Annotated in this window: 51 protein-coding genes (2 of these 51 only partly in view); 25 read left to right on the top strand and 26 right to left on the bottom strand. The window is 62.2% G+C overall.

Annotated elements, in window-relative coordinates:
* Positions 1-787, top strand: the 3' portion of a protein-coding gene (locus tag H9532_RS10445; protein ID WP_296368124.1) for an alpha/beta hydrolase. It extends 113 nt beyond the left edge of the window; 787 of the gene's 900 nt are visible here — the last part of the coding sequence; its start codon lies off the left edge, out of view; the stop codon is at positions 785-787.
* Here the strand turns inward: H9532_RS10445 and H9532_RS10440 are convergent.
* The 5 genes from H9532_RS10440 to H9532_RS10420 are packed head-to-tail and all read right to left on the bottom strand — an operon-like array spanning position 696 to position 5459.
* Positions 696-1589: a metal ABC transporter permease gene (locus H9532_RS10440; RefSeq protein WP_296368121.1), complete on the bottom strand. Its 894-nt coding sequence runs from the start codon at positions 1587-1589 to the stop codon at positions 696-698. The genes H9532_RS10445 and H9532_RS10440 overlap by 92 nt on opposite strands.
* On the bottom strand, positions 1582-2352 hold the full coding sequence (locus tag H9532_RS10435) for a metal ABC transporter ATP-binding protein (RefSeq protein ID WP_296368119.1): 771 nt from the start codon (positions 2350-2352) through the stop codon (positions 1582-1584). Before H9532_RS10435 ends, H9532_RS10440 begins: the two co-directional genes overlap by 8 nt.
* A 6-nt stretch (positions 2353-2358) precedes the next feature.
* The gene (locus tag H9532_RS10430; protein WP_296368117.1) at positions 2359-3321 is read right to left on the bottom strand and encodes a metal ABC transporter substrate-binding protein; all 963 of its coding nucleotides are present in this window, start codon (positions 3319-3321) and stop codon (positions 2359-2361) included.
* Between the two features lie 37 nt (positions 3322-3358).
* Entirely contained in the window at positions 3359-4468 is a 1110-nt protein-coding gene (locus H9532_RS10425) for a hypothetical protein (RefSeq protein ID WP_296368115.1), read from the bottom strand.
* Positions 4469-4475: 7 nt separating this feature from the next.
* Positions 4476-5459 carry a GTP-binding protein gene (locus H9532_RS10420; RefSeq protein ID WP_296368114.1) on the bottom strand — a complete coding sequence of 328 codons (984 nt, stop codon included), beginning with the start codon at positions 5457-5459 and terminating at the stop codon, positions 4476-4478.
* An 82-nt stretch (positions 5460-5541) separates the two neighbouring features.
* Between H9532_RS10420 and H9532_RS10415 the strand changes: the two genes are divergently transcribed.
* The 10 genes from H9532_RS10415 (at position 5542) to H9532_RS10370 (ending at position 11877) form a co-directional block, all read left to right on the top strand.
* Complete coding sequence (locus tag H9532_RS10415; protein ID WP_296368112.1) at positions 5542-5952, top strand: transcriptional repressor; 411 nt, start codon at positions 5542-5544, stop codon at positions 5950-5952.
* Positions 5945-7138: an FAD/NAD(P)-binding protein gene (locus H9532_RS10410; RefSeq protein WP_296368110.1), complete on the top strand. Its 1194-nt coding sequence runs from the start codon at positions 5945-5947 to the stop codon at positions 7136-7138. The genes H9532_RS10415 and H9532_RS10410 overlap by 8 nt, the downstream gene beginning before the upstream one ends.
* A 147-nt stretch (positions 7139-7285) precedes the next feature.
* On the top strand, positions 7286-7702 hold the full coding sequence (locus H9532_RS10405) for a hypothetical protein (protein ID WP_296368108.1): 417 nt from the start codon (positions 7286-7288) through the stop codon (positions 7700-7702).
* A 208-nt stretch (positions 7703-7910) separates the two neighbouring features.
* A complete protein-coding gene (locus tag H9532_RS10400) occupies positions 7911-8090 on the top strand; it encodes a hypothetical protein (protein ID WP_296368106.1) in 180 nt (59 codons plus the stop codon).
* 110 nt (positions 8091-8200) lie between these two features.
* Positions 8201-8326, top strand: coding sequence for a hypothetical protein (locus H9532_RS10395; RefSeq protein WP_296368104.1), 126 nt, complete (start codon positions 8201-8203; stop codon positions 8324-8326).
* A gap of 781 nt (positions 8327-9107) precedes the next feature.
* Positions 9108-9596, top strand: a complete 489-nt coding sequence (locus tag H9532_RS10390) for an SLOG family protein (RefSeq protein WP_296368102.1) — start codon at positions 9108-9110, stop codon at positions 9594-9596.
* Between the two features lie 50 nt (positions 9597-9646).
* Entirely contained in the window at positions 9647-10300 is a 654-nt protein-coding gene (locus H9532_RS10385; RefSeq protein WP_296368100.1) for a siphovirus Gp157 family protein, read from the top strand.
* 84 nt (positions 10301-10384) lie between these two features.
* Entirely contained in the window at positions 10385-11233 is an 849-nt protein-coding gene (locus tag H9532_RS10380; RefSeq protein WP_296368098.1) for an RAD52 family DNA repair protein, read from the top strand.
* A 27-nt stretch (positions 11234-11260) separates the two neighbouring features.
* Complete coding sequence (locus H9532_RS10375) at positions 11261-11488, top strand: DUF433 domain-containing protein (protein ID WP_296368096.1); 228 nt, start codon at positions 11261-11263, stop codon at positions 11486-11488.
* Positions 11488-11877 (top strand): DUF5615 family PIN-like protein, encoded by a 390-nt coding sequence (locus tag H9532_RS10370; RefSeq protein WP_296368094.1) that lies wholly within the window; start codon positions 11488-11490, stop codon positions 11875-11877. The genes H9532_RS10375 and H9532_RS10370 overlap by 1 nt, the downstream gene beginning before the upstream one ends.
* Positions 11878-11926: 49 nt before the next feature.
* On the opposite strand, the gene H9532_RS10365 is transcribed toward H9532_RS10370, so the two are convergent.
* Positions 11927-12157, bottom strand: coding sequence for a hypothetical protein (locus H9532_RS10365; RefSeq protein ID WP_296368092.1), 231 nt, complete (start codon positions 12155-12157; stop codon positions 11927-11929).
* 512 nt (positions 12158-12669) lie between these two features.
* Between H9532_RS10365 and H9532_RS10360 the strand changes: the two genes are divergently transcribed.
* From H9532_RS10360 to H9532_RS10350, 3 genes are all read left to right on the top strand, one after another.
* Positions 12670-12885, top strand: a complete 216-nt coding sequence (locus H9532_RS10360; RefSeq protein WP_296368090.1) for a hypothetical protein — start codon at positions 12670-12672, stop codon at positions 12883-12885.
* 147 nt (positions 12886-13032) lie between these two features.
* The gene (locus H9532_RS10355; RefSeq protein WP_296368088.1) at positions 13033-13230 is read left to right on the top strand and encodes a Nif11-like leader peptide family natural product precursor; all 198 of its coding nucleotides are present in this window, start codon (positions 13033-13035) and stop codon (positions 13228-13230) included.
* A complete protein-coding gene (locus tag H9532_RS10350; RefSeq protein ID WP_296368086.1) occupies positions 13227-13517 on the top strand; it encodes a hypothetical protein in 291 nt (96 codons plus the stop codon). Before H9532_RS10355 ends, H9532_RS10350 begins: the two co-directional genes overlap by 4 nt.
* On the opposite strand, the gene H9532_RS10345 is transcribed toward H9532_RS10350, so the two are convergent.
* Both H9532_RS10345 and H9532_RS10340 read right to left on the bottom strand, forming a co-directional pair.
* Positions 13486-13938: a DUF1810 family protein gene (locus H9532_RS10345; protein ID WP_296368084.1), complete on the bottom strand. Its 453-nt coding sequence runs from the start codon at positions 13936-13938 to the stop codon at positions 13486-13488. The two genes, H9532_RS10350 and H9532_RS10345, sit on opposite strands and share 32 nt — an antisense overlap.
* On the bottom strand, positions 13935-14534 hold the full coding sequence (locus tag H9532_RS10340; protein WP_296368082.1) for a hypothetical protein: 600 nt from the start codon (positions 14532-14534) through the stop codon (positions 13935-13937). Before H9532_RS10340 ends, H9532_RS10345 begins: the two co-directional genes overlap by 4 nt.
* 97 nt (positions 14535-14631) lie before the next feature.
* On the opposite strand from H9532_RS10340, the gene H9532_RS10335 reads away from it, so the two are divergent.
* The gene (locus H9532_RS10335) at positions 14632-14967 is read left to right on the top strand and encodes a hypothetical protein (protein WP_296368081.1); all 336 of its coding nucleotides are present in this window, start codon (positions 14632-14634) and stop codon (positions 14965-14967) included.
* Between the two features lie 8 nt (positions 14968-14975).
* Here the strand turns inward: H9532_RS10335 and H9532_RS10330 are convergent, their stop codons facing one another.
* The 10 genes from H9532_RS10330 to H9532_RS10290 all read right to left on the bottom strand — a co-directional run bounded on the left by H9532_RS10330 (position 14976) and on the right by H9532_RS10290 (position 36717).
* Complete coding sequence (locus tag H9532_RS10330) at positions 14976-16376, bottom strand: DNA-processing protein DprA (protein WP_296368079.1); 1401 nt, start codon at positions 16374-16376, stop codon at positions 14976-14978.
* Positions 16373-18460: a RecQ family ATP-dependent DNA helicase gene (locus tag H9532_RS10325; RefSeq protein WP_296368077.1), complete on the bottom strand. Its 2088-nt coding sequence runs from the start codon at positions 18458-18460 to the stop codon at positions 16373-16375. The genes H9532_RS10330 and H9532_RS10325 overlap by 4 nt, the downstream gene beginning before the upstream one ends.
* Positions 18460-19536 carry an STAS-like domain-containing protein gene (locus H9532_RS10320; protein WP_296368075.1) on the bottom strand — a complete coding sequence of 359 codons (1077 nt, stop codon included), beginning with the start codon at positions 19534-19536 and terminating at the stop codon, positions 18460-18462. The genes H9532_RS10325 and H9532_RS10320 overlap by 1 nt, the downstream gene beginning before the upstream one ends.
* 686 nt (positions 19537-20222) lie before the next feature.
* Positions 20223-20837, bottom strand: a complete 615-nt coding sequence (locus H9532_RS10315) for a hypothetical protein (protein WP_296368073.1) — start codon at positions 20835-20837, stop codon at positions 20223-20225.
* The gene (locus H9532_RS16055) at positions 20782-21150 is read right to left on the bottom strand and encodes a DUF2513 domain-containing protein (RefSeq protein WP_366664559.1); all 369 of its coding nucleotides are present in this window, start codon (positions 21148-21150) and stop codon (positions 20782-20784) included. Before H9532_RS16055 ends, H9532_RS10315 begins: the two co-directional genes overlap by 56 nt.
* Before the next feature lie 15 nt (positions 21151-21165).
* Entirely contained in the window at positions 21166-25074 is a 3909-nt protein-coding gene (locus H9532_RS10310) for an N-6 DNA methylase (protein ID WP_296368070.1), read from the bottom strand.
* 409 nt (positions 25075-25483) lie between these two features.
* Positions 25484-28453 carry a helicase-related protein gene (locus H9532_RS10305; protein ID WP_296368068.1) on the bottom strand — a complete coding sequence of 990 codons (2970 nt, stop codon included), beginning with the start codon at positions 28451-28453 and terminating at the stop codon, positions 25484-25486.
* Positions 28450-30414: a DUF262 domain-containing protein gene (locus H9532_RS10300; RefSeq protein WP_296368066.1), complete on the bottom strand. Its 1965-nt coding sequence runs from the start codon at positions 30412-30414 to the stop codon at positions 28450-28452. Before H9532_RS10300 ends, H9532_RS10305 begins: the two co-directional genes overlap by 4 nt.
* A complete protein-coding gene (locus tag H9532_RS10295; protein WP_296368064.1) occupies positions 30414-35864 on the bottom strand; it encodes a DEAD/DEAH box helicase in 5451 nt (1816 codons plus the stop codon). The genes H9532_RS10300 and H9532_RS10295 overlap by 1 nt, the downstream gene beginning before the upstream one ends.
* Before the next feature lie 148 nt (positions 35865-36012).
* The gene (locus tag H9532_RS10290; RefSeq protein WP_296368060.1) at positions 36013-36717 is read right to left on the bottom strand and encodes a hypothetical protein; all 705 of its coding nucleotides are present in this window, start codon (positions 36715-36717) and stop codon (positions 36013-36015) included.
* A gap of 66 nt (positions 36718-36783) precedes the next feature.
* On the opposite strand from H9532_RS10290, the gene H9532_RS10285 reads away from it, so the two are divergent.
* Entirely contained in the window at positions 36784-36987 is a 204-nt protein-coding gene (locus H9532_RS10285; protein ID WP_296368059.1) for a hypothetical protein, read from the top strand.
* 3 nt (positions 36988-36990) lie between these two features.
* On the opposite strand, the gene H9532_RS10280 is transcribed toward H9532_RS10285, so the two are convergent.
* Complete coding sequence (locus H9532_RS10280) at positions 36991-37824, bottom strand: M20/M25/M40 family metallo-hydrolase (protein ID WP_296368056.1); 834 nt, start codon at positions 37822-37824, stop codon at positions 36991-36993.
* The gene (locus H9532_RS10275; RefSeq protein ID WP_296368053.1) at positions 37814-39091 is read right to left on the bottom strand and encodes a VWA domain-containing protein; all 1278 of its coding nucleotides are present in this window, start codon (positions 39089-39091) and stop codon (positions 37814-37816) included. The genes H9532_RS10280 and H9532_RS10275 overlap by 11 nt, the downstream gene beginning before the upstream one ends.
* Before the next feature lie 130 nt (positions 39092-39221).
* Here H9532_RS10275 and H9532_RS10270 point away from each other — a divergent pair, with 130 nt between their 5' ends.
* Positions 39222-40274 carry a hypothetical protein gene (locus H9532_RS10270; RefSeq protein ID WP_296368051.1) on the top strand — a complete coding sequence of 351 codons (1053 nt, stop codon included), beginning with the start codon at positions 39222-39224 and terminating at the stop codon, positions 40272-40274.
* Here the strand turns inward: H9532_RS10270 and H9532_RS10265 are convergent.
* Both H9532_RS10265 and H9532_RS10260 read right to left on the bottom strand, forming a co-directional pair.
* Positions 40256-40771, bottom strand: a complete 516-nt coding sequence (locus H9532_RS10265; protein ID WP_296368049.1) for a hypothetical protein — start codon at positions 40769-40771, stop codon at positions 40256-40258. The genes H9532_RS10270 and H9532_RS10265 overlap by 19 nt on opposite strands.
* On the bottom strand, positions 40764-41261 hold the full coding sequence (locus H9532_RS10260) for a hypothetical protein (protein ID WP_296368047.1): 498 nt from the start codon (positions 41259-41261) through the stop codon (positions 40764-40766). Before H9532_RS10260 ends, H9532_RS10265 begins: the two co-directional genes overlap by 8 nt.
* Before the next feature lie 179 nt (positions 41262-41440).
* On the opposite strand from H9532_RS10260, the gene H9532_RS10255 reads away from it, so the two are divergent.
* Positions 41441-42979 carry a 3'-5' exonuclease gene (locus tag H9532_RS10255; RefSeq protein WP_296368045.1) on the top strand — a complete coding sequence of 513 codons (1539 nt, stop codon included), beginning with the start codon at positions 41441-41443 and terminating at the stop codon, positions 42977-42979.
* 14 nt (positions 42980-42993) lie between these two features.
* On the opposite strand, the gene H9532_RS10250 is transcribed toward H9532_RS10255, so the two are convergent.
* The 3 genes from H9532_RS10250 to H9532_RS10240 all read right to left on the bottom strand — a co-directional run bounded on the left by H9532_RS10250 (position 42994) and on the right by H9532_RS10240 (position 44887).
* Complete coding sequence (locus tag H9532_RS10250; RefSeq protein WP_296368043.1) at positions 42994-43614, bottom strand: thermonuclease family protein; 621 nt, start codon at positions 43612-43614, stop codon at positions 42994-42996.
* Positions 43611-44264 carry an HD domain-containing protein gene (locus H9532_RS10245; protein ID WP_296368040.1) on the bottom strand — a complete coding sequence of 218 codons (654 nt, stop codon included), beginning with the start codon at positions 44262-44264 and terminating at the stop codon, positions 43611-43613. Before H9532_RS10245 ends, H9532_RS10250 begins: the two co-directional genes overlap by 4 nt.
* A gap of 62 nt (positions 44265-44326) precedes the next feature.
* The gene (locus H9532_RS10240; RefSeq protein ID WP_296368039.1) at positions 44327-44887 is read right to left on the bottom strand and encodes a LysR family transcriptional regulator; all 561 of its coding nucleotides are present in this window, start codon (positions 44885-44887) and stop codon (positions 44327-44329) included.
* Positions 44888-45010: 123 nt separating this feature from the next.
* Here H9532_RS10240 and H9532_RS10235 point away from each other — a divergent pair, with 123 nt between their 5' ends.
* The 5 genes from H9532_RS10235 (at position 45011) to H9532_RS10215 (ending at position 52404) form a co-directional block, all read left to right on the top strand.
* Entirely contained in the window at positions 45011-47236 is a 2226-nt protein-coding gene (locus H9532_RS10235; protein WP_296368037.1) for an AAA family ATPase, read from the top strand.
* Positions 47237-47348: 112 nt separating this feature from the next.
* Positions 47349-47795 carry a hypothetical protein gene (locus tag H9532_RS10230; RefSeq protein ID WP_296368035.1) on the top strand — a complete coding sequence of 149 codons (447 nt, stop codon included), beginning with the start codon at positions 47349-47351 and terminating at the stop codon, positions 47793-47795.
* Positions 47796-47906: 111 nt separating this feature from the next.
* Positions 47907-48050 (top strand): hypothetical protein, encoded by a 144-nt coding sequence (locus tag H9532_RS10225; RefSeq protein WP_296368033.1) that lies wholly within the window; start codon positions 47907-47909, stop codon positions 48048-48050.
* Between the two features lie 4 nt (positions 48051-48054).
* On the top strand, positions 48055-51645 hold the full coding sequence (locus H9532_RS10220) for a TM0106 family RecB-like putative nuclease (protein WP_296368031.1): 3591 nt from the start codon (positions 48055-48057) through the stop codon (positions 51643-51645).
* Between the two features lie 240 nt (positions 51646-51885).
* Positions 51886-52404 (top strand): hypothetical protein, encoded by a 519-nt coding sequence (locus H9532_RS10215; RefSeq protein WP_296368029.1) that lies wholly within the window; start codon positions 51886-51888, stop codon positions 52402-52404.
* Between the two features lie 92 nt (positions 52405-52496).
* Here the strand turns inward: H9532_RS10215 and H9532_RS10210 are convergent, their stop codons facing one another.
* Entirely contained in the window at positions 52497-53504 is a 1008-nt protein-coding gene (locus H9532_RS10210; RefSeq protein WP_296368027.1) for a hypothetical protein, read from the bottom strand.
* 152 nt (positions 53505-53656) lie between these two features.
* Between H9532_RS10210 and H9532_RS10205 the strand changes: the two genes are divergently transcribed.
* Both H9532_RS10205 and H9532_RS10200 read left to right on the top strand, forming a co-directional pair.
* Positions 53657-54835: a DNA repair exonuclease gene (locus tag H9532_RS10205; RefSeq protein ID WP_296368025.1), complete on the top strand. Its 1179-nt coding sequence runs from the start codon at positions 53657-53659 to the stop codon at positions 54833-54835.
* 5 nt (positions 54836-54840) lie between these two features.
* Positions 54841-55965, top strand: the 5' portion of a protein-coding gene (locus H9532_RS10200; protein ID WP_296368022.1) for an AAA family ATPase. It continues 1596 nt past the right edge of the window; the window shows 1125 of its 2721 coding nt (coding positions 1-1125); the start codon lies at positions 54841-54843; the stop codon falls past the right edge of the window.

Raw genomic sequence — 55965 nt, 5'->3', positions numbered from 1 at the left:
GCTGCCGGCGCTGAGCACCGTCTCCAGTCGTGGCGAGTGGAAGCCCTTGGCGAAGGCCGTCGGTGATCAACGCCATCTCGTCAGTTTTGACTGGCCGGGTTTCGGTGAGAGCGATCGCCCAGCCATCACCTACGACGCGTCTTTCTTGCGTTCTGCACTCCGGGCGGTGTTGACCTATCTGCGTGCAACACACCCAGGTCGCATCACCGTGGTGGCAGCCGGCCACAGCGCATCCATCGCCCTGGGCCTGGCTGCTGAATGGTCGGCTCGTTGGCAGAGCCTGGTGGCGGTTGCCCCCACCTGGCGTGGGCCACTTCCCACCATGACCGGCTGGCCGCCCCAACAGTTCAGCTGGCTGCAGCAGGTGATCGCCGCACCGCTGATTGGACCGGCTCTGTACCGGCTCAACACCAGCCGAGCCGTTCTCAAGCTGATGTTGCGGCGTCATGTCTGGGTGGACCCTGACCTGTTGACCCCACAGCGGATTCGGGAGCAACAACAGCTGGCCCGCCGCCCGGGGGCTCGCTTCGCGAGCGTGGCCTTTGTGAGCGGTGGCCTTGATCCAGCGGTCGATCGAGCCTGGTGGCTCCAACAGGCTCGGTTGCTGCAATGCCCTCTGCAGCTGGTGGTGGCCGCCCAGGCACCACCGCGCTCGCGATCTGAAATGGAAGCCCTCGCCGCAGCGGCGGATCAGGTCAGTGTGGTTCCGGGGCGGCTGGGCCTCCACCAAGAATTTGGCGCCCTCCTGGCCCGGCAACTGCTGGGGAACGTCGCGTCGATTGACTGATCACCAACGCCACCACAAAGCCCAGGAATTGCACCATCACCACACACGGGCCTGAGGGCAGGTTCGTTAAACCCGATCCCAGTAACCCCACCAGGGCGCACCCTCCTCCCAGAAGAGCTGAACTGACCACATAAACAGGAAAGCGACGGCTGAGCAGGCGGCCTGCGCAAGCAGGAATCACCACAAATGCACTGATCAGCAAGACACCCACCGCTTTGATCGAGACCGCCACAACCACCGCCAGCAAAACAATGAAGGCCAGGCGGTGCCAGCCGCTGCGCACACCCATCGCCCCGGCGAGATCGGTGTTGAGCGTGAGCAGAACCTGAGCGCGAAGGCTCAGGCTCAGATACAGCAAAGCAACCAGAAGCAATCCACCGATCACGCCGAGATCCACCCAGCTGATGCCCAGAATGTCGCCGAACAGCAGCTGTTGAATCCCACCGCGATAGGTCTCCACCAGACTCAGGGCAAGCACAGCAGCCGCCAGCGAGCTCGAATACACAATGTTCAGCAGTGCATCGGTGGGCAAGGCGCTGCGTTGCACCAGTTGATGCACCAGCAAGGCGAAGACCACGGCAAACGGAATCAACACCAAGGTGGGATTGATCCCCAGCAAGATGCCCACGGTGATTCCCAGCAAGGCCGAATGGCCAAGCGCATCGCTGAAGAACGACAGCTGGCGCAAGACCGCAAAGCTGCCCAATAAACCACCCAGGCTGCCGGTGAGTAGCCCCCCCACCAGGGCACGTTGCATGAAGGGTTCGGCCAGGATGGAGGCCAGGGCGGCGGCGTCAGTCATGGTGCTGATGCCGGTAGGTGATCATGTGGGGCCCGTAGAGCTCATTCAGGCTCTGGGGGCTGAGGGCGTGATCGGGGCTGCCACTGCAGCGCAACCGCCGATTCAGGCAGAGCACCTGATCACAGCTGCGGCGCACCATATCGAGATCATGGGAGATCTGCAGCACCGTCCACCCTTCCTGACGCCGCAAGTTGAACAGCAGCTGTTGGAACTGCTCATTGGAGGGCGCATCCAGGCCCGCCTGGGCCTCATCCAACACCAACAACTGGCGGGGGCGCACCACACAAAACGCCAGGAGAACCCGCTTGAGTTGACCGCCTGAGAGCTCACTGAGCAAGCGCTGGCCCAGTTCCTCGCAACCGGTGCGCTGCAGGGCCTGTTGCACCGCAACATGGCGGTTGCGCTGATCCTTCCAGGGAAGGCGCAGCCCTGGGGGGTCGAAGCCGAAGCCGACGAACTCCGCCACGGTGAGCGGGAAACGCCCTTGCAGAGCCAGAGTCTGGGGCACATAAGCGATCTGGGCGCGGACGGCTCGAGGCAGCTGCCCATCGATGCCTAGCGGCTGCCCAAGGATTTCCACCGCACCGGATCGCCGGGGCACCAGCCCCAGCAAGGCGGCCACGAGGGTGCTTTTGCCGGCACCATTGGGCCCCACCAGGGCGGTATCGCTTTCCGGGGAAAGGGCGAAGGTCACGCCCTCCACCGCAAGCCGGCCGCTCCGCTCAACGCTGAGATCTTGGACCTGCAGGACGGGCTGACGCATCAGGACTCAGCCACCAAAGGCCTGGATCAGATCGGCCACATTGCGGCGCATGACCACAAAGTAGGTCTGAGGGTCGCTGGCGGACTGGTCTGAACCCGTTTCGAGGGGGTCGAACACGCTGATCTTGATGCCCAGATCCTTGGCGAGGGTGTTGAAGGAGCGCTGACCCTCCTGCGGTTCGCTCAACAGGGCCTTGAGCTGGGTTTGCCTGACCTCGGCGGCCACCCGCTGGAGGTCAGCCGGGCTGGGGTTCAGCTCCGGCACATCCACCAGGAAATCAGCCTTGAGGTTGTAGCGCTGGGCGAAGTAAGGGGCGAAATCGTGGAAGGCAATGAACGTCTTGCCGCGATAAGGCTTCAGTTCGGTGGCGAGTTCATCGTTCAGCACCCGCAGCTCTGCGGTGTAGGCCGCTGCATTGCGCTTGTATCCCTCAGCGCAGCTGGGGTCGGCTTTGACAAGGCCATCGCGGATGGTTTCCACCTGCTGAACAGCCCGCAGCGGATCGAGCCAGATGTGGGGATTCACCGCTCCATGGGCATGTCCATGGCCCTCGTCCTCTCCATGCTCATGGCCGTGCTCCGCTTCGCCTTCGGGCGAGTCGATGGTGGCAATCCCGCGGCTGGAATCAATCACAGCCAGCTGGCTGTTGCCGGCGGAGGCCACCAGCTTGTCGAGGAAGCTCTCCATCTCCAGCCCGTTCTTCACGAGCACGCGGGCCTGGCGCAGCGCCGCCAGATCTCCTGGCTTGGCCTGAAAGTCGTGGGGGCCTGTGGTCGGTGGGACCAACGCCTTGACCGTGGCGCAATCCCCGGCGACGGCGCGGGTGAACAGGGTGATCGGCAGGAAGGTGGTGACCACCTCGATGCCCGTCGTCTCGGAGGGCTGATCAGCCTGTCGCGGAGCGCCACAGGCCACGAGAGATGCAGCCAGGAACAGGGCGCCAGGCAGGCGCCAAAACCGCAGACCCATCACCATCTGAAACGCCATAGCGATAATCGTTCTCATCTTATGGATTGGCTTTGAAGCCGCCACCGGCCCGTGCATGGGAGCGCTCCGCCGCTGGTGTCGTCACCGGCCACAGCCACCAGCGCCCCTGGGCATCACCAGCCGCCAGATGCCGTCCATCGCCACGCCAGCCGAGGTTGTTGAATCCGGCTCCCTGACCTTCCAGCACCTGAAGCAAGTGCCCTTTTCCGTTCCAAAGAGCCACCGTGCCGTCCACAGAGGCGCTGGCCAAAAAGGTGCTGCCTGGAGCGAAGGCCAGTCCGCTCACCCGGCGTTGATGACAGAGCAAGGGCTCAGGTCGCCAGGCCTTGGCGCCCTGGTTGATCTGCGTCCAGAGGATCACGGAGTCGGCCGCAGCGCTTGCCAGCAGGGGAGCCAACCGTCCTGATCGGTCGCTCCAGGCCAGCAGGCGCACCTTGGCGGGAAAACCACTGAACTGCCAGGGTTGACCAAGGCAGTGCTCGGGCCAGACCAACAGCGAGCGATCCAGCAGTCCGCAGGCCAGATGGTGCCCAGGACCGGAAAAGCTCAGCGCCAATCCAGCTGACGCGATGCTGTTTCGCAGCGGTGGTTCCCCCTCTGGCGCCTCTGCCGGTCGCCAGAGGGTCAGCTCCCCTTGGCAGCTCGCTGCCAACTGCCCCCCGTCGCGGCTCCAGGCCAGCGATTGCACGCTGCCCGGCAGAGCAAGCGGGTCTTCACGCCATTGCCGCAGCGCTCCATCCCAGAGGCGGACCTGCCGTCCGCTGGCCACCGCGAGCAACAACCCATCGGGTTGCCAGGCCGCTGCATCGATCCAGCCACCGCCCAGCGCCATGGGGCCCATCGCCAGGGGCCTGACTCCTGTGCCGCCCAGCTCCCACAGCAACAGCTCACCGCTCTGGCCGGCGGCCATCAGGAACTGGCCGTCGTCGCTGAAGCCCACCACATCGAGGCTGCTGTTGTGCTCGCCCCGCAACAGCTCCTCGCAGCCGGCGCGGAAATCGAGCAAGAGCAGTTCGCCGCCGGCGCTGGCGATCGCCAGAAACTCTCCATCGGCCGACCAGGCCAGAGCCGTGATCGGTTGCTGCAGATCCCCGCAGAGCCGCTCGCTCACCAAGGGCGCCTGTGCCATGGCTGAGTCAGGCCACGCAGGCTGCGAAACCGGCCCGCAGGCCATCGGGTTCCAGATCGCGACCGATGATCACGAATTCGGTGCGGCGCCGCTCACCGTCGTGCCAGGGACGATCGAAGTCACCGTCGATCAGCATGTGCACCGACTGGAGCACATAACGCTCATCCTTACCAGCCAGCTGGATGATGCCTTTCATCCGGAACAGATCCGGTCCGCGGCTGCCCACCAGATCAGAGATCCAACGGCCGAGCTTTTCGAGGTCCATGGGTCGCTCCTCGACCAAGGCCACCGAGCTCACGGCAGCATCGTGCTCATGGTCATGCTCCTCGGCCAGGAATCCTGGATCCAGACTGAGGGCGCGCTCCAGTTCAAAGGCCTCAACACCGAGGATCTGATCCATCGGCACATTGGCCATGTGGCTCGTGAGCAGACGGGCCATGGGGTTGATCGCCCGTACCCGCTGCTCCACCAGCTCCCGTTCGGCGTCATCCACGAGATCGGCCTTGTTGAGAACGAGCACATCGGCGAACGCCAGCTGCTCCTGGACTTCCTCGCTGAACCAGTGTTGCTGGACGTGGAGCAGATCCACCAGGGTCACCACCGCATCGAGCCGCAGCTCATCGCGCAGGTCTTCATCCACAAAGAAGGTCTGGATCACAGGGGCTGGATCCGCTAGCCCGGTGGTTTCGATCACCAGGTGGTCGAAACGGTCGCGCCGCTTCATCAGGTTGCCGATGATCCGGATCAGATCACCGCGAACGGTGCAGCAGATGCAGCCGTTGTTCATCTCAAAGATCTCTTCATCGGCATCCACCACCAACTGGTTGTCGATGCCCACCTCACCGAACTCGTTCACGATCACCGCCACCTTGAGCCCGTGCTCGTGGGTGAGGATCCGGTTGAGCAGGGTGGTCTTCCCGGCCCCGAGGTAGCCGGTGAGCACGGTCACCGGTAAACGCTCAGCGGCGGGAACGGGGCTGGAGAAGGCCATGGCCAGAGGAGCCGGACCACAGTCCGACTGGGAGTAAGAATGGTTCTCGTTCTAGCAAGACCTGAGGTTCCGGTCAGGCTCGATGGGCTCCGCGATCACCCAACCCCGCCAGCAGCACCTGCTTCATGTGCTCCAACAGGCTGAGTGCGAGCTGAGCGCCCAGGCGCTGCATCAGCGCCTCAGGGCCACCAACCGCTCCACCGGGCTGGCCACGGTGTATCGCGGTCTCAAGCTGTTGCAGCAAGCCGGGCTGATCCGATCCCGCAAGCTCGCCAATGGCGAAACCCTCTACGCCCCCGTGGAGCGAGACGACCACCACCTCATCTGCGTGCAGTGCGGCGCGATCCAGGCCTTGCCGCACTGTCCCCTGGGCACCGCTGGTTTGGGGCTTGGCGCCGTGCTGTTGCAAGGGTTCAGGCCGCTGTTTCACACCTTTGAGGTTCATGGCCTCTGCAGCCGCTGCCAGCACCAGGAGGCCTGTCTGGATGGCTGATCTGGTGATTGCCGGTGCCGGGCCTCACGCGCTCAGCCTCTGTTGCCAACTGCTGCAGAAACGACCGGCCTGGCGCCGACGCCTGCGCATCCTCGATCCGAGTGGCCACTGGCTGAACCGTTGGCAGCGGCAGATGCGGCAGTTCGAGATACCCTGGCTGCGCTCACCCTCGCCGCACCATCCTCATCCCAATCCGAACGCCCTGCGCAGCTACGCCTATGGATGTCATCGCAGCGGTGAACTGGAAGGGCCCTACGGCCAACCCCATACCGGGTTGTTCAACACGTTCTGCATGCAGGTTGCCGAGGAGTTCGGCCTGGCTGATGCCGTAGAGCCGCTGGCTGTGGAGGCTGTGGTTCTCGGCCGCTCCTCTCGCGATCGGCTTGAACTGACGTTCAGCGATGGATCCCAGCAGGAGGCACGTCATCTGGTGGTTGCCACTGGACCCACAGCTCCTGTGTTGCCCTGCTGGTTGAACGGGCTGGCAGACGGGGGCTACCCGAGCCCGGCCTTGCAGCACAGCCAGAATTTGGACCTTGAGGCTTGCGGCGATCTCAAGGGGCAGGACATCCTGATCGTGGGTGGCGGCCTTACCAGCGCACACCTCAGCCTTGGTGCGATCAGGCGTGGTGCGCGGGTCACGCTGCTGATCCGCCGCAACTTACGGATCAAACCTTTTGACGCCGATCCCGGCTGGCTGGGGCCGAAATACCTCAAGGCGTTCCAGCGCGAAACCTGTATGCGTCAACGCTTGCAGGCGATTCAAGGTGCCCGCGATGGAGGCTCCGTTACTCCACCATTAATTCATGCCCTCACGCAGGAACAGAACAGCGGCAGGCTTGAACTGCTGGAGCACGCCCAAGTCCAGGCTGCCAATTGGCTTCACGGTCGCTGGATCGTCCAGCTGCAGGGCGGCGGCGCTGAACTCTCAGCGGATCGTCTCTGGCTGGCGACTGGTCATCACGGCGGTGTCAGTCACCATCCCTTGGCCGCTCAACTGCAGCACCAACGACCGATGGAACTGGTTGATGATTGGCCCGTTCTCAACGTCGATCTGAGTTGGCCGCAGACGCCTGTGCACCTGATGGGTGCCTTGGCCTCACTCCAGTTGGGCCCTGCGGCTCGCAACCTGTTCGGAGCGCGAGAAGCTGCCCAGAGGATTTGTCGGACGTTGATCAAGGCCTGATCAATCGGACTTCACGCAACCGCGCTGGACGTTGCGCGTTGGACCCGCGGATGAGGTGGCGACGCTGTTTCGCCCTTAGGGAGCACCGGAGAGGGGTCTGATGTGACTGTGGTGTTGCAGCTGAACCGATGATTGGTTCTCCTCCTGTTGCACCAGCTTCCAGTGCTGCGCCATCTGAGCCCCCTGTTGCTTCTGGCTGCTTTGAGCGGAGCAGCGCAAGCTGCGCCCTTCAGCTACGACCCGGTGTCGTTTGCCGGCTACGCCAACCAGGTGTTCAAGAACAAGGGGGAGAAGATCTTTGTACGCAACCTTGGAACCTGCCTGCGGGAGGGCAAGGACCGCAGCGGCTACCGCTGCCTGAGCGGTGAGCTGCTGCAGGATTTGCCCGCGCAGAAGGGGCGCAACTTCTGCAAACTCGATGCGCTTTGGTACGTGCCGCTGAGCAAGACCGTTCAGTACCGCACGGCCAGTTGTCAGTTCAAAGGCGATCAGCAGCGGATGATCGAGGGTGGTCAGCAGTTGCTCCGCAAAGGGCTCGAGCAACTGGAGAACTACAGCCGATAAGTCGGCGAGGTGCACCCCTTCCTCGCGATCAGGAGGAGAGAGATCATGCGCAGCGGCAGTGGTTGTTCCCACGCAAGCAGTGGACTCCGGTGGCGATACAGAGACGCAGCTACAAGCGACCAACACTTTGCTGTTGTGACTGTCCCGGGCCCTGATGGATCTGGGATCGTCCACAACACCTTTGAGCTGGAGTGAGCTTCACGAGGTGATGGAGCATCTGAACGCCGGGTACCTGCAGCTGGGCCTGTTTGCTCTGGCCTTCGGTGGTTTGCAGATCTGGTGGATCAGCAGCACGATTCGTGGCCGGCGCCGGGCCAGGCCGATGAATCAGCAGGAGTTCAAGCGGAGCCTCGAAAGGATCTGGGCCCGAGAAGAGCAGCGCCCGTGAGGCCTTGGATTGTGTTGGTCTCAGCCGCCTTGATTGGAGGGTGTGCCGCGACGCCATCGGTTTGCCTCGATGGTGGGCGATCCTGCGCGGCGGCCCAGGCACCGGCCGGGATGCGCAGTGTTCGCAAAGGCCACCGGATCATCCGCGCCGACTGGCTGGAGAAGACCAACAAAGAATCGGGTGTGCCTGATATCGGCATCCAGGCGGAGTGGGCGCCGGTGGTGGAACGGGAATGAATGGAGCAGCGAGCAAGCTGACAATCCACGACCTCGTCGGCACCATCGTGGTGTTGCAGGTTCACGGCACGTGCTCGCAGGAAGTTTGGCTCTGCTGATCGGCCTGAGTGATGTCCAGATCCAAGGGATCTGTGCTCGATGGAGCAATCGGCGCATCAACGGATCTGAGGCCTACGGGATGCTTCAGCTCAAGCAGTTGCCTCCAGCTCCCTACCCCGGCGCGACACAGGCTGACCGTATGGATGCTGCCGTGGCGCAAGTGTGTAGGTCTCGACTACAGCTACCGGGAACCTAGTTCGTTGCAGCAAGCGCACGCCGTAAGCGCTCAGTCGCCACCCTGCGGCGGAATTTGAGGATGTCACACGGCGCCAGGGCTAGGCGAGCCGGCGTAGCCGCTGCGCGGACACCGGCCCTGGCGCTCGCGTGATCATTACCTTCCTTGCCGCCGCCGGGATGTGTGGCGTTGGTTCTGCAGGCATGGCGTCCTCCCGCGGCTGCGGTGGCCCGGCGCATTGGGGCCCGTCTGAGGCGCCTGCAAGCGCTCTTGATGGCTTCGTTCTGGAGTGTTTCCGTGTGCTCGGCTCTTTGACGAATAGCCATGCTGCTGATGCCTCAGATGCCTGGTTCTAGAGCCGTAAAGATTCAAGAAGAGAGCCTCGCAGACCCCGTCTCACCTAGCGCATAGTACGCCCGTACTGATACAATTGAGGGGTGATCAAGGGATGGCCTCCGCTGTAGCCGGAGCCCTTGAAAGAAATCCTTCTACGCTCATTTTCTTCCCATGCTTTCGCTTGCTCAGGCCGCCGCATTGGCGCCGCCTGATGGTTCTCTATTTGCCTCGATCCTTCCGCCAGGTAGCGGCCAGCTCGTGGTTGTGGCCGGTGGTGGCCGTGATCTCACCTGGCCCCCCGAATTGATCGCCACCCATCTCCTGCGTGCCACCCGTGGCCGCCTGGTGCAGGCCCTGCTCCATGGCGCTGCCCGCGGCGCGGATCAAGCCATTGCCGCTGCTGCCGATCAGCTCGGTTGGCTTCAGATCGCCTGCCCCGCTGCCTGGAAGCAACACGGCCGCGCCGCTGGGCCGATCCGCAATCGCCAGATGCTCCAGCGCTCGCTCGATGTGTTGGCAGCCCTGCCTATGGGGGCCGGCCTTCTGGTGGTCGGCTTCCCCGGTTCACGTGGCACCGCCTCCCTGCTCGATCAGGCCCATCGCCTCAGCCGCCGCTCGGCCATTCCCATCGAGGTGCTCCAGATCCCACAGGCGGCATAGGCCAACGGCTCCATTCCCTTTCCTCCCCCATTCCTCACACCCACACACCGATGTCTGTCGCCATTCCCGTCACCACTCCTCCAGCCGCCTCCCCGCAGCTCCCCACCCTCTGGGAGCTCGGTACCGACCTCCAAGCCGAAACCTCCTGGATTGCTCGCCTCTCCGAACGCCTCGACACCGAGGACGACGACGAACGTGCTCTCGCCATTGCCGACCTCGAGGAATCCCTCGCCCTGGAAGACAACAAACGCGAGGCCTTCCTGCGCAAAGCCGATGCCACCTGTTGGGTGATCGAACGCCTCCGCGCAGAAGCCAACTACCACTCTTCTCAATCCAAGCGCTTCTCAGCTCTCGCCAAACGAGAAGACAACCGCGCTGACGCCCTCGAATCCACCCTCATCCATCTCCTCTCCCGCCTCGATCCATCCGCCACCGCCCACAACCTCCTCGATCACCGCCTCACCTCACGCACCACAGAAGCCATCGAGATCGATGACGCAGGTCTCCTCCCCCCAGATCTCCTCACCACCCAAACCACCACCACTCCCAACAAAACCTCCATCAAGGCCCGCATCCGTTCCGTCATCTCATCCGCCATCTCCGGCCTCCCCAAACCAGAAGCCGCCCACCTCGCCTTCTCCCTCTCCGCAACAGCCGTACCCGGCGCACGCCTCATCAAACGCCGCCACTGGTCCATCACCTGAGGGGGCCAGGGGCCCCTTCTCGATGGGGTTTTGCCGGTGCGGGCGCCACTTTCTTTCTTCCACTCCACACACAGATTCTTTGCCATGGCCATCACATCCACAGCCACCTCCCACTCAGCTCCAATTCGCCGCAACGCCACCAGCCGGCCACCCACAACGCTCCAGCTGCTGCGCGACACCCTCAGCCAAGACGCTGCTCAACCATCGCCCGCCCCTGCAACCGCCCACCTCGAGGGGGCCTCTGGCCCAGGCAGCGGCTTTTCGGAGAGGCAGGTGGCTGCTCTTTCGGCTCCCCTCGATCGGGCCAATGTGCGGCAGCGGGAGCAGGGCCGCAGCCGGGTGAGCTATCTCGAGGGGTGGCAGGTGATTGCAGAGGCCAACCGCATCTTTGGGTTTGATGGCTGGGAGCGCTGCACCCTGATCAGCCGCTGCGTGGCGGAACACGAACGCCCAATCGGGCGTGATCGCAAAAGCGGCTGGGGTGTCACCTACACGGCCCGCGTGCGCATCACGGTGACCGCCGGCCACCGCACCCTGATCCGTGAGGGCTCAGGCGCCGGCCATGGCATTGATGCCGACAAGGGCCTGGCCCATGAATCGGCCCTCAAGGAAGCGGAGACCGATGCCACCAAGCGGGCGTTGATGACCTTTGGCAATCCCTTTGGCCTGGCGCTCTACGACAAGCAGCAGCGCCAGGTGAGCGATGCCAAGGCGCCGGTTGCGGCGGCTGATGCTCCCCTCCAGCCTGCCGCCATCACTGGGCTGCAGGAACGGATCAAGGCCCTCGCCCCCGCTCGGCTCGAGGCCTTCTCCAAAGGCTTCCGCGCTGCCTTCCAGGTGCCTGAGGCTCAACCATCCCTGGCCGGGCTGATCACCACCAGCCGGCACCAGCGCTGGATTGAGAGCTTCCTCGCGGAATCCGCTACGGCTTGATCCCTTCGCGCTGCCTACGCTGATCCCATGGCCTTCTCTCGAATCACGCACGACCCAGCTGTGATGGGCGGTAAGCCCTGTATCCGCGGGCTACGGATCAGCGTTGGCACCATCGTTGGCCTTGTGGCCAGTGGCGTCAGCCGAGAGCGAATCCTGGCGGCTTACCCACTGCTGGAATCACCCGATATCGATGAGGCACTGGCTTACGCCGCCTGGCGCCTCGAGGAGCGAGAGGAGGCGCTGGTGCTGACCTGATGGCGCGGCTTCTGGTCGATATGAACTTGTCGACTGAGTGGATCCCTCTCCTTCAAGCAGCCGGTCACGAGGCGGTGCATTGGTCCGAGGTGGGCGATCCACGCGCTCCGGATGGCGACCTGATGGCCTGGGCCCTGGCCCATCGCTATGCGGTCTTTACCCACGATCTCGACTTCGGGACCATGCTTGCCCTCTCTGGTGCCGATGGCCCCAGTGTTCTGCAGGTGCGCTGCTTGAACGTGTTGCCTGAGGTGATCGGTTCGCTGGTGCTCAATCTTCTCGGGAGCTACAGCGATGAGCTGGATCAAGGTGCCCTGATCGTTGCCGATGAGCGCCGTCAACGGGTGCGCATTCTTCCTCTGGAACCGCGCAACCCGATCAACAGCTGACCCGCCCAACGGGAACAGCAGAAAAGGCCGGCCACCGCCGGCCTGGCCCTCAGCGGGCCTGATGAGCTTTGAACTCCAGCTCCTGATCGGCCTCAATCGCCCGATCAATCGCCTCCACCCGCGAGAGAAACACCGCCATCGCGGGCAGCAACTCCTCCTCAAGCAACGCGATCTCTTCCTCCCCATAGGGGTGATCGATCCAGGGCCTGGGAATCAGAAGCCCTTTGGCGGTGTGGGTGGCGAGCAGCCACTCCACGGCCCGATAGCAGGACTCAACCAAGGAGACCGGATCCTCAGGACCAAAACCAACGGCATGGCTGACCATGACGAACTGACGCCTTCCGGCGCAGCGACGGAACGCCTCAAGGACCGCTCCGCCAGTCAAGGGGCGAGTCCATCCGCTGATGCGCGGTGAGCACCGGCACAGCCGGGGCGATCGCGCCACACCAACCAGTCACTCGCCTCGCGTCAGCCCTTGACAAGGGGCGATCCTGGAGGTGCCCGGCGCGGCGCATCTGGTGGTGCGTCTTGAGCCGGTGCGGTGCATTTCAGGGACTGCTCACCCTCTCGGTGATCCACTCCTGGCCATAGACCTTGAGGCTCTTCCTTCCGGTCCGCACCAGCAATCGGCTCACCACACAGCCGCGGCGGCGCGTGCCATGGAAGCGGCGTGGACCCTCCCAGCGTGCCCACTGCGTCGAAGGCGGCAAGGATCAGGCCGGGCTGCTACGCAGTCCTTGCCGCCTTCGCCGCAGTGGGCCTCGGTCGGGGTGTTCCACGCCTTCCCCTTCCATGGCACGCCCCACCGCTCCCTGCTGCGAGATCCGCTTCCTGGTGCTCCACACCTATCCCGATGGCATCAAGGCCTATGGCCATGAGCGCATCACCACCCCGATCGGTCGTCGCGGGAAGCCTGTCAAAAAGCTCCGCCTGATCCCTGCTGAATCGGCCTATGCAATGGCCCGTTATTTCCAGGGCCGTAAGGGCACCACGGTCTCAGTGATCTGAGCTGCCTCGGGAGGCTTTGCCTCCCGCCGGCCGGTGTCCCGGCCGGTTTTCTCAGTGCTGACGCAAGGTTTGGCGGAGTGTGATCTGCGGAACCTGGCGCACTTCAGAGGCTCTTGGCATGGTGAGAGACCCAGGGGTTCCCCTCCCATGAGCTGGTCAGAGCTGGAGCGTTTTGTGGCCGACGTGGAGGCTGATGCAGCGCTCCAACGCGCCCTCAAGCACTGCCGCTCCCGCAAGGAGCTGATCCTGGCGGCACGGCGACTGGGCTACCGGATCACGCGGATGGATCTGCAGCGGGCGTGGCAGGAGGAGCAGCAGGAGAACGAACGCCAGGCGCAGGGATGAGCAGAGGCCTCCCCCACAACAAGCTGCAGGTGCACTACCGCGTCTTGCAGCAGGGCGAGACCGCCACGGTGTGGGTGGCTGGGACGACGGCTGGTGACACCGTGCCTGAGCGCTGGCCCGCTTGGCTGTCGATGAGCCGCATCCAATGGTTCCCGGCTTGGCTGGAGGGAGAGCAGCTCGACTGGGCGCTTCTGCAGCAGCTGCGCCTCAGTCACCCGATGGCGGATCAGGTTGCGGTGGATCGCGTCACCGTGCTCAGGCAGGGGGTGGTGTTACAGGAGCGCTGAGCAGGGCCTGTGTCTTGGGGCAGCGCCGGCCCAGCTGGTTCAGCAGTTCAGTAGCGCTTGACAGGCCAGCGGCTTCAAAGAGGGTCAGGCAGCTGATCGTTTTGGCTGTATCCAGGTGACTGCCCATCAAATGCTCGAGGCTTTGGCCGGGCAGCTCCAGCTGGTCGCAGATCACGCTGATCACCTTCTCCAGCCGCTGCCGCAAGCAGGGCTCTTCCAGGTAGGCCTGCGCTTCTGCCCGCCCATTGATCCCAAAGCGCTGCGCCATCGCTGAACGGCCCAGACCCTGCAGCTGCGGCAACACGAACCAGATCCAGTGGCTGCGTTTGCGTCCAGCCTTCAATTCAGCCAGCGCGCGCTCGTAGCTGCTTGGGTTCCCAGCGTTCTGAGCCGAGATGAAGCGCTGGAGCTTCGCGGTCATGGCTGACTGTCGTTGGCTTTGGTGATGCCTGCAAACCGCATGACGACGGGTGGCTTGACCGGCTTCAGTTGCTTGGCGGTGGCTTCCAGGAAGGCCACCAGGATCGTGATCAACAGGATGTAATCCCGAAGCGCTGCATCCAATGGGCCATGCGCTGATGGGGGTTGAGCGGCAAGAACGGCCTCGAGTGGCCCCCACAGCGGATTCGCGCGAACTTCGAGATAGACAGCCTCGAGTCGCATTCGATGGGTGTCGTCAGTGAGGGAGGCTGACTCGGCCGAATGGGCAAAGGCATTGCGCAGCCTGCGCAACACACCCAAGGCATGCTCCACCGCATCGTCGATGAGGCCGAGGCGATGGGCCAACGCCACCTTGGCGCCGAGGGAGCCCAGGGGGCGTTCCGGTTGGAAGAGCCCATCCCCTTTGCTCGGACCTGGAGCCATGACGGCCTGGAGCATGGTCTCCAGGGCTGCGTCCACGCGGGCTACGCCGACCAACACCGCCCCGCGGCCGCGTTCCTCGAGCATCTGCAGCGCAATCGTGCGTGCGGCTTGCGCCGCTACAGCCTCGGGACTCGGGGATTCAGTGGTGGTCACGGCGTGAAGCTGCTGAGTCCATCCTGGTTATTCGCAGGAGAACCTGCTCGCGATGATCACCCGGGGTTGAGGCTGGTCTTCAGTACAGAGCAAGACCATGCAAGTCATCGAACTCCAGCGTGACGACTGGAATTTCTTTTGCCCTTCAACAGGGGAGCGGGTGTTCAAGGAGAGCGGAGAGCCGAACGCCACCACCATTCGTGGAATCTGGTTTGATGAAGTTCCTAACGAGCCGGAAGCACTCGCGAGCGAGTTGCAGGGGGCATGGGCGGCTCATCAAGCCATTCAGGATGCTGCTGATGAGGCCGTCGACGTCATCGCATTCTTGAAAAGCGTTGATCAGCCTGGTTGGGTGGCCTTTGAAATCACGACATCAGGCATGGCCTGCGGACCGGTCTCCAATACGACCTGGACCGTGTTGGATCTGAGCTGAAGCGGAACTCAGCGCTTGCAATATCGGACTGGTTTGTTGAGTTTGCGAATCAGTCCTTCGCTGACAAGGTTCTTACACCAGGCCTTGATCTGAGGTTTGGTGCAGCCCAGGAGGGCTTCTAACTCATCCTCGGTTCGCTCCTCCGTCAACGCTTCGAGGAGCAGTTTGTTGGCCAGTGACAAGAGCTGCTCTGCAGGTGTCATGGACAACCCGACAGATAAGGGCTCGAGCTCGACTTCCGGAGCTGGTGGTTCGCCGCCGTCTGATGCGGCGACTGGATTCATCTCCACTTCAGTCGTCTCAGCGCGTGGTTCCTTGGCCGATGACTGTTCAGCACCAGAAGGGCGTGGCTCAAGGAGCGATTCCTGCACGACTTCCAAAGCCGACATTGCCGGAGCTGGTTCGCAAGTTTCGTGGGATGCGTTGGTGGGTGATGGCTGGCTGGCGATCACCTCCCTCAATCGTTCTGCTGTGGAGGGATAAGGCCAGAGCGCTGCACCTTGGTCATGCAGGGCCGCTAATCCTTCGCCACCACGAGGGTCGTCCACGACATAGAGAGGACAGCACTGGAGCTTGGTGAGCTGCTCGACGGCTCCTTCCCAGGTGCCACCACTGCCCTTCGCTGAGCTCATGACCAAGGCTGCATCGGCCAGGGCATAGATCAGCTTGTTGCGCCCGTGGGCCCGCCAGACCTGGAAGCGCGCGCTGGGTGCATCGGAGGAGAGCAGCAGCAATCGTCCATCAAGTAGGGCCTGGCGCCAGATGGGCTTGGCGCACATCTTCTCGAGACTGTCGGCTACGACGCCGATCGCATAGCCACCCGCCTGGAGCGCACCGACCATGGCGGCTTCGTCTACGCCTCGAGCAGCGCCGGAGACAATCGCAATGCCCGCTGCAGCCGCCAAAGCGCCGATCTGCTCGGTTTGCTGCAGCAGCGCTTCTGTGGTGGCACGCGAACCAACGACTGCTAACGCCGGTTGATGCAGCAGTTCGGGATTGCCGCAGGCGTAAAGCAGCGGAGGGGCCTGATGTTTAAGGCGTTGTTTGTAGCGCCGCGGATAGGCCTCATCAGCGCGACCGATCACCGTGATGGAGCGGTTGGCCCAGTGCTCAATCGCTTGGCTCAGCTGAAAGCCTCGCGAGAGCAATTGGTTGAGACGCGCTTGGTCAAGCTCCGGAGGTGCGGCACTGAGCAGGGCCTCTTTTGAGCCGTTCAGAAGGTCGGCGGGCTGATGCTTCGTCTGGAGCAGGCTTTTGGCCAGCTGGCTGTACTCGCCGGCGCTCAGGACCTTGGCACCTGCTGCTCCGGAGTCACCGCCCGCCAGCAGGGGCGAGGTGAGGAGGAGGACTGCTTGCGTGTTGTCCGAAAGGGTGGCTGGACCCATCGGTGGCGCGGGAGCGAGGGTCATCGGCCTTGCCCAGTCTGGGCCAATGCAAGCGGAAAAACAGGGCCACTGCCGGCCGCTCGCAGCTGCCAGGCGGCCACAGCAAAGGTCCAGCGGCTGTCGACCATGTCGTCGACCAAGAGGCATGGCCCTGAAGGCAGCTCCTGGGCGACCGCAAAAGCGCCATCCAGGTTGCGCACCTGTTGGGTGCTGTTCTGCATGGCCTTTTGCTGCTCGTTCTGCCGCGCCTTGGCGAGTGCGGCATAGAAAGGCAGATCCAGCGCATCGGCTAGGCGCGCAGCAAAGTCGGGAACCAGTTCGGGATGACGGCTGGAGGGGATGCAGCAGACCCATTCCGGCCTGGGTGATGGATTCCACCGCCCGACCAGCGCCACGCAAGCGTCAACCAGGCTCTGGTCGAAGACGCCATCTCTGTACTTGCCTTGCTCCACGAGGTCACCCCAGCCGGCGTCACTCCAGTAACAGAGGGCGCGACCCCACTGCGCCTGTCGCTTAGTACCAATGTACTTGTTTCTGTCGGGAGCGAAGCTTGGAATCCCCCAAAGCGGCCATTCCTGGCGTGGGCCGATCGGAATATCCAGGCGCTTCAGGTACTCCGCCGCCTGGATGGCCAGGGCCTGATCAACAGCCTCACTCAGGGGCGCCAGGGTCGGTGCGGTCACGGTGGATGGGTCGCCATCGAGAGCCCGCACCACAAACGGCATGTGACTGCCGTAGGGAAGCTTGAGGAAGGTCTGCATCTCGCTGAGCTCTTCTTCACGGCGCTGCGCAAGCCGTTCGACGCGCTGCCAGAACGCTGGCGCCAGATCGGCGGGGAGACGTTGCCACATGCCTTTGGTGGAGCCCACTGGAGCGGGAACCTCCAGCGACAGCAGCTTGAGTGTTTGCTGGATGCGTTGCTCGCTCAGATTGATGGTCTCCATGAGGCGGTTGATGTGGAGACCTTCTTCCGGTGCAGCGTCCAGTGCGATCAGGACCTCTTGCACGTCTGATCGTGTTGGGAAGGCGTTGTTGATGAAGAACTGATTGATGCGTTCGTCTTCCCGGCCGGAGAGCAGCACACCCCGCGCTGCCTGCAGTGCACGCCCAGCCCGGCCGACCTGTTGGTAGTAGGCCACCACAGAACCAGGCATCTGGTAGTGGAAGACGTAGGCGAGGTTGGGCTTGTCGTAGCCCATGCCAAGGGCTGTGGTGGCGACAAGAACATCCAGATCGTCTTGGATCAGGGCTTCCTCCAGCCGCTCTCGTTCTGCTGCATCTTTTCCACCGAAGTAGGCCTCCGCCTTCACGCCGCATTCCTTCAGCCAACCGGCCACCACGCGGGCATCGCGCTTGGTGAGGGTGTAAACAATCCCACTACCTTCCATGGTGGGGATCGTGCTGGCGAGCCAAGCCAGCCGTGCGGTTTGGCTGTTGAGCTTCAGGGTTTGGAGGGTGAGCGAGGCGCGGTTGAGGTCTCCGCGCAGTTGAAAGAGGCTGGGGCCCAGTTCAGTGGCCAGGTCGTCCATCACCCGCTGGCTCGCCGTGGCGGTAGTGGCCAGCAACGAAACATTGGGGATGGTTTTCACCAAACGCCCGAGGCGGCGGTAATCGGGGCGGAAGTCGTGCCCCCAGTCGGAAATGCAGTGGGCTTCATCGATCACCACAAGGCTGGGGTTGAGACCTGCCATTGGCCCCAGGATGAAACGTTCGCTGTGCAGCCGTTCGGGTGAGATCAGCAATAGGTCGATCTCCCCTGCGGCCACCTGCTCTTCAACGGCCTGCCAGTGGTGTTGATTCTCTGAGTTGACGGTGACGGCGCGCAGCCCCATGCGCTGAGCCGCCGCGACCTGGTTGCGCATCAACGAGAGCAGCGGGGAAATCAGCAGGGCCGGCCCCATTCCTGCATCGCGGTACAGGAGTGTGGAGATGAAGTACACAAAGCTCTTGCCCCAGCCCGTCTTCTGCACCACGAGCACGCGGCTGCCTTGGCTGCAGACGGCTTGGATGGCCTCCAATTGACCATCGCGAAAGTCAGCCGAGGGGTTGCCCGAGCCAAGACGAAGCAGCTCCAGTGCCCGTGCGTGGCGAAAAACGCTGACGGCCATCAGTCTTCCGCGTCTGGACTGCGATCGATGGAGCCCCTCAACCGCTGCGCCACCACCACATTGGCCATGGCCTGCACGGTGGGGTTCATGCCCTGGATCCGCACGGGACCGTCGAACACAGCCTGACCACGAGGGTCTTCATCGGCGAGGCGGCCTAGGAGTTCATCGAGGAAGCTGCTGGCGGCGGATTTGACGCAGGAGAAATCCAGGATCAGCGGCTCGCCGTCCATGGCAGGCAGGAGGCTCTGGATTTTGCGGCGCAGCAGCTTGGCGGGGGCGCGGCCGCCGGTGTGGAGGCATTCAGCGGCCACATTGAGGCCGGTGTCGCTGGCGGCGTCTGTTTGGGTGTTGAGGAAGAGACACTCGGCACCGGTGGCGGAGGCGATCCAGGTGTTGGCGAGGTCAACGGGTTTGCTCGTGTCGAGCGAGAACATCACACCAGTGCCGAACACCGCTGGCATGGATTGGAAGCCCGGGCGACGCTTGCTTTTGTTGAGCTCGTAGACCACATCACCGGTCCAGATCTGATAAGTGCCGCCGTTGAGGCGAACGATCTCGTAGGAGCCGGCCATGCCGTTGCCCTGGCCGATGGCGGGATCGCGGGTGACGCCACGCTCAATTGCCTTGTCGATCGCTTGGCCGTAGCTGCGCACGTCGGGGAAGGCGGGTTGCAGAGAGCCGAGCAGCCCGCGGCCCATGTCGCAGATGCCGATATCGAAGCGTTGCTGTTTGGGGCGGTACTGAGCGCAGACCACGCCCGGTGTTTCAGAAGCGGCGTGGGTGAGGATGTTGCCAAGAATCTCGTTGGCCAGCCACTCGAGCGCTGGGATGAAGGCAGAGGCGTTGTCGACGGCGGCCAGGGCGATGGCGCAGATGGCATCTACCGCCTGGAACTGCTGGTCTTCTGTAGCGATTGGCGTGAGGGGCAATACGCCAACAGTGGGAGCCTTGGCCGGCTGAACATTGGCGTTGGACCCTGGGATATCGAGCAGCTGATTCAATCCGATGAGCTGCAGGGCTGCGAGTGTTTTGGCCTCGCCGCGCAGCTTGATGGTGGTGCCAGTGCTCCTGGCCATCAGCCCCCAGGCGCCGATAAACGCCAACACATCTATGGCAGGGATGTCGGCGAAGCTGAGAAATACCGTGTCGCCGTTGGGATGGAGGGCCCCTTCTGATTCGATAACACTAACTACTTGATGCAGTGAATGACGACCTTTGGTCTCGATAATAGGCATTGTGCATTCCATGTGTGGAAAGACTGTCTCGCAAGCGAATTGCGCTTAATTAAAGTAGGTTCTCCAGTTTATTTAGAATCAACACCCCATCGGATGACCTGAGGCTACGGGGTGAGTTGCGAAGTGCGTGCTGCCAAAGTGCAGGCTTTCTGAGCCCCCTGAAAAGCATGAGACTGCCAATCAGTTCTTCGATAGGCAGCCAGCAATTGGCAGGTAGCAACACTCTTGGAGTGGTAGGAAGGACCACGGGGAACTTTCCAATCGGAGGATAGATTGAATCTGTTTGCGATAGTCGTGCAGAGCCCGAAGCGATCAGGCAGCCACATAAGACCTTTCGCTGCATTAGATAGATATAAAGCAGGTCACCTTCTCTTATTCTGCTGGCAGTCTTCAGTCTTGAAGCGGTAAACCCTGCCTGAGAGTACTTGTTTTGTATAGCAATCTCCCAGGTTACAGGAGTGAAAAGGCACAGCCAGTGCTGGCACTGTCGCGAAATAGGTTTTTGTGACTGTTGCCCATCCATGGTTTCAGGTCTTTTCACTAAGTATGTGTCGAAAAAGTTTGTCCTTAGCTGCGCACCTCGGTGAAAGTGGTTGCAGGGAACCAGCCAGTCTGCGACCCATGTCGCAGATGCCGATGCCGAAACGCTGTTGCTTGGCGCGGTATTGGGCGCAGACCACACCCGGTGGTTCGGCGGCGGCGTGGGTGATGGCGCAGAGGGCATTAACGGCCTGGAACTGCTGTTCTTCTGTGGCGATCGGCGTGAGGGCCAACACACCAAGGGTGGGAGACTTGGCCTGTTGAAGGTTCGCATTGGACCTGGACAGTGGGATATCGAGCAGCCGATGGAATCCCAATAGCTGCCGAGCCACGAGTGTTTTGGCCTCACCACGCAGCTTGATGGTGGTGCCAGTGCTCCAGACCATCAGCCAACAGGCTCCGAGATACACAAACACATCCATAGCGGGGATGTCGGCGAAGGTGAAAATCACTGTGTCGTTCTTGGGATGCAGAGCACCTGCAGCATTCAATGTATTAACCGCCTGATGGACAGCGCAATAAGCTGGTAGGAGAAAGGCAGGCATCTCAGCTAACAAAACCATGGGTCTGGAGTGCGGCCCTGACTGACTGTTCAATTCCATCAGTCAGCAGCTTCACAATCACTGGAAACGGAATAGAGGCCAGTCCTATACCCGCGGATTTCTTGAACTGACTCCAACGACCTGGATCGGCTGAAGCGGCTAGGAACTCGTGCCCATGCCATGTGAGGCCGCTAATCAGGAACTGAGGAGCTTCCCCACCCATGACAAGACTTTCTTTTCCCTCAACGAGGCCTGCCTGAATCAGAAGATGAAGGTGATATGACTTGATTGCATCCTCGGTGGCTATGCACTTGCCAGCAGGCCATTGTGCGTCTTGCTCAATCTCGATGAGTAATAGTCTGACAAGTTCCATATTTCTTTTCATGTCTCAATCACCAAAAAGTCGATCCCATGCTTCAAGGACCAGTCGCCGTGTGCGGTACTCACCAAACTCCCGTATCTCATTGTTTTTGAGCACGCGGAAGGTTTCGCTCGGGTAATCCGGGCCCATAACATCTACGGGATCGAGAAGGAAGCGCAGCTCGTCGCGGGATAAACCGTAGAGCTTGGCAAAATAGGCATCAAGCTCTGCTTGGCTTTGCGCTCGTGCAGCAGGGTCCCATGCAGGTTGAACACCTTTGCACCCAGTATCATGCGCAAAACTCAAAACATCGTTTGCCGATGTGGCCATAAGCGCAACCCGGGGGGCCACAAAATCAATCGACTCTCTGCTAACAGATTCAGGGGCAGGAACCGGAACCTGCTCAGGGCACCAGAGCGGCAGGGATGGTTGCCCAGTCTTGTGTCGCAAGCAATAATCAACAGTCAGCGAACCTAGTGCTCCAAATAGTACTGATGCCAAACCCGCTTCTACATAGGCCTTGTCTGTAAAACAGCAATAAAGCGTGTAGCTTATCGGCCCTCTTGGGATAATGCAGGGTATTAGTGTTCGCCAGTTGGTTGCCGCAGTGACTCGTTTGAAGCAGAATATCCAGTCAAACGGCCACTCCTTTGGAATTCTGTGTTCTGCATAAGCAGCTTGCGTCCAGAACTGACTATTCGGCCGCCTGTCAAGGTCGAAATGCTCTTGACCCGAGATGTCGCGAGTCTGCGCTTGTCGCGTTGTGTTTTCGTAATTCATTGCAATATCAGATTCTCTATGATCCCAGAACCCGGTCATCTTCGCCTCCCAGACCATTGAGAGGTCTGGTCCTGGGGCTATTTGCATCAGATCGATATCATTGGTCATGTGAAACATTGTCGAAAACTTTATTCGCCAGGGGTTGCCATGCTCCCCCATCGCATCGTCAAGGAGTATGGGTGCGTGGCTATATATCTTCTGCGTAAGTTCACTGTCCATCTGACTCCGAAATACCGGGCAAGTGCGTGTATTCGGATTAATCAGCGCGATGTCATCGGCGCTGAGCGTGAAATGCCGTCGCTGATCAGACAGCTGATTAACGGCCGTAGCAAAGAAAACGAAATCAGTAGCCTCAACACCGTCACCGAGAGTGAGCAGTGCAAATTTCATGCGGCTGTCAACCGCAGGGAAGAGCCCCGCTCGGTTTTCAAAGTCAAAAAGGCTCGCCAGGCGCCCGCCGCTAGAGATGGCATCGAAGTAAGCCTTGGTGCTGTTATCCGTAGCAATCCCTGTTGGCACAATCACCCCTGAGCGCCCACCAGCGGCTATGAGGTTGAGGAAGTGCTCAGCAAACAGGGCGTAGGTGTTCAGATCACCTACTGCGGTCAGCGGGAAGCGTCCACTCCCGCGAATGAATTCAGCACTGCCTTCAGCTTCCCGTTTGGCAAGCTCAAACTCATGAAATGTCTCTCGATCGGCCTCACTGGCATCTGGGGCGCTGAGGGCTTTGATCAAGCGCTCACGCGCAGCCTTGTTCGGGGCGGTAGAGATCGCCTCAGAGCGAGCCGCAAAAAACTCTTTTTCCTGTAGCTTGATTCGCTCCCATGGTGGATTGCCAAGCACGCAATCAAACCCGCCTCGCGACATCACGTCTCCAAAGCGGAGATGCCAATGGAAAAAGCGAAAGTTCTGGGAAGCCTGCACCACGGCCTCTTCCATCGCTTCTTCAACAGGCTGTCCGCCCAAAAGCCTCAGCAAGTGCTCTGTCGTCGGCACTGTGGCGCGTGAGCCACTGGTTTTAGCCACAAAGAACGCCGCGGTGAATAGATCTGCGGCCAAGGCCTCGGGATCCAGGCCGCTTTGCTCCAGCCAGTTGGCATAGGCCGCTTGCTTGGCAGCGCTCTCAGCCAGCGTTGCCTCCGGCATCGCCCCGATGGCTTGCAGTGCTTCCTGGCTGCGGCTACGTGGCTTCGTTCCACTGAAATCCAAACTGCCCTGGATACCGCGGTTGGATCCACCTCTGCTGCTGGTCTTGCGGGCAGCCGCGTTCTCCTTCTTCAGGCTGGAGCACACCGTTTTGTCGTCACCCGTCAGCTGCTTGTAGGCCTCATCGGGGATGCCTTCCTCAAGCACCTTCGGGTCGAAGACTCCAACTAACGAATCGCCGCATTGGATGTGGGCATCGAGGAAGCTCAGCGGTTTGCCGGGATCGATCGCTTCAATCCACAGCGCCACCTTGCAGAGCTCGACCGCCATCGGGTTTTTGTCCACCGCATAGATGCAGTGGGCCACCACATCGCGCAGGGCGTGCTGACGGTCGTCTTCGCTCGGTTGATCGTCACCAGCGCGCACCTGGGCCAGGGCTACGGCCAGCCGCCGAGCGGCGGCCAGCAAGAAGTGGCCGCTGCCGCAGGCGGGGTCGATCACCTTGATCTCGAGCAGGGCTTTTTCCTGCTCGGCCGGGCCAGTTGCCTTGCTCAACCGATCGTCGATCACTGGCACTAGTGCGCTCTTGATCAGCTCCTGCACAAGGGCATCGGGCGTGTAGTAGCTGCCGGTGGTTTTGCGGTCGCTGCCTGCTCCACCGCCGTAACTCAGTTGCCACTGGCTGCCCTGTTGCTCCAGCTGGGGGTGCAGTTCCAGCAAGCCCTCATACACGCTGCCGAGTTCTTCCGTGTTGAGGTCGCGGTAGCGCACTCGCGTGAAGGTGCCGCCGGCGTCAAACCACCCGATCGCCTTGATCGCCCGCAGCAATGGCCCGTTCCAGAGCTCAGCGCCCTGCAGGTCTGGGCATTGCTCCAGGCTAAACAGGCCGCCCAAGCCAGGCAGCCCCAGTGGGGAGTTGCCGATGCTCAGTTGCTGGAACACCAGCCTCTGCAATTCCCACAGATCGCCGTAATCCCCCTCATAGGCGCTGCGTTTGATCGCCAGCTCCCGCAGCCGGCTAACGCTGTAGCCCTCGCGGTAAATCCGCCGGCGTGGGTCACCATTGTCCACCTCGCGCGGGAACAACAGATCCCGGTCTTCTGCGGTGAACAGGAACAGGAACCGATATACCAGCCGCAGCAGCTGCTCATGGAACTGCTGGCGGCTCAGCCCGCCTGACTGCAACGCCTCCCGCAATGCGCCATTGGCGGGGTGATTGAGAAAGCCCCAACCGAGCGACTCCAATGCGCTTTGCACACCGCCGCGTAGGGCGCCCAGAACCCGCTCGCCGGATTCCTCGGCCTTCTGCTTCCAGTCATCGAGCACACAGCTGCCCGTGTTGGGGTGTTGGAAGCGGCCGGCATGCAGCACAAGCCAGAGCACCGAGAACTCATCGAAGCGCTCGCCCTCGATCATCAATTCCAGGTCCGCCGCCAGGTAGGCGGGCTTCACCAACGAGGGGTTGTCGTGCAGCAATCGCAGCCGATCGCCGCTGAGCAACACGCCCCAATTGGCACTGTCGTCGGCGTTGAGGCATTCCTGCAGGCAGCTGTGGGGTGAGCGCTTGCGGCCCTCCTGGCCGAACTGGGCACTACCGCGATCGAGATTGCCCGCGTCGATCCCTCGCAGGATCAACGGAACAGATCCACCAAAGGCACGGTGGCTGATCGGATAGTGGGATTCGCCTTGCTGCCAGCCGCTGCAGGGTTCCACGCCGCTCCAGCCCAACACCTCCTTGAGCAGGCGATGCCCGAAGTGTTGCCCGGCGATGCTCTGCCCGGCTCGTTCCTTCAGGTTGGTGTATTCATCCCACAGCTCTTTGGTGAGCACCCAGGCCGCATCGATGCGATCCCGTAAGCGTTCGCCTTTGCCCAAGCCGTAGTCGTGGGGCTCCAGCAAGAGCTCCTTCGGGCGGTTGAACTTGGACACCTCCTCGAGCAGTGAGGCCGGCAGCAGGCTGCCCTTGAGCTCCAGGGCCTGGAAGGTGACGGTGGCGGTGGTGCGGGCCATGACTGAGTATGAGGACGGGTCGCTTTACTGAAAACGGCTAGTCGTAGATGCAGTAACTCCTGCGTTGTTGAACGCAGTAGGCATAAAAACTCTGGCTCATTGACTCCCGAGACTCCGCTGACATGGATCGTGTCCAGCACAATGAACTGCCGCCTAACGACGGCGTCCAGCCAAGTGTATTAAGGGGATAAGCGTTCATCATATTGCCACTCCCAGAGAGGTGCATATAACCAACGCCAGGGAAAATGGCGATATCGACCGTGCTTCCATCTGCGCATGCCTTGTGATAGCCCTGTAATGGATATCGGTAAAAGCCTGCATTGGCCGATGGAGATCCAAGAAGCGCTGTGAATCCTGCAGCAATTACGCTCTGCAGGATTTGGCGGACGACAAGTTGTTGTGTCATTGGCTAGAGCAGTGGAGCGGGTAAAAGCACAAACAGGCCGATTACATCCACGGCTGGGGCGGGTTCGCAGTTGAAGCGCATGCGCAGCGATTCCCCGCGCCGTAGCGAGGCCTCGCGTACACGGCGGTGATCGTCTTCGGCGAGTTGGGCGCGTCGTTCCGCCAGTGCTTGCAACGCCGGCTGCAGTGCATCCAGCCCCCCAACAGCTTCCGTGAGCCAACGGGTTCGTTCACCCGCTTCAACGTTCCCGCTGGGTGGCGCCTCCAACAGCTCAAGCGCTGCAGCGCCCTCCAGCTGTTCAACACCATCGCCTTGCACCCGCACGGTGAGGCATTCCTCCACCAGGAGATCGGGCAACGCCTCATAGCCATTGCCAGTCCACCGGTCTTGATGGAGCTGATGGCGTAGTCGCAACACCAACAGCTGGGTGCGGCTGGTCACCGCTTTGGTGCGAATCACGGAAGCGCGAGCGGCTAGGTCTGGCTCCAGTCCACTTAGGGCACGCTCCGCCACAAAATCCGCCAGCTCGACCACCAATGGATGCGAGCGGCTCAGCAGCTTGCTGCCATCGCGGGCTGGTGATCGGAAGCTCAGCCGCAAGCGGCCTTCCAGATCGTGGTTGCGGAGCCGCTCACGCAATGCCATCCGATCGTCTGCCAGCGCGGTGAGATCTAGCTCCCAACAATCATTGGAGCTCTTGAGCGGGCCAATCGGCAGGTTCAGGCGCCGGCAGGCATTCACCACCAGCCGTTCCACCGCTTGCTCGCTCCCCAGCGATTCCTGCATGCGATCCCATTCCGCCAGCGCTTCTTCGGGTTTGAGGCTGCGCTGGGCAAAGATCGTGCGCGTGGTTTTGGCTTTCTCCTTGGCGCTCTGCCACTCGGCCTCAATCGTGGCATCGAGCTCCAGCTGGGTCGCCGTGTTGCCCTCCAGGCCGAGCTCAAGATTGCCCTGAATCACCTGGGCCGGGCCGCCCAGGATGCTGCTCAACACGGCCTGGGTGATCGTGTTGGCATTGCCGGGAATGGGCACGCTCACCCCTAGCTCCTTACGGATGGTCTGCTCCTTTTCGAGGATCACCGTGCGCACCCGGTCGTCGACCGGGTTGGAGCTCCCGCCGTGCAACATCAAGGCGCGAACGTTGTTGCGCGCTTGGCCAAAGCGGTCCACCCGCCCTTCTCGCTGTTCGTGGCGGGTGGGGTTCCAGCAGAGGTCGTAATGCACCACCGCGTCGAAGGTGTGCTGCAGGTCGATGCCTTCTGAAAGGCAGTCGGTGGCCACCAGCACGGGCACCTTCTCGTTGGCTAGTTCGTCCTGCAGCTCGCGAATGCGCAACACCCGCTCTTCCGGCGGAAGATCGCCCGTCACGGCCATCACCACATGGCTGCGTTTGGGCAGTACCTCTTGCAGCTGCTCCGCCAGGTAGTGCGCAGTGGGCCGGAAGCGGCAGAAGATCACTGGGCGGAAGCCTTCCTTGAGGAGGCCGTTCAGCTCCTTGATCAGTTGCTTGAGCTTCGGGTCGTGTGTTTTGCCGCGTAGGAGATCGGCTCGAGCGATCAGATCCTGCAGTTGTTCTGCGTCTTCCGCGTTGGCGAGATCAGCGCCCGGCGCAGCCTCTTCGCCGCTGAACTCCTCCTCGGCGCCATCCAGAACTGCAAGCGCGGCCATGGACTCGAGGTCGTCGGCGAGTTGCTGCTCATTGAGCTCGGTTTCGCCGCTTGAACCCGTTTGCAGGTTGAGCAACTTCGTTCGCAACGAGGCCGAGGCCGCCGCCGGACTGCTGCTCACGCAGCGCAACAGGGCCAGCGCTGCCCACCAGCTCATCCGTTGGCGCAGCTTGCTCTCGCCGGCACTGCGCTGCACCAAATCTTTGGCGTAGCCGAGCACGTCGTGGAAAAGCTCAGCCCAATCGCCTGAGAGTTTGTACTCCGCTTCTCGCGTTTCTCGGTCGGGGAAGTCGGCGCCATTGGTGCCCCACTCTTCCTTGAGGTCTTGCCTGCGGCGCTGCACGAAATAGTTGCCCAGGTCATCGCGCAGCTCTCTGCGGCGCGGCCCTTCAGCCATCTCGCTCAGCCCCGCGAACTTGCGGTCCAGAAGCCCAAGCAAATTATCGAAGGCTTCTGTGTCACCGCTGTGGGGGGTGGCAGTGAGCAGCACCACGTGGCGGTCGGGCTTATCGGATAAGCCCCGCAACAGCTCATAGCGCTGCTGACGCCCGCCACCTTTGCGAGCTGCGCAGGTATGCGCTTCGTCGACGATGACGAAGTCACCACAGCTGCGCAGGAAGCTTTCACGGTTGCGATCGCTCTTGATCCAATCGAGGCTCACCACCGTGAACGGGATCACGTCGAAGATCGATTTGCCAGCCGGCAGCCCCCGCTCCAGTTTCTGCGCTGTTCCGGGGCGAACCACCTCAGCGGCGAGGTTGAACTGGCCGATCATGTCGGCCCGCCACTTCTCGCAGAGGTGGGGGGGGCAGATCACCGTGATCTGGCGGATCTCGCCGCGATCGAGCAGTTCCCGGGCAATCAGCAGTGCCTCCACGGTCTTGCCCAGACCCACCTCATCGGCGATCAGCACCCGAGTGACCGCTTGCTTGAGAGCCATCAGCAACGGAACCAGCTGATAGGGCCTTGGCTCCAGAGCCACGTTGCCGAGGCTGCGGAAGGGGCCCGCCCCGGCGCGGAGCTTGAGCAGCAGCGCATCACGCAACAGGAGCGCGGAGCTCTGGGATCCGCTTTGACTGGGATCCGGTGGATCAAAGCTTGCGGGTTTGACCGATGCCCCCTCGAGCGGCCAATACAAGGTGGCGATGCTTTGGTCGCCGCCGCCAAGCGGCCGCAGCTTCAGAACCTGCTCTTGCTTTTCGGTGCTGCTTTGGGGCAGGGCAATCCACTCGCGCCCGCGCACCTTCACGATCGAACCGGGGCTGGGGATGTCGGTGGCCGGTGCTTGGGTTGGGGTGAGCGTCATGCGTTGATCTCCTCCAGGGCAGCGGTGGTCTCGTCCTCTTCATCCAGCTGAGGCAGTGCTTCCTCGCCAGCTGGAGGGGCTGATTCGATGGCAATCGGTTTGCCGATCACACGGCTGATGAGCTCGAGCAGATCGCGCCTCCGTTGCTCGTAGAACGCCTCAAAGGCATCACTCCTTAGGTGTTCAGGGCAAATCGAATGCGAGCGCAGCAGCTCATCCATCGCTGCCATGCCATTCCCGCTTCCATCGCCCCCGGTGCCTTGGTGCTTGAGATAGGCCTTCTCCAGCTTGGGTAAGTAGATCGAAGGTGCGGCGCCACCGATCACCCTGTTGGTGCGAGCCGTGAGTGGCGTCTTGTTCAGGATTGAATTCGCCCGCTCACTCCCGATGCCCTGGGTTTCGCACCACATGGCGGGGAAGACGTGATGAATATCAATGGCGTCCTCATAAAAGATCGAGTCGTCGATTGGTCTGCCTGTGCGGAAGTCTTTGGCTTGTTCGCGTAACAGAAGTGTGTAGAGGCCTTTGTAGGCCGCGCTGTTGCGGGTGCGCATCGTGTCGAGACGGTTGGGGCGGAAGTCGGCTTCGTACACCGTGCTCGGCAGCACAGCTTTTCCTTCAGCCCAATCGATCACTTCGGGCAGGTCCTTGCCAAAGCGAGTTTCAATGGCCCCGCCGTACAACTCACCCAGTACGCCGCACCAATACCACTGCTCCACTTTCTGTGTGGTCGCTGCTGCGTTGTAGTCGTCACCGAGGCTGCTCAAGATCGCCGCCAAGGGCACAAGCTGGGTGACGTAAGGAAGGTCGTCGCTGCGGTAGTAGCCCTGTTGAATCAGAAAGCGCCCGGCCCGAAAGAATCCCAGTTCTGCTACATCAGCCCACCGCTGATATTCACCCAGCGGCAGATCCAGGATGGTGGCACGTTTACAGCTGATGCCTGTCCACTTATCGATTGGCAGCTGTGAGTTCTGTTGATCAAGTTGGCGGCGGCTGCGGGTTGAAAGCAGTGCAACACACTGCAGGAAATCGGTCTCGCGAACGGCTTTGAGAATTTTCCCGAGGCGCTGCACACCATCAGGTTTGCCATGTTCACGGCCCGCCAAGAAGCGCTGATAGCGCCCTTCGATGGCATCTTCTCCATCGCGAGCCTTACGGCCGTACCAGTCAGCCCTGAGGTCAAAGCCATCAGCGGCATAACTTGCTGTGACCAATTCAAACGCGTTGAGCTTCACTCCCCCGGTATTGACCTTTTCAAACACCTGGCAGACCGCCTCGCGACGGCTACTTTTGGCCAGGGTGATCACTGGTAGTTGGTACTCGGCGAAAGGGTTGACGACGTCCTTTTGGAAGTTGTTATAAAGCGCCAATGCTTCGTTGAACTGAGGCTTTCCGTTCCAGTGGTTGATATAACCTAGCTGCCACTCACCGGCTTGATAGATCTTGCTCAGTGGGAACAAGCCTCGTTCATACTCATGTTCATCACTCGATAGATCGATGCCAGGCCGCCCTGCAATCTCAGGGCGTATCCGGTCGGCAGGGACATCAACAACGGCTTCCTCGAGTAAGTCTGGATTGGCCAGCAGCTTCTTCATGTCGAGGTAGTACCAGCGCTGGACTTTCTGCTTGCGTTCGTTCTCCGTCTTGGCTGCAGACCCCATCAAGGTGGCCTGGAACATGGAGGTGAGTCGCTGTTGGCCATCCAGGATTAAGAGTTCTGGATCGGGAGTGCGTTCCTCAAATCGCAGGCCCTCGACGGGTCTGGTCTGAAAGCGCACCTCGCCACCGGCCTCAAGCAGCATCACAGCACCAATCGGGTACTGGCGAATCACCGAGGCGATCAGCTCCTTAATCTGCTCGTTCTTCCACACCCAGCCGCGTTGAAACTCCGGTAGCTGGATCGTTCCTTTCTTGAGTTCCTGCAGGAGTTCGCGCAGTGAACGCTTGGTGCTATCAAACATCAGCCTTGCCCCTCCCCAAACAAGTCACTGTGTTGCTTGAACACTTCATCCATGGCTTCCCCAAGGCTGCCTGGGGATCCCGTTGGGGTTGATGAGAGATCGATGGTTCGAGTAGCGGTGCCAGCCGTTGACCTCTTTCCCTCTCCAAACAGCCAGCCGTATTCGATCAATACGGCCGGCCAACTGCGGGTGTCTTGCGTGAACACCACAACCGTGATGCCCGCATCAACCAGGGCCTGACGCTTTTGCTGATCCAGTCGCTGTTGCAGCGGCTTCTCGTGGTGAGGGCCATCGATAAACACCACGGCACAGGCTTGCTTGTAGGTGAAGTCCGGTGTCACGTAGTGACCAGGAACCTCCTGCTGCGCGTTATCGGGCAGGTGATGGCCGTGGTTGTACAGGGTGTCGAGCCAGAGCTTCTCCAGGCCGCTGCCAGCCAGACCCTTCAGGCGCTCGAGGATCTCGCTGCGGCCATCCATGCCGCCCTGGCCCACCAGTTCGCAGCGCGCCAGATCGAGCAGCCACTGCTTGAGCTCCGGCAGTTGGCGGTCGATCAGATCGTGATCCCGCTGGTTGTGATACCCGAGCAGGCAGCGATAGCAACCGGCTTCGCATTCGGGATCGGCATTCACGAGCTGCGCTTCCAGCGCGGGCATCTCTCCATCCCAGCTCCAGTGGCAGATCTCCAGCGCGGTTTTGGCAACCGCGTGCAGCGACGAAGCGTTCTCCACCAGCCGGCTCAGGGCACCGGCGCCGCCTTCGGCGGACTCGTAGAGCAGCAGAGCCGTGGCTGATTCCTCGTTGGGCATCAGTTCAGCGGCGATCTCACTGCCATCGAGTTGGAAGGCCACTTCGATCCCACGCTTGATGGCGCTTTTGACGCTCACCAATTGCTGCGGCTGCCAGTCGCCCAGGAACCGCACGAGCAAAGCATTTTTGCGGTCTTGCACGTAAGGCGTGATCTTCACGAAGCCCACTTCTGAGCCGTCGTCATCGGCGGCGTCGCCGCGCAGATCCTTCTCCCCACCCCACTGACCGTTGGTCGGGTGGATCGGGAAGCCCATGTCGTTCTTGTTCTCTCGGCGGCGCCAGCCCAGATTCACCCGGCTGATTTGTGTGGCTGGGGCGTAGCTGAGCTCCAGCAGCGGTTGACCAGCGCAGCTCACTTGCGCTTTGGCCACCTTCACCACCCCATTCTCTTTAGGAAATTCGTAGGTGGTGATCAGCTCATAGCCGAGCCGTTGGCGCTCCTCGTCGTCGGAGGTGATGCGATCAGCGCGTTTGGTGGTGACCTGCTCGATTTGATACAGCCTGGGGATGCGCACCGCCTTGCCCTCGGGGTGCAGCTTGAGCGGCGTTCCGCAGTGGCAACACAGCTCTGATTCAGCCGCATCGCCGAGGTGGGCATGGCCGCAAGCACCGCACACCAGTGCGTCTTGTGTCGCGAGGGTTGCCGTGCCTGCTGCAACGGCGTTGTCTTGCAGGCCGAGCAAGGCCCCTTTCACCTTGTAGGTGTTGCCCTCGTGATAGATCAGCGAGTGAGGCCCGAATTCACTGATGCCCACAAACCGCGGGCGCGTGATGTAGGTGCCGCCTCCCACTTGCTCCCGAGTGCCTGGGATGTAGGCCATCAGCGGGAGCCGCGGGAAGTTGTAGCCGGGCATAAAGCCCTGGCTTGCCAGGTAGCGGTAGGTGCTGAAGTCGTTGTTGTTGTTCCTGCTGCCTGGCTTATCGGCCAAGAGCAACTGCTGTTGCATCCGAGCCGCCCGTAGGCGCGTGTCCGCTGCCTGCCGCTCGCGCTCGCTCAGAGCGTGATTCCCCAGATCCTTGAGGGACTGATTGATCTGGCCATCCACGGCTTCCAACAGTTCGCGCCAGCGGCCCAGCGCTGCATCGAAATCAAGGGCTGCCCCACGGGTGAGCGATTCGAGCCAGCTCCCGGTTAACCAGGGCGGTGGCGTGGCTCCCAGCCATTGCTTTTCAAGCAAGTCGTCGACGATGGCCTGGCAATCCGCCTGGGCAGCGCGATAGGCCTCGTCCTTCTCGAGCGATTGCATCAGCTCGGGCTGCACAGGCCTTCCCTGAGCGCTGATGTCCACCAGTTCCTTCACCTTGCCGGGGAGGCGTTGCCGAGTCGCGGCCAGCCAAAGCGCGCGGAAATGGGCCTTGAGCAGCTCTTCGTTGGCCAGCTCCAGCGTTGGGGCACTCACGGCACCAGCCACCATCCGCACCGGATCGGCGAAGAAGTATTGGTCATGGGGTGATGTGGCCCCGCAGTAACTGAGCACCAGCGCCGGTTGACCGCTACGGCCAGCTCGGCCGCTGCGCTGCGCGTAGTTCGCCGGCGTCGGCGGCACGTTGCGCATGTAGACGGTGTTGAGCGAGGAGATGTCCACGCCCAACTCCATCGTGGGTGAGCAGTACATCAACCGCAGCGCTGCGCTGCGGAAGGCGTCTTCCCGTCGTTCGCGTTCACCCGCATCCACCTGGGCGGTGTGCTCGCGTGCCAACAGTGTCTGCAGGAAGGGCCTGCCTTCTGTGGCGATCAGCTCGGCCAGGTCGGCATACAGGCGGCGGAAGTAGGGGTTCACGGGTCCGCGGCGGCCACTGCTCTGGCGTGCTTCCGCCAGACGCGCGGCGTAGCGATCCTGAGGCTCGGCGTCGGGGTCCGCCAGGGTCCAGCGCAAAGCGGTGCTGTTGAGTCGCCAGCCCTGCATCACCTCGCTGGCCTTGCGGCCCAGCCGCACCTCCACGGGCTTCACCAATCCCCAGGCGGTGAGCATCTCCAGGATGTGAGCCATCACCTCTTGATACAGCTCGTCTTTCCACTTGAAACTCCGGTGGAGGTCTTCCACGGAGCGCCAGCGCTCCCGGGCCTTCAGCCAACGACCGAATTCACCGCGTAGGGAGAGGCCTTCAACGCCACGGTTCTTCAGCTCCTGCGGCACAGGGCTGGTGACCACACTGCGGGCCAGCTCGGGCTTCTCATCGCTGCCGATGCTCCACACCTCTTCGAGATCGGAGGCCGCCTTTTTACGCCTGTCGAACTCCTCCTGCACCAGTGCGTCGCACTCGATCGCGAGCCGCTCCCGCATCTCTTCGAGAACGCGATGGCAGATCAGGAAGCGCTCCTCACTGCTGGCTTGCGCCAACAGAGGATGGCGCTGCCCCCAGTCGGCCTGGTCTTCCGCGCAATTCACCAGTTCGGCATAGTCCACCTCCAGAAGCCGCAGCTGCTCGAGGTTCGGGTTGGTGAGCCGCCAGCCCCGCCGGAGATCAACGATCAGCCGGTACTCCAGCACCCCCCTGAGGGCTCGGCGGTTGCTCTGCTCAACGTTGGGTTTGACGTTGGCGATGGCGATGAAGTCCTCCGCTTCCAGCCGCAGGGCTTTCTCGGTTTCCTGCGCCAGGGTTTCCAGGCTCAGCTCTTTCTCGGCCTGAGCGTTGAGCGCCGCCACCAAGCCGGCGCGCAGCTGCAGGACGCGCACGAAGTCGTTGAAGTGCCCCGCCTGCAGTGAGGCGTCTTGACGGTTATCGCTGAAGGCCAGCAGCTTGCGCGCCTGATCAGGGATTTCCTGCGGGGGGAAGCTCAACAGCTGCCGAAGCACCGCCAGGCTCAAGGTGGTGGTGGCTGAGCTGCGGCCCTCGGAATTCAGTCCGCAGAGCTTGCGGAACTCACTGCTCCGCACCCCGTGCTCCACTCCGCAGGAAGGGCAGAAGCGGAAGCTTCCCTTCAAGAACCAGCCGGCTAGACCGTCACTGCTGGCGCCGCCATCGGGGCGGAAGCGGCAGGGGACCGGCGCAAACTCTCGATAAGTGCGCTTGAGCGTCAGCTCATCGTTGCGGTCCGGCTCCAGCCAACCATCGGGGAAGTTGGCTGCTTCCAGGTCATCAATGCTGTAGTTGCCCTCGGAATCGGGCATGAAATAGCCATTGATCACATCCCGTTCTCGCAAGCTCGATTCATCCGAAAACTCACGGGGATCGATCTGTACTGGGATGCGGTTATTTAGATGGGCCCAAACCGGATGAAAGTCCTGACCGCAACTGCGGCAGAACATCACCGGATACAAGAGCGATTGCCGGCCCGCATTCGGCTGATACTTCTGCGCCTTGAGAGAGAGGTAGCGCTGACCAGAGGGCTGGAGGGTGGCATGCACATCACCGCCCGCTGAGACGAACTGATGAAGCCGGAAGGCAAAAAAGCGCCGGTTGGGGCCAACCTCAATTTGGTAAGCCGCCAACAGAAAATCACGCAAGCTGCCAAGGATCGGCTCCTCCTCCAGACCCGTTTGTTCAGCCAGGGTCTTGCAGGCGTCTTGCAGGGTCTGAGGCTTACAGCGCACCCATTTGCCATCGGCCAGGCCGTCTTCTCGCTCCAGTCCCAGCTCCAGCTCTACCCATCGCGCTAGGGGGTGTTGGCGTAGCTCGGTAGCTGTCCAGGTGTTCGTTGCGCTGCCGTTGTAGTCAACCTGAAGCGCTTCCCGCAGCTCTGATGCGTTCGGCAGTTCCCCCTCGGTGACGCGCTGCAGGGTTTCGGTGACGATGTGATCACTGGGGATCACCGTGCCGAAGAGTTTGCTGGCGACCTGCGCCACCGTGGCATTGCGCTCCTTGGCCGTGCCCTCCGAAGCCATCGTGGCCGAGGTGCCAATGCAAAGCAGATTGGCATTCAGTCGTTGTCGGACCCGCCGCACCAGCAGGGCAACATCAGCACCCTGGCGACCGCGATAGGTGTGCAGCTCATCGAGTACCAGAAACTCCAGCCCTTTGGCATCACTGATCACTTTTTGATCGAGTGGATCCTGACGGGTCAGGATGTACTCCAGCATCACATAGTTTGTGAGCAGGATGTCGGGAGGATCGTTCTTGATCTTCTCGCGCTCGTCGTCGCTTTCCTGGCCCGTATACCGCGCGAATGTAACGCGAGGTCCATTGGGATACCCAAGGCCTAGATATTTCTCAAGTTCCTCTTTCTGGCTATTGCAGAGCGCATTCATCGGGTAGATCACAATGGCCCTGATGCGTTTCTGCTGATCGCCTGCTTCACGGGCTTTCAGCACCCGGTTCACGATCGGGATGATGTACCCCAGCGACTTACCCGAGCCCGTACCCGAGGTGACCACAAAGCTCCCGCCATCACGCGCGATCTCAATCGCCTCGCGCTGGTGGCGATGCAGCTGCAGCTCCTGTCCAGCGCCTGCGTCCTTGCCCCAGCGGAAGATCTGGCGACACTCGTGGTGGAGTAGTCCGCTCTCCACCAGGTCGCCAATGGCGCCGCCGCTGACGAAGCTGGGGTTGAGCTGGATCAGCGGGGATGGCCAGTACTCACCCTTGCCGTAGCTGCCGTCCACAAACGCCTGTAGGTCAGGCGCCTTGATCTGCGTGAAGCTGCGGCTGAACTGCCCGTAGTCCTCAACGACCCGGTCGCGAAAGGAGAAGACGTCCATCAGGCCTTGCCTCGTGCAGTCCGATGACGGCTCACGCCCTGGGCCATGGCGGCGCTGCTACAGCTCTCTGGCTTCAGATTGCCATCGCTTGAGGCACTTGGCAGCGGCGTTGCGGCGAGTCCCATGGGTTTCCCTGTTGTTTATGCACTCAGTGAATAGATCCGGCTCGTTTTCCTATCTGTTCGTCTTGGGGTGTAGTTCGTTCTGTATGTGCGCTCGAGCGCTCCAACAGCAGATCCAACTTGCGGTCCTGCCGCTCCAGGGCCCCCAGGAATCCCACCACCGTGATGCCGAGCAACGCCATCCAGGCCAGGGATGTCCAAGCTGCCACGGTCCAGGGGTTGGGTCCAGGCCAGGGGGGCCTGTCGACCGCTGGGCCCGGCACGCGCCAGCGCTGAGGCCCATTAGTTGCGGGCCCTTGGGGCTCCAGATCGAGCATCAGCCGAAGCAGGGCTTCTGGAGTTGCCGGCACCAGGGCGGAGCAAGCCTCCGTCTCACTGATCCGTTCGGCCAACACCTCCCTACAGCGCTGGATCCCACCACCGGCCCAGAACAGGCCCCACGCCCGCTTATTGAGTTCCAAGGCCACCCAGCGGTGGGGCCGCGCGTCGTTGCGGATCAACTGCGCGGCTTTGGCCAGGGTCCAGCTCCGCCCAGCGGCCACGGAGGGCTGCGCTTCCAAGAGCAGCTTGCCCTGGGGGTCGCGGGTGTAGCCCGTGGCCACCTGCAGGGAGAACACATCGATGATCTGCACCTTGGTGCCCTGCCGCCGTGGGCTGGGTGGCGGCGCCCAGAACACCAGGGCTCCGCGCTCCGTGGCGATGCAGCTGTCGGTCTGGTGGTTGGTTGGCATCGGTGGGAGTTAGGGGCTTGTTGGCTTGCGGGAGGCGGGCATCATGGGCGCCCTGGTCAGGTCGCGATGGAGTCCAACGAACAGACCAATCCCCAAGAGAAGGTGTTGGTCACACTGGAACTCCCGCGGGATGTGGTGGATTGGATTGATGGGCTCAAAGCCCAGTTGGGTTTTCGCGGCCGGGGCGTCATCGTGGCTCAGCTGCTTCGAGAACTGATCCCACCACTCGTAGACGAGGACGACCAGTCAGACGCCGGGAAAGCCGCCTGAGTCTTAGAGGCGGGTGAGTGCCGCATCAAGGCCATTGACCACCTGGCAGAAGAACGGAAGATCAAGCGTGTCGACCGTGTCGCCCATCTGGTGGTAATGCGGATTACGCATATACGAGGTGTCCGTCACCATCAAGGCGTTGTAGCCCTGATCCCAGAAGGGGCTGTGGTCACTGAGGCGTACATCGGGAATGGCGGTGCCGCGGTTGGGTACAGGCAATACCTTGGTTTTCACGTAGCGGCCCATTGCTGCCGATAAGCCAGGGAGCATCAGGCCGGCGGATGTGTTGGCCACCAGCGCAATGAAATCGCCCGTGCTGCCATACACCTGGCGCATGGCTGGATGGGGGTAGGCCTGCTCTTCGCTGGTGAACGCCAGCATCTCCAGGCTCACCATCAGCTTGAGCGGCTGACCGCTTGCCTTGAGCTCACTGGCCAGCGCCTCACTGCCCACCATCCCCCATTCCTCCTGATCAAAGGCCACCAGCCACACCGGCCGCCGAGGCGGCTCTGTCCGCCAGCGCTGGGCCAGCTCCAGCAAGGCGGCCAAGCCACTGGCGTTGTCATCGGCGCCGGGTGAATGCAGTGGGCCGTCGTAGTGCGCACCCACCAGCAGGGGCGAGGCGTTGGCCCGTTGGCCAGGCAGCTTGAGGATCAAATTCACCCCTGCTTCGCCGGCGCGATCGAAGTGGTGCTCCTCGAGTTCGCCCAGCGCAGAGAGCCGGTCGCGCAGGCTCTCCCGCACACCCATCAGCCCGAGCGGATCCCAGCGCGCATGGCGCGGAACGGCGAACTGATGGAGATCCGCCAGCAAGCGCTCTTGCAGCTCAGAAGTCATCGTGGCCTTCCTGATTGCGCAGCTTGCGGCCGCGCGCCCGCATGAACGATTGCGTCCCCATCACCTTGCGCGCCAGTGAGAGTTTGTTTGTGGAGATCAGGTCCAACAACTCACCGAGTAATTTCCGCTCTTGATCGATCTCAGGGCTGCTCTGCGCCTGATCCAAGCTATGCAGTGCAGCTTGCACCGAGTAGAGCATCTGCGTGGAATCTCCCTGATCGAGCTCCTCCATCGCCCGGCGTCGTTGCTTCGCCGTTTGTTGCAGCAACACCTCCCGCTGCACGTCGGGATCCACGGGTAATGCCCGCCACTCTTCGACCTCCACGACGGGCAAGCGCATCACCGCTTCCCGTTGCTCGGGTTGGTCGTTTACATGGATCCACTGCGCTTCCACAGTGAGCAGATCGCGCACTTGCTCCTGTGACTGGTCCTCGGGAGCGATCTGCAGCCGCACGGCGAGCGTGGGCGTGATGCCTGCTTGCAGCGCGCCGAGCTGAATCCAGCTATCCGCCCCGGGCTCCAGCGGGTTATGGATCTGCTTGAGCTTCACACCCTCCGCCAGGTTGAGCCGTAGGCGCAGATCACGCCCCAGGGTGAGGTTCAGGCCCTCCAGTTCCGCGGTGAACACCGCCTCCAGCTGTTGCGGGCTGGTGAGGTGCACCAGATTTCCAGCGCCGGCTTCCGCCATGGCGGTGAGCAGCCGCTCCTCGTAGTCCTCCCCTAAGCCGATGCAGCTGGTGCTGATCGCTTGTTCATTCGCCTGCCCCACCAGCGGCGCCACCTCCGATCGGCGCGTCAGTCCAGCGTTGGCCTGACCGTCGGTGAGCAGCACCACCCGTTTTTGATGGCCCGTGAGCTCCTCGGCCTGGAGCAGCGATTCCATTCCCACCCGCCAACCATCGAAGAGAGCGGTCTGCCCGCCGGAGCGGATCCGGCCGATGGCCGTGATCGCGGCCTCGCTGGGGGCACTGAGGGGAACCACGGTGCGCACCTGGTCATCGAAGCTGATCACGCTCAGTCGATCAGCCGGGGTGAGTTGGCGCACCAGCTGTTGCGCCGCTGCGCAGGCGGCCTTGAGCTTGGGGCCCGCCATCGAACCGGAGCGATCGATCACCACGGCGATCGCAACGGGCTTGCGCTGCTTGCTGACACCGGCCAGCGGCGGTGTCTTCAGCTGGATCAGGGCATCGAGCTCGCAACCCTCACGGCAGATGGCCGGTCGTTCGGGATGGGTGCTCAACACCGTGGTCTGTAAACGGGATTCCATACACAGCTCCTGGCTTGGTTGAACCCACTGTTTCCCGCCTCAGGGGTGATCGAGGCTGATCTCGTGCGAAGGACGGCCGAGCCCTTACTCGCGTTTCTGGCCAGACTCAGAGCACGCGGGCGTTACAGCGGTGCTGCTCAACTTCTTCGATGTCGATACAGCGACAGGCGAGCGCAGCGTTGAACTTCAGGTGGGCGACTACCCCCAGTTGGGCCTTCAAAGCGACCTCCTGGTGGTGTCGGCGTTTCGCGGTCACTACGCCCCGGTGCCTCGCACCCTGCTCGGGCGGCTTCACGAGGCCTATGGGCTGAGTCTGTCTGAGCTCGACGTTGCCCTGGACCTGCGCTCCAGCCCTCTGAAGGCCTGGGTGAGTGCGCCGCTGGACCTGGGTGATCAGGCGCCTCCAAGCCGGTTCAAACGGATTGCTGTTGTGGAGGGTGCCATTGAGTGGCAGGAGGGCGATCTGGTGCCCTGGCCGCCGTTCAACCGTCTGTTTTCGCTGTTGGCGCTCCTGCCGATGCGTGGCATTGCCTGCGCCACGGTGGCTTCACCCTTGCTGGGGAGTGGCAACCAAGGCATTGATGCGCTCTCCCATGTGCCTGAGCTGCTCGAGGCCTATCGCGAAGCCTTTCGCCATTTGCCCGATCTGGAGCGGCTGATCCTGTTCGACAAAACCGATCGCCATCTCAGTGTGCTGGGCGAGGCCATTGATTCGATCCTTGCGCGGGTGGATGCGCAGGACTTGCGGATTCCCTTGCCAACGGGCTTGCCGGGGTTGGAACGGTTGAACGGTTTGCTGCGGGATCGCGTCGATCCACGCCAGGAGCATTCCAGTTCGCTGGCACATGATCTTGGCGAGCTCCTGCAGATCCTGCGGGCCGAGCAGATCGCCCCCATCGCCTTGGGCATTCATGCCCGCCGGGTGGTGGAGCAATTGGTGTTGTACAGCCTGCGTGATGAGCCGGATCAACACCGTTTAAACCTCAATCACGGCATTCGTCTGTTGGCCCAGCGCGGCGCGGATCGCTGGCTGATTAGTTGCCTGCATCAGGTGCGCTGCTTTGGCAACTGGATGGGGCATCCACAGCGAGAAGGGCAGCAACGGCCCGTTCAACTGGTCGACGTGTTGGCTGTGTTGTCGGCCTTGCAGCGTGTGCTGGAGGACTACCCCTGGTCGATTTGATGGGGCGAGCTGGATGGGTTACCCCCAGCGATCACCAGCAGCAGGGCCTCCAATCGATCAAACCGCTGCGTCAGCTTGGTCTCCAACACGGTCAGTCGCTCATCTAGCTGTTCTGAGCTGATCCCCTTGCTTGCGGCTGTCGTTCGGGCAGCTACGAGGGGCCATGCGCCGCTGCGGCAGGTTTGCTCGATGACCAGCCAGGTGGGCTTTTTAGGGGCTTTGCCGATCTGGCTTTCCACCCAAGCCTGGGCGTCTGCCACCTTGCCGAAGCGTGCTTTCAGCGCCTTTTGATCGCATTGCTCCGCTGGCAACAGCCCCGCTGGAGCCAGGCACGCGGCGGTGGCATCTGCCTTCACGCCGGCTTCCGGCACGGCCACTAGGTCATCCGCTATCTGGCGCACTCTGGCGTTCTGTTCGCCGATCGTGCGGAAGAGCTCGGCATCGCTCTTGGCCATCCGGGCCATGAGCTCCGCAAAGCGGTCGCTCAGCTCACCCATTGGTTTGGTTCTTGCCGCGCAGGACTGCGCGCATGCGTTCGATCAGCTCGCTGATCTTGAAGATCGACCAGAACCCCGCCTCCTGTTTGGCGTCGTCGAGGTCTTGCAGCAGTTTGTCGAGCGCCTGTTGCTTGCTGTCGAAGGCCTCGAGTTCTTGGTGCATGTCCTGAGCAAGGCGCATCGCCTCAGCCTTCTCCTGGCCGATCAGCACTAGGCGCTCCTCGTATCCCCGCAGGGTGGTGAGGAAGCGCTCCCTTGCCTCGCTGAACTCCCGCGAACGCCGCAGCAGCTGACCGCGTGAACGATTCAACGAGATATGGCTATTGCGCAGAGCCTTGTAGTGGTGCTCGATCTGTTCGGGGCTCAACCCGGTGAGGTCGCGGGGGAAGTCCTTGATCGGGCGAATTCCTTTGCACTCCACAACGGGCTGGATGGCCCCGCTGTCGTTGATGGTCAGGTCGGTGCTGGTGTCCGTCGGTTGGTCGCTCAACGCTGATTCCCTTCGGGGCCCGGTGCTCAACCGATCCTTTGTATCACCGCCCCTCGAACGACTTTGCAGCTCACTGCGTCGAAGTATGCGTTCAGCGCATAGCTCTCGATGGTTGGTTGTGATGACCGGCAAGGCCGCTCTGAATAACTTGAGCAGGCGGCTTTGGTGGATCGAGTGCAATGGATGCTCTAACGCTGGCCGCCCTCGTCACGGTGGCAGCCATCGCCCTATTGGCCTGGTGCATCTGGGCGCTGCTGCAGCCCCCGATCAAGCGCCAGCAGTCCCATACGGGTTCACTGCGGCAGCCGCCACCGCCTCCCGCCAAGCCCGCTACGCCCGCCGTTGCTGCGCGTCCACCAGCGCCGCCGCCGCCGGCTCCAGTGCCGCCGCCTCCACCAGCGCCTGCAGTTGAGAGAACCCCTCCCCTGGTTCATTCCCTTGAGGCTGAGGTCACCTACACCAAGGCTGATGGCAGCACCAGCGTTCGTCGCCTCACCCTCTACAGCTACAACCGCCAAGGCGACATCCCTTATTCCCTCAACGCCAGGCAGGAGGGGCAACAGGTCACCAAGCAGTTCTTGATTGAGCGCATCAGCAAGTTGGTGGTGCTGGGCGACCCTTCCACCTCCATCACGGCTGTGGAAGACTTGCGCGCCTGGATTCCCCTCCGCATCCGAGAGAAGGGAGAGGCGCCTGCTCGCCAACCTGCCAATCCGCAGCAACGTTCTCCCGCTGCACCGGCCCAGCCGATCTCGGCCCCTGCCCCGGCGGTGGCGCCCCCATCTTTGGCCTCCTTACTGCCGCAAGGTGCCAAGGGCTTTGCGGTGTTTGATCTGGAAACCACAGGCACCGCGCACAGCTCCCGGATCGTGGAGATCGCTGTGGTGAAACTCGAAGCGCAGGGACGCATCACCGAGGAGTGGGAAACCCTGGTGAACCCAGGCGTTCCGATTCCCAACGCACAGATCCATGGTGTGAGCGATGGGCATGTGGCTGGTGCTCCAGCGTTCGCCGAGATCGCGGGACTGCTCGCCGCCAAGCTTGATGGACATGTTCTGGTGGCCCACAACCTGCGCGCCTTTGATCTGCCGATTCTCCGGGCACACTACGAGGCGATCGCGGGCGTAGAGATCGAGTTTGGGGATGGCGTGGACACCATGCCACGTTCGGGTGCACGCAAGCTGAAGGATGTTTGCGCCCAATGCGGGGTGGACCTGGCGGAGGCGGATGCGCACTCCGCGATGGGCGATACACGCGCCTTGGCGCGGGCTTTTCGCCAAGGCATGGCCCATGTCACGGCGGCGACCGCCCATGTCACGGTCACGACCAATGCGTTGTTGTCAGCGCCGGCCCCCACGCTGACGCGGGCGATGGTGGCTTCACCACAGCCCAGGTCCTCATGGGAGCCCATGCAATGGACGCTCGAGCGTGATCAGAGCTTTGCCGCCTCTGGCCCTAAGAGCACCAAAGCTGATTCACCCATTCACCGAGGCCGCGATGCCTTGGTGCAGCTCGGTCTCACGTACAAGAAGGTGAATGCGATTCCCAAGCGCAATCCCCCTGACTTTCTGCTGACCACCAGCCTCGAGCTCGACAACACCAAGATGCGCGATGCACGGGCCAGTGGGTTGCCGGTTGTGCTGCTCAGCGACATCACAACGGCTCGGCTCGGTTCCTCGCTGCGAGCTTGGCGTTGGCGGGGAGACGATCCGGAGTAGCGAGCTTCTCCTGCTCAGCCCCTCAAGCTTTCACAGGCCTCCCCGTCTCCATCCCCATCGAGATAACGGTGCCCCTGCCGCAGCAACACCTGGGCCTGGGCATAGGAGCCGATCTGGCTGCAGGTGTAACGCCGGCCAGCTGGTGCGCTTGAGCTTGAGCTGGGTTGGCGTTGTCTGGAGCGGTAGTCCCAGGGCCGTGTCAGTCCACCGCTAACGCCCCAGACCCCAAGCCCCTTCAGTCTGGCCTCTGTTTCCAGACGCCCGTAGGTCTGCCGGTCGCAACCAGCGATGTATTGCCAGTAGACAAAGGCCACGCCGGAGGCCACCAGGGCCTGGTTGAGGTTGCGGCCGCCGCTGGTGAGTTCGGCTACGGAGCGTCCGTAGCGATCGGTGGCCTTGATACGCAGCTCCACGCTGCTTCCCACTGGCGCCAGCGTTTGAAGTTGTTGCCGGGCCTGAACACCAAAGGGTGCCTGGCTGGATTCCGGGGCATCGATGCAGGCCAGGCGCACGTTCACGGTGCGGTTGCCTTCACGCACGCGCAGGGTGTCGCCATCGCCGATGGAGAGCACGGTGGCCGTCCGGGTCTGGGCGAGCAGGGCAACGGCTGCCAGCGGCAGGGCCAGGGTGATCACGCGTCTCCTGCTGCCAAGCGCTCCGCATACCCCGCCGCCCACACCGCCGGCGCCAACCCGTCGGGGACCAGCCGCCGATAGCTCTCGCTGGCAAGCACCTCACTCACCGCCTCACCGAGACGTTCCACCGATCGACTACCCGGTAGGCGGCGGTTGAGCTGTTGATGCATCCGCAGCAGGTACCAGGCTGATCCCTCCAGCCCGGCGTTGAACTTGCTCCACATCGCGGGATCGCGGCGGGCATCGAGCACCATGTCGCCGGCGTTGTGGGCCTTGTCGGCCGCCGTCACCAACAGCGAGGCCTCTGGCTTGTCTTCCAGGGAGGCGATGTAGCGGGTCTTGCGCAGCAGCCAGGGCTCCTTCTCCCCTCCTGTAGGCGTGCCGTTGGTGTCGGTGCAATCACGCACGATGTCGGCCACGGCGCTGCCAAAGCGTTCGGCGATGGATGCGTGGCTCTGGCCGGCGTCCTCGATGGCGTCGTGCAGCAGGGCGGCAATGGCCTGGTCTTCCGTGCCGCCGTCTTCCCACACCAGGGCGCTGACGCTGATCAGGTGGGAGATGTAGGGGATGGCCTTGCCTTTGCGGCGCTGATCCCGGTGGAGCTGCTCAGCCCAGAGCAGGGCTTTCCCGTAGCGGGCGCTCACGCTCATCGAAGCCTTAGCCGAGTCATCACCATCCTGCGGCGCTTCGGCTTGTTTGGGTTGTACGGCGCTCACGGCAACTCCATCCAGCCGCAGACGCGGCTGCAGATCTCAAGCACCAGCGGATCGCGCCGGCAGATCAACACCACGGCGCCGTTGCGAGCGCTGCGCACCTCCACCAGGGCCAGCGATGCGGCCACCTCAGCGGAGAGCTCTGGCACCTCTTCCACGGCGATCGCATCAAGCAGCTCCAGGCTCAACAGCGGCTGCCACTGCTCCTGCTGTTGCCGGCCCAGGCGGATCCAATGCGCCCATGGCACCCCGGTGAAGGCAGCCTCCAGCGCACGGCCACTCCCGATCCGCAACACCCCACCGGCCAGGCGGTGGTGGTTGATGCCACGTCGCAGATACGGGATCCAGGGGGCATCGGCAAAGCGCCGCCCCAACGGCGCATCGCTCTGGCGCGTAAGCCCGAGGTCGCGAGCGACCGAGCGGTAGCGGCGGCTCACGCTCGGTTGCGACATGGTGAGCAAGTCCGCAGTGGCGGTGGTGCTGCCGGTGAGCTCGAGCAGATCGAGCATCACCAGATCCCGTAGGGACGACGGGATTCGGTAGGGGGTTGTGCCGTTCATGCCCAACAGCCTTCCGCCTGCCAAGGGCGCCAGCGGCGATGCTCGTGCGATCGACGGCAATGCGGCAGTGGTGCTTCGCGCGAGCGGGTTCACAGCGCGATCCGCTGACGCCAGGATGCAGCGATGGATTCGCTGCCCCTGCGCTGTCATCTGCTGATCGGTCCGCCGGGCAGCGGCAAGACCACCTTTGCCCACCGTTTGGCACCGCTGGCCGCAGGCGAATCAGGCGAGCCCGCCTTGGTGCTCTCTACCGATGCGATCCGCCAGGAGCTGTTCGGCGATGCAGCGGTGCAAGGGCCCTGGGATGAGATCCGCACGGTGTTGCAGGAGCGCTTGCAGGCCGCGATCGCAGCCGGCCGGCCGGTGATCATCGATGCCACCCATGCCCGCCGCCCCTGGCGCCTGCTTTACACGCAGGTGCTGCGCTACGCCCGGCCGGTGGAGTGGATCGGCTGGTGGCTCACCACCCCGCTTGATACGTGCCTGCAGTGGGCGCAACAACGCGAGCGCCCGGTGCCAGACGCGGTGATCGGTGAGTTTCATGCCGCGATCAATCACAAGCAGTTCGGCCCGCACCGCTCCGAGGGGCTGGCGACGGTGGTGTGCCTGAACCCCGCAGCCGGTGAAACCGATGCCGCCACCATCAGCCGCCGGCTGCAGGGGTTGGATGGATCGATTCGCAATGCGCTCAATCGCGACAAGGCCAAGGCGCCCTATCTGCATCGCTACGCGCGGCTGGTGGATCTCGAGCGCCTGCTCTTTCTGCTGCGGCTGTTGATCACGTTCAACGGCCTCGACCGCAGCGACCCCGCCACAGCCTCAGCCCTGCAGGCGCTCTGCAACCCACTGCCGGAGGGCGATCTCGCCGAACAGGCGGCTGTCTACCTGAGCTGTTGGCGCGATGTCCATGGCGGAAATAGTGAGGTGTATGGCGATGTGGAGGCGCTGCGCGCTGATCTCGCCTGGCTGGAGGCCAATGGCTTCACTCGGCTCGATTGGAGCAGCCAAAACGCCATCGAGCTGGGCGATGAGCGGCCTCCCGCCGATAGCTCCTGCCATGGCGGCAGCCCCGCCCTGGCCGACCGGCGTCAGTTCATCCGGGTGTTCACCCTGCTGCGCCACATCCTTCAAGAGCCGTTTGATGCGCCGTTGGACGGGGATGACGCTCTCGCTGCCCAGGGCACACCGCTCTATCAACACCTGATCGATCGCCTCAGCGACATCCCCGGCAGTTATGAGGCCAACCAGGAGGCCGTGCTCCGCAACGACCTGCGCCATCTGCTGCGGCCCTATGGCTTCTGCCCCGAGATCAAAGGCCGCCCCGATAGCCAACGCAGCGGCTTCGCGATCGGCACGGCGTTGCTCTCAGCAGATCAATTGCTGGAGGTGCATGGCCTGCTCAAGGAGTCGCTGGAGCGGTTGAGTGATGCCTCCAAGCAGCCGCTGTTGGAGGGGCTGGAGGAGCGCTTGCGGCGAGCGGGGCTGCTGCAGGCGGAGCAACAGCACCAGCGGCTGAGCAAGCGTGCCCTCGCCCATCGCTCCCTCACGGAGGCCAAGCCCGGCACCTTGGCGGCCAGTGAGCAAAGCCAGCGGCTGGAGCGCGCCATGCAGCAACGCCGCCGGGTGTGGTTGCGGCATCTGCCGGATCAACCCACTGAGGCGCAGCGCCTGCGCGGTGACGACGGCCGTTTTCGGGCCTGGCCGCTGCAGCTGCTGTTTCACAACATCAGTTGGTATCTCGCCTTTGAAACCGAGGCGATCGGCTATCCCCAGGGGCTGATCCGCACGCTGCGGCTCGATCGGCTGGTGTTTCTCGAGGAAGACGGCCAGGTGCGCCGCACTCAACCCAGCGATCACGACGCCGCCATGGAGCGGCTGCAGCGGTTGCTGGAGCTCTGCGGCGGTCTCTATTTCGGATCCGACCTGGAGGCACAGCTGGCAATCACGGCACAGGCCAAGGGCGCCCGCTTAGCGGGGCAGGATTATTTCGAGCGGCTGCGCTTCAGCTGTACGCCGCGGGTGTTTCAGCTGATCCGCGAAGAGCCCGGACGTTTCCCGGCAGCTTGCACGCGCTATTCCAAGCCAATCCCAGGCCATGCCGATGGGCCCGCCGGACCCTTAGACGAACTGGAGCCCAATCCGATCAGCGATAACCATCCCTACCCGGTGGAATTGCAGCTGCCCCGCTGGACCGTCGCGGACGATTGGGACCTGCGCAACTGGCTCTTCCGCTGGGGAGCCGGCATCCGCATTGAGGCCCCGATCGCTCTGCGCGAGCTACATCAGCAGATGGCGCGTGATGTGGTGGGGGTGTACGGAACAGCCCATTCCTCCATGCCCAAGGGCTAGTTCAGAACCGACCAGGGGCCGACAGCGCTTGGTGAGTTAGCCGTCGTTCGCACGAGAGTCCGGAAATTTGGCGTCAAGCCTGTGAGGCTGGTTTCAGAAGCCCGGAGGAACGATGAGTCAGTCCAGCGACAGCCCCCGTCAGCCCGCTCGTGGTCGCTACCGCTTCTGCGGTGGTCGCTTCGTGGATCCCAATGAGGGAGTGCATCCCGAGATGGTGGATCTCGATGCGGCTGCTGCCGGCTCGAGCGGAATCCCCGATAGCCCCGACGCCCTGATTGCCATGCAGGAGAACAAGCCCGAGCGCCCCGAGAAGCCCGAGCGCAGCCATAGCGCCAAGGTGAAGCAGGTGCTCGATCTGATGGACAAGCTGGAGACCAGCGCCGACGACGACCAGCAGATCGCACTCGCGATCCTGCGGCAGTTGGAGCGCTTCCACGACGGTGTTGTGGAGGAGATGCGCGACGACAAGGAGGCCAAGCACAGCCAGATCGCGGCCTGGGCTGTCGACGCGGACCGGCTGATGCACTGCCGCATCTTTCTGGAGAGCATCGATCTGTGAGCAGCATCAAGTCCGACGTTCGTCCCGCTTAGCTGAACGTGCCGAGGTTTTGGCTCGCACCGTGATCAATCAGTCCGCTTACATCAATCGCCCTTTTCTCCAACAACAACCATGAAAGTCAAGGTCACTCTTTATATTGCTGGCAAGGTATTTGATGAGGTTGTGCAGGCCCGCGATTACGCCGATGCCCGCCTCACCGCCCTGGCCCGCAACCCCACGGCCCGCGTTGTGGGTGTGACAGCCGTTTTCAACTGAACCCATGGTCGATCGGCGTATCACCCCCTCCCAGCTCGCCCTGTTCAGCCGTAGCCCGGTGATCGGCGCCTGGTGGGAAGAAATCCATGCCACGAACCCCCAGCGGGCACCGCGGCCTGAGGCCAAGGCGCTCGATGAACTCCTGTTCGATGCCGGCCTGAAGCACGAGGAGGTTCTGGTTGAGCGGCTCAAGGCCGACGGCAAAACCGTGGCCAAGCTCGACGGACAACAGCGCGACTCCGACTACACAGCCACTGAAGCGGCGATGCGCTCCGGCGCTGACTACATCTGGCAGGCCTCGATGCGCAACGACGAGATGCGTGGCTCGGCTGACCTGCTGGAGCGCATCGAGCAGCCATCCAAGTTGGGCCCCTGGAGCTACATCCCGATCGAATGCAAGCTCTCCAGCCACCCCAAACCGATCTATCTGGTGCAGGCCTGCGCCTACTGCGAGCTGCTCACACCAATCCTTGGTGAGCGGCCGGAGCAGTTCAAGCTCTACCTCGGTGGCGCTCAGTTCCAGACCTATCGCAGCTCTGAGTTCTGGAGCTGGTACGAGCAGCTTCGCCAGCGCTACCGCGATTTCCGGGCCGGCTTCGATCCCAGCCAGGAACCGGAGGATGCCCCCGGCGATCACGGCCTGTGGGAGCCGTTCATCCAGGAACGCCTCGAGGCCAAGCGTGATCTGATCCTGGTGGCCGGCATGCGCCAGAGCCAGCGCCACAAGTTGCGGGCCGCTGGCATCACCACGATCGATGCCCTGGCCAGCTGCCCAGACGATCAGTGGATTGAAGGGCTCGATTCAGCCTTGTTCACTCGCCTGCGCGATCAGGCCCAGATCCAGGTCGCCAGCCAATCGCGCACTGACGATCGCCCGGCCCATCGGGTGCGCCCACTGGAGCAACAGGCGAAGGGTCTGGCGATGCTCCCGGCTCCGGATGCCGGCGACATCTGGTTCGACATGGAGGGTTACCCCGATCCGGTGAGCGGCGAGAAGCTCGAATACCTCTTCGGTGCCTGCTACCGCGATGAGCAGGGTGAGCTCAAGTTCTTGCCCTGGTGGGCCCATTCGCCCGCAGACGAAAAGCAAGCCTTCTCCGACTTTGTGATGTGGGTGGAGAAACGCCGAGCGCGCTATCCCGATCTGCACGTCTACCACTACGCCAGCTACGAAAAAACAGCCCTCGGCCACCTGGCATCCCGCCATCAGATCCTCCAGGCCCGGATCGACCAGTGGCTTCGCGAGGAACTACTAGTAGATCTGTATCCCATAGTGCGCAACGGTCTGCTGATCGGTGCCCCCAGTTATTCGATCAAAAAGGTTGAGCGCCTCTTTGGAGATGCCCGCGAGGGTGAGGTGGACAACGCAGCGGATTCGGTGGTGCAGTACGCCGAATGGCGCAAATCGGGCCAGAGCAGCCGCCCGGGACGCACTGCTGATCACAGCCCACTGCTCCAGGATCTGCAGGACTACAACGAGAAGGATTGTCAGGTCACTGAGGGGCTTCACCGCTTTCTGCTGAAGCTGCCCCTAATGACCCAGCTCACGCCCCGTGCGAACAGCTGGGGCGCGGCGGCACTCGAGACGGAAGGTGACGATCGGGCCAGCGCCGAGCGCGAACGGGAGCTGGAGATCGCCGCCCGCAGTTTGCAGGAGGAGATCCCGCAATCGATTGAAAACGCTGATGTCATCGGTCCCCGCGGTCTGAGCTGGCGGTCTCACCAGCTGCTCTCGCTGCTGATCGATTTCCGGGGTCGCGAAGACCGGGTCAGCTGGTGGGAGTTTTACAACCGCCTGAATGGCATGACGCGGCAGGAGCGGGAAGAGGACAGCGAGGTGATCGCGGCTGCCACGTTCGAGAGTTGCGAGGCGGTTAAAAACTCCCAGCACCACCGCTATCGCTTCAATCCCGGTCAACCTCTCAAGCTGGCCAGCGATGGCCGGGCGTTCAGCGTGGCCATCGTGCCCCTTCAACCACACGAGGGCGGCTTCAGCGACGGCGAGCCTTTGGGCGATCCGGCGAAGGGCAGCCGCGCTGTTGGCTTCAGCGCCGAGCTGGATGCTGACAACCCCGGCGCGGTCGTGCTGCCTATTGGGGCAAAAAAGCGGGCCAGTCTCGAGGCAATGGGGCACAGCGGCGATGTGTTGCCACGTCACGCCGACCTGATTCCCTTCCCCTTCCAAGTGCGCGGCTACCTCGACAATCTGGTGCGTATTGCTCAGAGCTGGGTGTTCGAGGGTCAGCCGCTACCACCGGCCCTGCGGCACCTGCTTGAGCGGCGTCCGGTGGCAGGGCTCAGCGCGTTGAATGAGCGCATCCGTCGCCAGCCAGAGATAACCGCAGTCACACTGTCTGGATTCCTGCAGGATGCGGACGGAATCAGTCTTTCGCTGCAGGGCCCGCCCGGCACCGGCAAGACCACGGTGACCGCCGACCTGATCGCCCGGCTGGTGACGGCTGGTCAGCGTGTGGCCGTGAGCTCCAACACCAATGAGGCGATTTGCAATCTGCTCCACCGCACCCAGCTTTGCTTGGACGACTGCGGCAATAAGGCTCTTGTGGTGAAGGCTGCCACCACCACAAGCCTGAAGGCTGATCAGCACGCCCTGGCCGACACCGCCGCCCGGGCGCTGCTGGACAAGCCGTTGCTGGCACTGCCCGCTCCGCCGGCCGTTTTGGGCGGCACGGTTTACACCTTCGTGAAAGATGCGTATGACGCCCCATCCAGCGCTTCTCAATCCAGCTCAGCGCTATTCGACTGGCTGGTGATTGACGAGGCAGGCCAGGTGTCACTCAGCAATTTGCTGTACATGAGCCGCGTGGCCCGCAACATCCTGTTGGTGGGCGATCAGCAGCAGCTCTCTCAACCCAACCGGGCCGCCCATCCGGATGACAGCGGCCTCAGCTGCCTGGATTACGCCATGGCGAATGAACCCGTGGTGCCGAAGGATCGCGGTGTGTTTCTCGCCACCAGCTGGCGGATGCCGCCTTCACTCACTCAGGTGGTGTCGGAGTTGTTCTACGCGGGTGAACTGCAAGCGGCTGACGTGAATACGTCGAACCTGGTGCAGTGGTCAGGCCAGGCCCAGGGCCTGGTGTTTGAACCGGTGGAGCACAGCGGCAACAGCACCGCCTGCGAGGAGGAGGTGGAACGGATCGCCGACCTGGTGGAGCAGTTGCACGGCCAGCCCTACCAGCGAGCCCGGCGGGTGAATGGAGAGATGGTGGTTGAAAGCGGCGTGTTGGGTCAGAAGCAGATCCTGATCACCGCCCCCTACAACCTCCAGGTGAACCGCCTGCAGAAGCGCATCGGCCATCTGGCCCGCATCGGCACGGTGGACAAGTTCCAGGGCCAGGAGGCGCCAGTGGCGATCCACTCGCTCACCGCCAGCGATGGCGACAGCGCTCCCCGCGGCCTCGATTTCCTGCTGGATCCCAACCGCCTCAATGTGGCGATCAGCCGGGCCCAGTGCCTTTCGATCGTGGTGGGATCACCCGCTCTGGCAACGGGGATCAGCAACAGCATTCAGAACGTGCAACGGCTCAGCCGGCTGTGCAGCCTCATGGCCGCGACCCACTGTGAGGAGGTTTGAGCGATGACGGAAACGATCGGACTGTTTGTGCACTACCGCCCGGTGGTGTTGGCTCTTCCGGCTGGGGGCTGCCAAGCGGTTGCCGCTTATCTCGGGTCCGACAATCCCGATCTGTTGCAGCAAGTGTTGGATAGCGCCGGGCTTCTCTACCGCCATCCTGAACTAGGCCCAGCTGTTGCCAGCTTGTTGGATGTTGAGCCAGCCGAAACAACCCTGGGCGGTGTACTGCACCAATCGCTGATGCAGCTCAATGAGCTGACCCACCGGCCGCAGGTGTTTCAGTGGAATCCTCGAGCGCAGGTGGTGGTTGAACCCATCAGCCTCCAGCTGGCGTCGAGCGGTGGGGCGGAAGTTATCGAGCTGGATCTCCGTATGCGCTCGGAGACGGCCTTGTTGCCTGGTGCGCACTGCCCACCGGCCCTCATCCACAAACTCAAGGAGCAGGGCAATCTCTGGTGGGCCTATGGCAAGGGCGAAGAGCTCGATGGTCGAGAGCACGACAGCATGGATTCGGCTGAGGAATCCGAGTGGGCAAGCATTCTCGAGCAGATGGGCCTGGCTCATGTGCGGCCAGTCGAGCTGGTGAGGGCCCTCGATGAGTTTTCAGATTGCGCGATCGACTTCCGCTACAGCGATGGCTTCCTGAAATCCATGGCTCAGACACTCTCCATGCCATTGGAATATCTCGAAGCCTGGCAGGCAGAAGGAGACGAGGTGATTGTTGATGTGGGTGAAGACAAGATTCAGGGGTTTTGTTGAAAACCTCTGAGCCGTCCCACACAATCATCTCTTGAGGTGTAAACCAAAGCAATCGTCGCCAAAGGCGGATAAGCTAAATGCCAAGATTGGATCTAGAGCTTTGGAATAGATTGGTACAGCGCATCGATGAGCTCGAGTACCGGAGCAAACCCTTGTCTCTCGTCGGAATCTCCATCTGGAAATACAAACGTCAGAATGGGTAGCTGGAGCGGATCAAAGACCTCATCTTCAGCGTCGTCGTCGATGACTGTCGCCCACTCGTCTTCGATGATTCCATCGGGCTTCCAGCGTTCTCCACATCCAAGGCACAATAAAAAGCGATCAATTTCACGCCTAGTCACATTGCCCCGTTGATAGCTCTCAGCCATCTGTTCCCTGCTGATCAGTTCCCATTGCTCTGCAGGATCCCCTCCTCTTCTGATGCCTAGCTCCGCTAGTTGGTGCTCCTCGAGCAAATCGGTCCATCGAAATGAATCGCAGTCACCTTCTTCGGGATCCGTGAGCTGATGAGTTAGCTCAAATGCATTGCGGTAGTCAACGGCAGAGAAATCATTGACCCTGATACCGCCGATGTCAGTGATTCCATAGGTGATAATGCCAATGAAGTCGGTATCGCATGGGTAGCACTGCGGCGAAGAATCGCTAATTTTCTCCGTTATGGCAGCAGCTATTTCGTCCTGAGCAAGTTCGCCTGTATTGACCGGGCTACGTGGGATCGAGTCCAGTGGTACCCACGCATCCGAATTGCCGAGGAAAGTGGAAATAGACCCTTCGGAACGGAAGTTGACATTAAGACTCTTGCCGTTTGGGAGACATGCTTCGATCGTGTGATCCACGTGTTCAGTGGTGAAGACAACGATGCTCTCCCCTTCAAGCAGCGCTTCGCCGTCCTCGCCAGCTATCGCGAAGATGGTTGAAAGGGCGGTGCTCGCTACTTCCTCGGAAATTCTCCCCGATGTCGCTTTTTGGTATGCGGCCTTGGCGAGAGGGCACAGAATTGGCAACCCTGGATCGTCGCAGGCTGCAAGCGCTAGCTCTGAGAGTTCATCTTTGGTTGCTTTGCCCAGAATTAGAGCAAGGTTGATTGCTCGAGTTTTCACTTTAACTTGACCGTATTGCTAGATTGTAGTCTGCCCGCAAGTTGCCGGATGATCTATGCGCTTGATGCATAATATTGCATCAGAGTTTTGGTTCGACTGATCCTGCTTGTCGTCAAGCAAAATATGTTTCTGGTTGAGCGGTTCACCGCCTCATGCGCTTTATCCACACCGCCGACTGGCAGATCGGCAAGCCCTACCGCCAGATCAGCGATGAGCAGAAGCGCTTCAAGCTGCAGCAAGAACGCCTGACTGCCATCGGCCGGATCCGCGACGCCGCCCGGATCCAGTCGGCGCAATGCGTGCTGGTGGCTGGAGACCTCTTCGATTCCCCAACCCCACCGACCACGGCCGTCCTTGAGGTGCTTGAGGCCATCGGTGAGATGGAGGTGCCGGTGTTGGTGATCCCGGGCAACCACGACCATGGCGCCCTGGGCACGGTGTGGCACCGCGACGACTTCCAGCGCCACCAGCGCCAGATGGCTCCGAACCTGCAGCTGTTGCTGGAACGGAAGCCCGTTGAGCTCGAGGCGGCTGTGGTGCTTCCCTGCCCTTTGCTGCGCAACCAGGACAGCGCTGACCCGACCCTGTGGCTGCGGGGGCTGGATTGGACTGCGCTCCCTGCAGACAAGCCACGCATCGTGCTTGCCCATGGCGGAGTGCATGGGTTCGGCGGTCGCGAATACGGCCTCGATGAGGAAGCCCAGGCCGGGGCCAACAACCTGATCGACCTGGATGCCCTGCCCACGCATCAGCTGGACTACATCGCCCTGGGCGACTGGCACAACCTCAAACAGGTAACGAGCCGCGCCTGGTACCCCGGAACGCCAGAGCCGGATCGCTTTGACCAAGGCGACGACAACCAACGCGGACAGGTGCTGTGTGTCGACGTTGGCCGCGGCAATGACCCGCAGGTGCAGACCATCCCCACCGGGCGCATTCGCTGGCACAACATCTCCTTCCGCTTCAACAGCGACGACGATCTCGATCGCTTTGAGCGCCAGGTGGATGAGCTCACTGCCGGACGGGTGGCACGGGATTTGTTGCGCGTTGAAGTGAGTGGCACGCTCAGCCTGGCGGCCCATCGCCGCTACAACCAGATCGTTGCGGACCTGGACAGTCGCCTCCTGCGCTTGCGCCTCAAGGGGGTGTGTCAGCAGGCTCCTGAAGCGGCCGAGCTCGATCAGCTCACGGGCCGTTTGGAAGACCCCCTGATCGCCCGTGTCGCCGAGCAGCTGCAACACCGCCTGCAGCGCGAAGACGATCCCGACTCTGAACAGGCCGCACTTGCCCGTACCGCTCTATGTGAGCTGTTCCGTTTCTCAACCCGCTGATCGCCATGCGTCTTCTCAGCTGCCAACTGCAGAACGTGAGGTTGCATGGCGACCTCAGCGTTGCCTTCTCGCCGCGCATCACCTTGATCGGTGGTGCCAACGAAACCGGCAAAAGCACCTTGGTGGAGGCACTCCACCGCGCCCTCTTCCTCAAGGCCACAGCAACCGGTACTCCCGTTGAAGCGCTCCAGTCGCGGCTTCATCTCGGTCAACCCACCGTTGCGATTGACTTCGAAGCCAAGGGTGACCGCTGGACCTTGCGCAAACGCTTCAGCGGTGCATCAGGCCAGGTCTCTCTCCTGGCTGAATCCAGCGGCCAAGCGCTGAATGGCGCCGTGGCCGAGGAGGTTCTGGCTGAACTGCTCGGCGTGAAGGAAACCCTCGGTAGCCGTCAGGCCACAACGGCTCTCCCGACCCGCTGGGCTCACCTGTGGGTGATGCAGGGTGCCGCCGGCGACAACCTGCTCGAGGCCGGCAAAGCCCACTACGACTTCGATGCACTCCTAGCGCAACTCGAGCAGAGCGGAGGAGCCGCTGTGCAGCAATCCACCCATGACCAACGGGTGGCGCAACGGATTGAAGCGGCCCTCGAGGAGAACTTCACCACCCGCGGCGTGAAGAAGAACTCACCGCTCTGGCAGCGGCGAGAAGACCTCGATCTCGCGGAGATCGCCATGGCCCGGGCCTTGGAGGGCCTGCAGGATTACGAGGAGGCCAGTGAAGAACTGGCGGGCATCGTTGAAGAGCTGGAGCAACGCCAGAACCAGGACCTTCCGGCCTTGGAGCAACGGCGTCTGTTGATCACCCAGGGCGCTGAAGCCAGTGCCCGACTCGACGGAGCCATCGAGCTCGCCGCCAAGGCCCTCGAGCCGCTGAGGCTGCGGCATGACGCAGCTGTGCAACAGCTGGCCGCCATGGACCAGCTGATCGAGCAGTTGGCCGACACCGAGCGCCGGTGGAGTGCTTTGCAGGAGGCGCAGGCCGGCGCTGATCAGCAGGAGCAGAGTCTTCAACAAGAGGTCGATGCCAAACGGGAGGCGCGCACGCGCCTGATCGCTCAGCGGCAACAACTTGAGCAGCGCCATCAACTGCTTCAGCTGTTGAGCGAGCGCGCTCGCAGCGTGGAATCA

The organism is Vulcanococcus sp. Clear-D1 (assembly GCF_014654725.1).
Taxonomy (GTDB): domain Bacteria; phylum Cyanobacteriota; class Cyanobacteriia; order PCC-6307; family Cyanobiaceae; genus Vulcanococcus.
The sequence above is the reverse complement of the archived record's forward strand: the minus strand, read 5'-3'. Positions and strand labels throughout refer to the sequence as shown.

Excerpts from the sequence above, each read along its gene's own strand:
- H9532_RS10440 (WP_296368121.1), bottom strand. The coding sequence starts at position 1,589 with ATGACTGACGCCGCCGCCCTGGCCTCCATCCTGGCCGAACCCTTCATG.
- H9532_RS10435 (WP_296368119.1), bottom strand. The coding sequence starts at position 2,352 with ATGCGTCAGCCCGTCCTGCAGGTCCAAGATCTCAGCGTTGAGCGGAGC.
- H9532_RS10430 (WP_296368117.1), bottom strand. The coding sequence starts at position 3,321 with ATGGGTCTGCGGTTTTGGCGCCTGCCTGGCGCCCTGTTCCTGGCTGCA.
- H9532_RS10425 (WP_296368115.1), bottom strand. The coding sequence starts at position 4,468 with ATGGCACAGGCGCCCTTGGTGAGCGAGCGGCTCTGCGGGGATCTGCAG.
- H9532_RS10420 (WP_296368114.1), bottom strand. The coding sequence starts at position 5,459 with ATGGCCTTCTCCAGCCCCGTTCCCGCCGCTGAGCGTTTACCGGTGACC.
- H9532_RS10415 (WP_296368112.1), top strand. The coding sequence starts at position 5,542 with ATGGGCTCCGCGATCACCCAACCCCGCCAGCAGCACCTGCTTCATGTG.
- H9532_RS10410 (WP_296368110.1), top strand. The coding sequence starts at position 5,945 with ATGGCTGATCTGGTGATTGCCGGTGCCGGGCCTCACGCGCTCAGCCTC.
- H9532_RS10400 (WP_296368106.1), top strand. The coding sequence starts at position 7,911 with ATGGAGCATCTGAACGCCGGGTACCTGCAGCTGGGCCTGTTTGCTCTG.
- H9532_RS10395 (WP_296368104.1), top strand. The coding sequence starts at position 8,201 with ATGCGCAGTGTTCGCAAAGGCCACCGGATCATCCGCGCCGACTGGCTG.
- H9532_RS10390 (WP_296368102.1), top strand. The coding sequence starts at position 9,108 with ATGCTTTCGCTTGCTCAGGCCGCCGCATTGGCGCCGCCTGATGGTTCT.
- H9532_RS10385 (WP_296368100.1), top strand. The coding sequence starts at position 9,647 with ATGTCTGTCGCCATTCCCGTCACCACTCCTCCAGCCGCCTCCCCGCAG.
- H9532_RS10380 (WP_296368098.1), top strand. The coding sequence starts at position 10,385 with ATGGCCATCACATCCACAGCCACCTCCCACTCAGCTCCAATTCGCCGC.
- H9532_RS10375 (WP_296368096.1), top strand. The coding sequence starts at position 11,261 with ATGGCCTTCTCTCGAATCACGCACGACCCAGCTGTGATGGGCGGTAAG.
- H9532_RS10370 (WP_296368094.1), top strand. The coding sequence starts at position 11,488 with ATGGCGCGGCTTCTGGTCGATATGAACTTGTCGACTGAGTGGATCCCT.
- H9532_RS10360 (WP_296368090.1), top strand. The coding sequence starts at position 12,670 with ATGGCACGCCCCACCGCTCCCTGCTGCGAGATCCGCTTCCTGGTGCTC.
- H9532_RS10355 (WP_296368088.1), top strand. The coding sequence starts at position 13,033 with ATGAGCTGGTCAGAGCTGGAGCGTTTTGTGGCCGACGTGGAGGCTGAT.
- H9532_RS10350 (WP_296368086.1), top strand. The coding sequence starts at position 13,227 with ATGAGCAGAGGCCTCCCCCACAACAAGCTGCAGGTGCACTACCGCGTC.
- H9532_RS10345 (WP_296368084.1), bottom strand. The coding sequence starts at position 13,938 with ATGACCGCGAAGCTCCAGCGCTTCATCTCGGCTCAGAACGCTGGGAAC.
- H9532_RS10335 (WP_296368081.1), top strand. The coding sequence starts at position 14,632 with ATGCAAGTCATCGAACTCCAGCGTGACGACTGGAATTTCTTTTGCCCT.
- H9532_RS10330 (WP_296368079.1), bottom strand. The coding sequence starts at position 16,376 with ATGACCCTCGCTCCCGCGCCACCGATGGGTCCAGCCACCCTTTCGGAC.
- H9532_RS10325 (WP_296368077.1), bottom strand. The coding sequence starts at position 18,460 with ATGGCCGTCAGCGTTTTTCGCCACGCACGGGCACTGGAGCTGCTTCGT.
- H9532_RS10320 (WP_296368075.1), bottom strand. The coding sequence starts at position 19,536 with ATGGCCAGGAGCACTGGCACCACCATCAAGCTGCGCGGCGAGGCCAAA.
- H9532_RS10315 (WP_296368073.1), bottom strand. The coding sequence starts at position 20,837 with ATGGAATTGAACAGTCAGTCAGGGCCGCACTCCAGACCCATGGTTTTG.
- H9532_RS16055 (WP_366664559.1), bottom strand. The coding sequence starts at position 21,150 with ATGGAACTTGTCAGACTATTACTCATCGAGATTGAGCAAGACGCACAA.
- H9532_RS10310 (WP_296368070.1), bottom strand. The coding sequence starts at position 25,074 with ATGGCCCGCACCACCGCCACCGTCACCTTCCAGGCCCTGGAGCTCAAG.
- H9532_RS10305 (WP_296368068.1), bottom strand. The coding sequence starts at position 28,453 with ATGACGCTCACCCCAACCCAAGCACCGGCCACCGACATCCCCAGCCCC.
- H9532_RS10300 (WP_296368066.1), bottom strand. The coding sequence starts at position 30,414 with ATGTTTGATAGCACCAAGCGTTCACTGCGCGAACTCCTGCAGGAACTC.
- H9532_RS10295 (WP_296368064.1), bottom strand. The coding sequence starts at position 35,864 with ATGGACGTCTTCTCCTTTCGCGACCGGGTCGTTGAGGACTACGGGCAG.
- H9532_RS10290 (WP_296368060.1), bottom strand. The coding sequence starts at position 36,717 with ATGCCAACCAACCACCAGACCGACAGCTGCATCGCCACGGAGCGCGGA.
- H9532_RS10285 (WP_296368059.1), top strand. The coding sequence starts at position 36,784 with ATGGAGTCCAACGAACAGACCAATCCCCAAGAGAAGGTGTTGGTCACA.
- H9532_RS10280 (WP_296368056.1), bottom strand. The coding sequence starts at position 37,824 with ATGACTTCTGAGCTGCAAGAGCGCTTGCTGGCGGATCTCCATCAGTTC.
- H9532_RS10275 (WP_296368053.1), bottom strand. The coding sequence starts at position 39,091 with ATGGAATCCCGTTTACAGACCACGGTGTTGAGCACCCATCCCGAACGA.
- H9532_RS10265 (WP_296368049.1), bottom strand. The coding sequence starts at position 40,771 with ATGGGTGAGCTGAGCGACCGCTTTGCGGAGCTCATGGCCCGGATGGCC.
- H9532_RS10255 (WP_296368045.1), top strand. The coding sequence starts at position 41,441 with ATGGATGCTCTAACGCTGGCCGCCCTCGTCACGGTGGCAGCCATCGCC.
- H9532_RS10245 (WP_296368040.1), bottom strand. The coding sequence starts at position 44,264 with ATGAGCGTGAGCGCCCGCTACGGGAAAGCCCTGCTCTGGGCTGAGCAG.
- H9532_RS10240 (WP_296368039.1), bottom strand. The coding sequence starts at position 44,887 with ATGAACGGCACAACCCCCTACCGAATCCCGTCGTCCCTACGGGATCTG.
- H9532_RS10235 (WP_296368037.1), top strand. The coding sequence starts at position 45,011 with ATGGATTCGCTGCCCCTGCGCTGTCATCTGCTGATCGGTCCGCCGGGC.
- H9532_RS10230 (WP_296368035.1), top strand. The coding sequence starts at position 47,349 with ATGAGTCAGTCCAGCGACAGCCCCCGTCAGCCCGCTCGTGGTCGCTAC.
- H9532_RS10225 (WP_296368033.1), top strand. The coding sequence starts at position 47,907 with ATGAAAGTCAAGGTCACTCTTTATATTGCTGGCAAGGTATTTGATGAG.
- H9532_RS10220 (WP_296368031.1), top strand. The coding sequence starts at position 48,055 with ATGGTCGATCGGCGTATCACCCCCTCCCAGCTCGCCCTGTTCAGCCGT.
- H9532_RS10215 (WP_296368029.1), top strand. The coding sequence starts at position 51,886 with ATGCAGCTCAATGAGCTGACCCACCGGCCGCAGGTGTTTCAGTGGAAT.
- H9532_RS10205 (WP_296368025.1), top strand. The coding sequence starts at position 53,657 with ATGCGCTTTATCCACACCGCCGACTGGCAGATCGGCAAGCCCTACCGC.